This window comes from Deltaproteobacteria bacterium, assembly GCA_016219225.1.
Classification (GTDB): Bacteria; Desulfobacterota; RBG-13-43-22; order RBG-13-43-22; family RBG-13-43-22; genus RBG-13-43-22.
In genome coordinates, this window is sequence record JACRBX010000320.1 from 1 (window position 1) to 45265 (window position 45265).

The 45265-nt window shown below is 53.4% G+C and carries 45 protein-coding genes; 15 read left to right on the forward strand and 30 right to left on the reverse strand.

Annotated elements, in window-relative coordinates:
- On the forward strand, positions 1-157 hold a 157-nt coding region (locus HY879_25660), incomplete at its 5' end, for a tetratricopeptide repeat protein (GenBank protein ID MBI5606732.1).
- A gap of 106 nt (positions 158-263) precedes the next feature.
- Here the strand turns inward: HY879_25660 and ugpE are convergent.
- The 10 genes from ugpE to recJ all read right to left on the reverse strand — a co-directional run bounded on the left by ugpE (position 264) and on the right by recJ (position 9841).
- Positions 264-1079: a sn-glycerol-3-phosphate ABC transporter permease UgpE gene (ugpE, locus tag HY879_25665; GenBank protein ID MBI5606733.1), complete on the reverse strand. Its 816-nt coding sequence runs from the start codon at positions 1077-1079 to the stop codon at positions 264-266.
- Positions 1080-1114: 35 nt separating this feature from the next.
- Complete coding sequence (locus HY879_25670; GenBank protein ID MBI5606734.1) at positions 1115-1936, reverse strand: ABC transporter permease subunit; 822 nt, start codon at positions 1934-1936, stop codon at positions 1115-1117.
- 63 nt (positions 1937-1999) lie between these two features.
- Complete coding sequence (gene ugpB, locus HY879_25675; protein ID MBI5606735.1) at positions 2000-3322, reverse strand: sn-glycerol-3-phosphate ABC transporter substrate-binding protein UgpB; 1323 nt, start codon at positions 3320-3322, stop codon at positions 2000-2002.
- A 94-nt stretch (positions 3323-3416) separates the two neighbouring features.
- A complete protein-coding gene (mnmE, locus tag HY879_25680) occupies positions 3417-4799 on the reverse strand; it encodes a tRNA uridine-5-carboxymethylaminomethyl(34) synthesis GTPase MnmE (GenBank protein ID MBI5606736.1) in 1383 nt (460 codons plus the stop codon).
- 85 nt (positions 4800-4884) lie between these two features.
- The gene (locus HY879_25685; GenBank protein MBI5606737.1) at positions 4885-5625 is read right to left on the reverse strand and encodes a Jag N-terminal domain-containing protein; all 741 of its coding nucleotides are present in this window, start codon (positions 5623-5625) and stop codon (positions 4885-4887) included.
- A gap of 22 nt (positions 5626-5647) precedes the next feature.
- On the reverse strand, positions 5648-7297 hold the full coding sequence (yidC, locus tag HY879_25690; GenBank protein ID MBI5606738.1) for a membrane protein insertase YidC: 1650 nt from the start codon (positions 7295-7297) through the stop codon (positions 5648-5650).
- 30 nt (positions 7298-7327) lie between these two features.
- On the reverse strand, positions 7328-7546 hold the full coding sequence (gene yidD, locus HY879_25695; protein ID MBI5606739.1) for a membrane protein insertion efficiency factor YidD: 219 nt from the start codon (positions 7544-7546) through the stop codon (positions 7328-7330).
- The gene (rnpA, locus tag HY879_25700) at positions 7546-7890 is read right to left on the reverse strand and encodes a ribonuclease P protein component (GenBank protein ID MBI5606740.1); all 345 of its coding nucleotides are present in this window, start codon (positions 7888-7890) and stop codon (positions 7546-7548) included. Before rnpA ends, yidD begins: the two co-directional genes overlap by 1 nt.
- Before the next feature lie 23 nt (positions 7891-7913).
- Complete coding sequence (gene rpmH / locus HY879_25705) at positions 7914-8048, reverse strand: 50S ribosomal protein L34 (protein MBI5606741.1); 135 nt, start codon at positions 8046-8048, stop codon at positions 7914-7916.
- Positions 8049-8116: 68 nt separating this feature from the next.
- Positions 8117-9841 carry a single-stranded-DNA-specific exonuclease RecJ gene (recJ, locus tag HY879_25710; GenBank protein MBI5606742.1) on the reverse strand — a complete coding sequence of 575 codons (1725 nt, stop codon included), beginning with the start codon at positions 9839-9841 and terminating at the stop codon, positions 8117-8119.
- Between the two features lie 238 nt (positions 9842-10079).
- On the opposite strand from recJ, the gene HY879_25715 reads away from it, so the two are divergent.
- Together HY879_25715 and HY879_25720 are read left to right on the forward strand one after the other, a co-directional pair.
- Complete coding sequence (locus HY879_25715; protein MBI5606743.1) at positions 10080-11480, forward strand: L-seryl-tRNA(Sec) selenium transferase; 1401 nt, start codon at positions 10080-10082, stop codon at positions 11478-11480.
- An 80-nt stretch (positions 11481-11560) separates the two neighbouring features.
- Positions 11561-13498: an FAD-dependent oxidoreductase gene (locus HY879_25720; protein ID MBI5606744.1), complete on the forward strand. Its 1938-nt coding sequence runs from the start codon at positions 11561-11563 to the stop codon at positions 13496-13498.
- On the opposite strand, the gene HY879_25725 is transcribed toward HY879_25720, so the two are convergent.
- The 10 genes from HY879_25725 to hutU form a co-directional block, all read right to left on the reverse strand.
- On the reverse strand, positions 13493-14209 hold the full coding sequence (locus HY879_25725) for an ABC transporter ATP-binding protein (GenBank protein MBI5606745.1): 717 nt from the start codon (positions 14207-14209) through the stop codon (positions 13493-13495). The two genes, HY879_25720 and HY879_25725, sit on opposite strands and share 6 nt — an antisense overlap.
- A complete protein-coding gene (locus tag HY879_25730; protein MBI5606746.1) occupies positions 14196-14960 on the reverse strand; it encodes an ABC transporter ATP-binding protein in 765 nt (254 codons plus the stop codon). Before HY879_25730 ends, HY879_25725 begins: the two co-directional genes overlap by 14 nt.
- Entirely contained in the window at positions 14957-15835 is an 879-nt protein-coding gene (locus HY879_25735; GenBank protein ID MBI5606747.1) for a branched-chain amino acid ABC transporter permease, read from the reverse strand. Before HY879_25735 ends, HY879_25730 begins: the two co-directional genes overlap by 4 nt.
- Entirely contained in the window at positions 15832-16692 is an 861-nt protein-coding gene (locus HY879_25740; protein MBI5606748.1) for a branched-chain amino acid ABC transporter permease, read from the reverse strand. The genes HY879_25735 and HY879_25740 overlap by 4 nt, the downstream gene beginning before the upstream one ends.
- A gap of 12 nt (positions 16693-16704) precedes the next feature.
- On the reverse strand, positions 16705-17853 hold the full coding sequence (locus HY879_25745) for an ABC transporter substrate-binding protein (GenBank protein MBI5606749.1): 1149 nt from the start codon (positions 17851-17853) through the stop codon (positions 16705-16707).
- A gap of 436 nt (positions 17854-18289) precedes the next feature.
- A complete protein-coding gene (locus HY879_25750; protein MBI5606750.1) occupies positions 18290-19510 on the reverse strand; it encodes an imidazolonepropionase in 1221 nt (406 codons plus the stop codon).
- 218 nt (positions 19511-19728) lie between these two features.
- Positions 19729-20409: a class I SAM-dependent methyltransferase gene (locus HY879_25755; protein ID MBI5606751.1), complete on the reverse strand. Its 681-nt coding sequence runs from the start codon at positions 20407-20409 to the stop codon at positions 19729-19731.
- Between the two features lie 169 nt (positions 20410-20578).
- Positions 20579-21208 (reverse strand): cyclodeaminase/cyclohydrolase family protein, encoded by a 630-nt coding sequence (locus tag HY879_25760; protein MBI5606752.1) that lies wholly within the window; start codon positions 21206-21208, stop codon positions 20579-20581.
- Positions 21205-22143 carry a glutamate formimidoyltransferase gene (ftcD, locus tag HY879_25765; protein ID MBI5606753.1) on the reverse strand — a complete coding sequence of 313 codons (939 nt, stop codon included), beginning with the start codon at positions 22141-22143 and terminating at the stop codon, positions 21205-21207. The genes HY879_25760 and ftcD overlap by 4 nt, the downstream gene beginning before the upstream one ends.
- A 12-nt stretch (positions 22144-22155) precedes the next feature.
- Positions 22156-23868: a urocanate hydratase gene (gene hutU / locus HY879_25770; protein MBI5606754.1), complete on the reverse strand. Its 1713-nt coding sequence runs from the start codon at positions 23866-23868 to the stop codon at positions 22156-22158.
- A 230-nt stretch (positions 23869-24098) separates the two neighbouring features.
- Between hutU and hutC the strand changes: the two genes are divergently transcribed.
- Positions 24099-24920 carry a histidine utilization repressor gene (gene hutC, locus HY879_25775; GenBank protein MBI5606755.1) on the forward strand — a complete coding sequence of 274 codons (822 nt, stop codon included), beginning with the start codon at positions 24099-24101 and terminating at the stop codon, positions 24918-24920.
- A 353-nt stretch (positions 24921-25273) separates the two neighbouring features.
- Here the strand turns inward: hutC and HY879_25780 are convergent, their stop codons facing one another.
- The 4 genes from HY879_25780 to HY879_25795 form a co-directional block, all read right to left on the reverse strand.
- A complete protein-coding gene (locus tag HY879_25780) occupies positions 25274-25480 on the reverse strand; it encodes a hypothetical protein (protein MBI5606756.1) in 207 nt (68 codons plus the stop codon).
- A complete protein-coding gene (locus HY879_25785; protein MBI5606757.1) occupies positions 25461-25775 on the reverse strand; it encodes a PIN domain-containing protein in 315 nt (104 codons plus the stop codon). Before HY879_25785 ends, HY879_25780 begins: the two co-directional genes overlap by 20 nt.
- On the reverse strand, positions 25765-25980 hold the full coding sequence (locus HY879_25790) for a type II toxin-antitoxin system MqsA family antitoxin (GenBank protein ID MBI5606758.1): 216 nt from the start codon (positions 25978-25980) through the stop codon (positions 25765-25767). Before HY879_25790 ends, HY879_25785 begins: the two co-directional genes overlap by 11 nt.
- A 65-nt stretch (positions 25981-26045) precedes the next feature.
- Positions 26046-26324: a type II toxin-antitoxin system ParD family antitoxin gene (locus tag HY879_25795; GenBank protein MBI5606759.1), complete on the reverse strand. Its 279-nt coding sequence runs from the start codon at positions 26322-26324 to the stop codon at positions 26046-26048.
- A 313-nt stretch (positions 26325-26637) separates the two neighbouring features.
- On the opposite strand from HY879_25795, the gene HY879_25800 reads away from it, so the two are divergent.
- Positions 26638-26907 carry a hypothetical protein gene (locus HY879_25800; GenBank protein ID MBI5606760.1) on the forward strand — a complete coding sequence of 90 codons (270 nt, stop codon included), beginning with the start codon at positions 26638-26640 and terminating at the stop codon, positions 26905-26907.
- A 47-nt stretch (positions 26908-26954) separates the two neighbouring features.
- Here the strand turns inward: HY879_25800 and HY879_25805 are convergent, their stop codons facing one another.
- The 3 genes from HY879_25805 to HY879_25815 form a co-directional block, all read right to left on the reverse strand.
- Positions 26955-28364 carry an ATP-binding protein gene (locus tag HY879_25805; protein MBI5606761.1) on the reverse strand — a complete coding sequence of 470 codons (1410 nt, stop codon included), beginning with the start codon at positions 28362-28364 and terminating at the stop codon, positions 26955-26957.
- A 277-nt stretch (positions 28365-28641) separates the two neighbouring features.
- A complete protein-coding gene (locus HY879_25810) occupies positions 28642-28857 on the reverse strand; it encodes a hypothetical protein (GenBank protein MBI5606762.1) in 216 nt (71 codons plus the stop codon).
- A 132-nt stretch (positions 28858-28989) separates the two neighbouring features.
- Positions 28990-29850, reverse strand: a complete 861-nt coding sequence (locus HY879_25815) for a hypothetical protein (GenBank protein MBI5606763.1) — start codon at positions 29848-29850, stop codon at positions 28990-28992.
- A 518-nt stretch (positions 29851-30368) separates the two neighbouring features.
- Here HY879_25815 and HY879_25820 point away from each other — a divergent pair.
- Entirely contained in the window at positions 30369-31055 is a 687-nt protein-coding gene (locus HY879_25820; GenBank protein ID MBI5606764.1) for a flavodoxin domain-containing protein, read from the forward strand.
- A gap of 260 nt (positions 31056-31315) precedes the next feature.
- Here the strand turns inward: HY879_25820 and tsaA are convergent, their stop codons facing one another.
- Entirely contained in the window at positions 31316-31732 is a 417-nt protein-coding gene (gene tsaA / locus HY879_25825) for a tRNA (N6-threonylcarbamoyladenosine(37)-N6)-methyltransferase TrmO (GenBank protein MBI5606765.1), read from the reverse strand.
- Positions 31732-34863: a sigma 54-interacting transcriptional regulator gene (locus tag HY879_25830; GenBank protein MBI5606766.1), complete on the reverse strand. Its 3132-nt coding sequence runs from the start codon at positions 34861-34863 to the stop codon at positions 31732-31734. The genes tsaA and HY879_25830 overlap by 1 nt, the downstream gene beginning before the upstream one ends.
- Positions 34864-35059: 196 nt before the next feature.
- Between HY879_25830 and HY879_25835 the strand changes: the two genes are divergently transcribed.
- From HY879_25835 to HY879_25870, 8 genes are all read left to right on the forward strand, one after another.
- Positions 35060-35932, forward strand: coding sequence for a branched-chain amino acid ABC transporter permease (locus HY879_25835; protein ID MBI5606767.1), 873 nt, complete (start codon positions 35060-35062; stop codon positions 35930-35932).
- A complete protein-coding gene (locus HY879_25840; GenBank protein ID MBI5606768.1) occupies positions 35929-36921 on the forward strand; it encodes a branched-chain amino acid ABC transporter permease in 993 nt (330 codons plus the stop codon). The genes HY879_25835 and HY879_25840 overlap by 4 nt, the downstream gene beginning before the upstream one ends.
- 7 nt (positions 36922-36928) lie before the next feature.
- Complete coding sequence (locus HY879_25845; GenBank protein ID MBI5606769.1) at positions 36929-37690, forward strand: ABC transporter ATP-binding protein; 762 nt, start codon at positions 36929-36931, stop codon at positions 37688-37690.
- A 61-nt stretch (positions 37691-37751) separates the two neighbouring features.
- Positions 37752-38459: an ABC transporter ATP-binding protein gene (locus HY879_25850; protein ID MBI5606770.1), complete on the forward strand. Its 708-nt coding sequence runs from the start codon at positions 37752-37754 to the stop codon at positions 38457-38459.
- 42 nt (positions 38460-38501) lie between these two features.
- Positions 38502-39692 (forward strand): ABC transporter substrate-binding protein, encoded by a 1191-nt coding sequence (locus tag HY879_25855; GenBank protein MBI5606771.1) that lies wholly within the window; start codon positions 38502-38504, stop codon positions 39690-39692.
- 26 nt (positions 39693-39718) lie between these two features.
- Positions 39719-40360 carry a cobalamin B12-binding domain-containing protein gene (locus tag HY879_25860; GenBank protein ID MBI5606772.1) on the forward strand — a complete coding sequence of 214 codons (642 nt, stop codon included), beginning with the start codon at positions 39719-39721 and terminating at the stop codon, positions 40358-40360.
- Positions 40357-41604, forward strand: coding sequence for a hypothetical protein (locus HY879_25865; protein MBI5606773.1), 1248 nt, complete (start codon positions 40357-40359; stop codon positions 41602-41604). The genes HY879_25860 and HY879_25865 overlap by 4 nt, the downstream gene beginning before the upstream one ends.
- A 312-nt stretch (positions 41605-41916) precedes the next feature.
- Entirely contained in the window at positions 41917-43569 is a 1653-nt protein-coding gene (locus tag HY879_25870; protein MBI5606774.1) for a sigma 54-interacting transcriptional regulator, read from the forward strand.
- A 78-nt stretch (positions 43570-43647) separates the two neighbouring features.
- Here HY879_25870 and HY879_25875 read toward each other — a convergent pair whose 3' ends face one another.
- Positions 43648-44811 (reverse strand): Fic family protein, encoded by a 1164-nt coding sequence (locus tag HY879_25875; protein MBI5606775.1) that lies wholly within the window; start codon positions 44809-44811, stop codon positions 43648-43650.
- A 277-nt stretch (positions 44812-45088) separates the two neighbouring features.
- Here HY879_25875 and HY879_25880 point away from each other — a divergent pair.
- A partial coding sequence (locus tag HY879_25880) for an antibiotic biosynthesis monooxygenase (protein ID MBI5606776.1) occupies positions 45089-45265 on the forward strand: 177 nt, incomplete at its 3' end.

Below are 45265 nucleotides of genomic sequence, written 5' to 3' on the forward strand. Positions count from 1 at the left end.
CTACTATGGACTAGGCACGCTTGACGAAGCAATAGGAGAGTATAAAAAAGCAATAGAGTTATATCCAAACTATGCAGAAGCTCACTATGGCTTAGGACTCGTTTACCGTAACCAAGGTAATAAATCCCAGAATGAGAAGGATAAGATTAATACGTAAATAAAGCTTAGAGTTAAGAGTTCGGAGTTCGGAGAAACCCATTTTTATATTTTATGGTCCCAGCGGGGCCATGAGGATTTATCTTGAAACCATTTTTCTGATGAGCTCATTTTTCACTTTCCAGCAGTCCATGCATGAACCAGCGTTGCATGATGAGCACTACCAGTACAGGCGGGAGGAGGGCCATTATGGCCACCGCCATGACCAGGTTCCACTCCGGAGGCTGGGTTCCAGTGGGAATGGTGGCGGCAATGCCCACCACGACGACCTTCATTTTTTCCGAGTTGGTAACCATGAGGGGCCAAAGGTACTCATTCCAGCCGTAGATGAACATGACCACAAAAAGAGAGGCTATACTGGCCCCGGAATTGGGGAGCAGGACGGACCAAAGAAAGCGTAAAGGACCGGCCCCGTCAATTTTGGCCGCATCCACCAGCTCATCGGGTATGGTCAGAAAAAATTGACGGAAGAGAAAAGTGGCCGTAGCCGAGGCAATCAAGGGAACGATCAGGCCCAGGTAGGTGTCCACCCATCCAAGCTGGCTGATGACCTGATAGGTGGATAAGATGCGGACCGGCACCGGGAGCATTAACGTGACCAGAACCATCCAGAAAAAAATTTGCTTCCCCCGAAAATTAAAAAAAACAATGGCAAAGGCGGAAAGAATGGCGATGGCGATCTTACCCAGGCTGACCCCCAGGGCCACGATGGTACTGTTGATGAGAAGCCGGCCCATGTGAAGCCGGTCCCATATCTTGAGGTAATTTTCCCAGAGGTGCTTCGAAGGCCACAATTTTTGGGGAGTCTGGGTCACCTCATCCATACTCTGAGTGCTGAGCACAAAGGCATAGTAAATAGGAAAACAGATCAGGAGGATCGAAACGATCAAGAGGAAGTGGATCAGGAGGTTGGTCCCGTTCAGCTTTCCTTTTTTGGATTTAAACGAGCGATTGCGGTTCAATAAAACACCTTCTTTTCCGTAAAACGGAACTGGAGCACCGTCAGGGAAATCACCAGGACCATCAAGATGACCGATTGGGCCGCGGAGAGTCCCATGCGCATATGGACGAAACCATCCAGGTACGTTTTATAGACCATAATCGTAGTGGCATCTCCCGGTCCTCCCTGGGTGACAGCATGAATTAATCCGAAGGTCTCGAAGAAAGAAAAGACCATATTCATAATGAACAGGAAGAAAGTCACCGGAGATAAGAGGGGAAAAGTGACCCAGCGGAAGAGCCTCAGACCGCTGGCCCCGTCTATCCTGGCTGCTTCGATAACCGATTGAGGAATGGTCTGCAAGGCAGCCAGAAAAAAGGCGATGTTGTATCCCAAATGGGCCCAACTGGCGGCAAAAATCACTAGAAGAAGGGCGATCCAACCCTGTAAAAGCCAGTTGAACTCATAGGTCGTTATCCGGGCCAAAAGATAGGTCAGGATCCCATAAGAAGGATGGAAAACAAACAGCCAGATAATCCCGGCGATCGGAGGAGCGACCCCGAAAGTCCAGAGCAGGGCCGACCGATATAATGGCCGGCCCCGGATTTTTTGGTTGGCCAATACGGCCAGGAAAAGCGAACCAGCCAGGGAAGAAAAGGTAACTCCCAGAGAAAAAATAAAAGACTGAACCACACTGTGGTAGTATTCCTGTGAGGTGAGGAGATTGATGAAATTCTCCAGACCAACAAAGACCTGGACGTCCCCGAAAGGCGAGGTTTTGAAAACAGACAGTCGCAGCGAGTTGAAGGCCGGCCAGAAAAAGAAAACCAGGACGACCATCAACTGAGGGGCCACCAGAAGATAAGGGAGAAACCGATTATGGAAAATACTTTTTTTCACGGTCTATTTATACAGGGAAGCAAACTCTTTCAAGGCCTGATTCCCTCTCTTCACGGCATCGTCAAGTCCCTGTTTGGGGGTCTTCTTGCCTGAAAAGATATTTTCCATCTCCTCTTCAATAATATCCCGGACGGCCATGAAGTTCCCCAATCGGATCCCCTGGCTGTTGGGAGTGGTCTTTCCGTGGGTAATCTGACCAAAGGCGGTCCACAAGTTAGGGTTCTTGCGGAAGTGATCGGCCGGCAGAGCTTTGACAGCGGCCTGACTGATCGGGAAATACCCCGTGGCAGAATGCCACAAGGCCTGCATATTGGGTTGCCCCAGAAATTCAAGAAACTTGGCCACACCCTTATAATGTTCCTGGGGTTGTCCCTTCAAGACCCATAGGCTGGCCCCTCCGATAATTGAATTGCCTTGGGGATAACCGCTAAGTTTCGGTAAGTGCCCCGTGCCCCATTCGAACTTGGCGGTTTTGCTTAAAGTGCCCACCAGGGCGGTAGAAGCCAGACTGAAGGCGGCCTCTCCATTAATCGTGGGTTGATCTCCCTTGGGCCCCCGCCCGGAATAAGTAAAGATACCCTCTTTCTGCCATCGAGCCAGGGTTTCCATGACCTGAAGTCCCAGTTTCCCGTTGATCTTCAGTTCCGTAGCCATGTTCGAGAAACCGTTGTTGTTATTGGCGAAAGGTTGATCGTGCCAGGTATGCATATTTTCCATGAGGGTCCAGGACGGCCAGGAAACGGTAAAGCCGGTTTTGGTCGCACCGGAGGAAACAGCCGCTTTGGCCATTTTTTCAATCTCTTCAAAGGTCTCCGGGGGCTTTTTAATATCGATGCCGGCTTTTTTCAAAATAGTCTTGTTGTAATAAAGGATGGGCGTGGAAGAATTGAAGGGCATGGAATAGAGATTCCCGTCTTTGGAGTAATAGGTCTTCACTACGCTGAGGTAATCATCCCAGTCGATCCTGATGCCCTGGTCCTTCATTAGTTGATAGACGGGATAAACCGCCCCGGAGGAGAGCATCGTCTGGGTCCCTACCTCAAAGACCTGCATGATATCAGGCTGGGTCTTGGCCCGATAAGCCGCTATCCCGGCGGTCAGCGTTTCGGGATACCCCCCTTTGAAAACCGCCTTGACCTCGAATTCGTTTTGGCTGGTATTGAATTTATTGGTAATTTCATTTATCCGCTCACCAAGAAATCCGCCCATGGAGTGCCACCAGATGATCTCCGTCTTGGCCCAGGCACCGAGTGGAAAAGAAAGAAGGCTGATAGCCAGAACCAACGTCAGAAAGATTCTCTTTGGGGTGGATCCATTTTTTTTCATCGCCGTTACCTCCTTTAAATAAAAGAATAATTTCTCATACCCTCTTATATTCAAAAAAGAACGATAAAACAAGGTTTTTTAAGTTACAAAAACTTCATTTTCCAATGCAGAACCGGCTGAAGACCTGGTCCAAAACATCTTCGGCAGTGGTGGTCCCGACCAAAGAACCTATGTCTTCCAATGCCTTCTGAATATCCAGGGCAATAAATTCCGGCGAGACCTTTTGATCCATTAATTGATAAGCCCGGGTTAAGGATTCAATCATTTGTTCGAATATTTTTTTTTGCCGGAGAGTTGGCATGAGATCAGGCAGCGCCTCGGGGAAATGGGTATGAATAAAAAGTTCATGGAGTTTTTCTTTTAGCGTTTCTATCCCCTGACCATAGCGGGCCGATAGGGGAAGCACCAGAGGGTTAGGGAATTTTTTTTGTACTTCTTCAAGGGCAACCACCGAGGGGAGGTCCATTTTATTCAGCAAGACGATCGTGGGCTTCGCCCCGATTTCCTCATAGATGGCCCGGTCTTCCGCCTCGATGGGACGGGAGGTATCCAGTAAAAATAAGACCATCTGGGCCTGCTGTACTTTCCCGCGAGTCCGCAGGATTCCGGCTTCTTCGACCTCATCCCGTGCCTGGCGAATCCCGGCCGTATCGACCAGCCGGAAGAGCAGACCTTTTAAGAGGATATTTTCTTCAATAGTATCCCTGGTCGTACCGGGGATGGAAGTGACAATGGCCCGGTCCTCGTTTAACAACCGGTTCAGCAGACTGGACTTTCCGACATTCGGTTTGCCCACCAGGACCAGGGAAAGGCCTTCCCGAAAAGGCAGTCCTTGTTCATAGGCCTGGGTGAGTTCCAATATAGGGGTCAAGACCTGCTCTTGGAGAATACGATTCCATTCCTTTCGATCCAGGATCTCCAACTCTTCTTCAGGAAAATCGATGGCTGCCTCTAATTGGGCCAGCAAAGATAATAAATTTTTCTGGATACCCTGCAATCGTTTTTGTAAGGCCCCTTGGAGAAGTTTGTTGGCCTGGGTGAGGGCCTGGTCGGTTTGGGCTTGAATCAGTTCAATAATCCCTTCGGCTTGGGTCAGGTCGATCCGGCCATTTAAAAAGGCCCGCAGGGTGAACTCCCCTGGGTCGGCCAGACGGGCCCCGCCAAGCAAGACCAGTTCCAGGATTTTTTTTAATACCAGAGGTCCGCTGTGGCAGTTGATTTCAATCACATCTTCCCGGGTATAGGTGTTTGGGGCCTTCATGACCGAAAGCAATACTTGATCAATAATCAATCCCCGGGCAGGATCGATGATATTTTCCAGGGTTAACTGATGGGATCGGCGTGTTTTAAGGGGGAATGCCGAGGGGAAAAGGGTTTGGGCTATGGCGATGGCCCGGGAACCGCTGATCCGGATGATACCGATACCTCCTATCCCGATCGGGGTGGATATGGCGGCGATGGTGTCATGGTCGGTCATGGCGAAGGGTACAAGGTTTAAGGTGCAAGGTATAAGGTTTAAGGTCTAAGGGTTAAAGTGCTTCCTTGTACCTTGCACCCTTTCTTTATGTGTCCGAATCGGCAGGGGGTTCTGCGGTACGGTCTTTTTTCGCCGCAGAAATGATCATTTTTTTCAATTGCCCTTCCCCCCGGCTGACGGTTTTGAGGCTTTTATCCTTTTCCAGTGTCAAATGAATGATGCGGCGGTCATGGGCATTTAATGGGCTTATGACCACGGGTTTCCCGGTCTGTTTTGATTTTTCGGCCATCTTCAAGGCCAAATCTTCCAAATACTGTTTCCGGCGGGTGCGGTAGTCTCCACTATCCATGACCACCTTGATTTTGTCAGGGCCTTTTCGATTCAAAATGCGGGTGATCAAATACTGTAAGGCGTCCAGGGTTTGCCCTCTTCGACCGATCAGCAACCCGCTCGTTTCCCCTTCTATTTTGATATGGAGGGTCTCTTTTTCTTTTCGAATCAATAAGGTGCCCTCTAACCCCATCAGGCTCAGGATATCTTGAGTCAGGGTTTTCGCTTCGGCGATCAATTCATCATCCGTCAGGGGAACGGGCAGCGGCTCAAGGCCGGGTTGCGTCTGGGGTTGCATTTCAGCGATTAGCTCAACAGGTTCTTCTTTGACCGTGGCCCGAATTCTGGCTTTTTTGGAACCTACAATACCGAATATTCCAGTAGACCCGGCGGTCAGGACCTCAACCACTAATTTTTCTTTGGGGACTTTTAACTGACTACAAGCCGTCTCAACGGCTTCTTCAACGGATTTTCCTTCTATTTCAAGGGATGCCATGGGTCATCTCCTCCATCTTGATTCAGTTGACATATTTATTGATGTAATATTGCTGACCTATGGAAAGGACATTATTGACCAGCCAATACAGGACCAGGCCCGCGGCAAAGTTAATAAACATAAAGGTAAAAACAACCGGCAAGAAAAGCATCATTTTGGCCTGGGTCGGGTCCCCTGTAGTGGGGGTCATTTTTTGTTGAATAAACATGGAAGCCCCCATCAGCAGGGTCAAGACCGGAATCCCGTTGCCGACATAAGGGATCTGGATTCCGATGGGTAAGCGGTCCGGTGCCGAAAGGTCATTGATCCAGAGGAAAAATGGGGCATGACGCAGTTCAATGGCATATCCCAGCAGGCTATAAAGGGCAAAGAAAACCGGAATCTGGATAACCATCGGTAGACATCCCCCCATCGGATTGACCTTGTAAGTTTTATACAGGGCCATCGTCTCCTGATTGAGCTTTTCCCGGTTGTCTTTATGTTTTTCCTTTAATTTGGCAATCTTGGGTTGAAGTTTTTGCATATCTTTCATGGACTTGTAACTTTTATGGGTCAAAGGCCAGAAAAGGATTTTAACCAGGATGGTTAAGATAATGATCGACCAGCCGTAATTATGGAGGAAACCATTAAAAAAACGCAGGACCCACAATAAGGGCTTGGCAATAATATCGAAAAAGCCGAAATTGACCGCTTTTTCCAGTTCCAACCCCAGAGGTTGTAAGATCTGGGTGTCTCTCGGCCCGAAATACAGGGCATAACGGATCCTTTTTTCCCCCTTCGGGGCCAACGTCCAGGGGGCAGACACGAAGGCGATCTTTAATAATTCCGGGGCCGGTTTGGAAACCTTGAGACTGACCGTTTGCTGTTCTTCCAGAGGAACCACGGTCCCCATAAAATAGGTGTCAGCCAGGGCTCCCCACCGGATCTTCCCGGTCAGTACTTCTTCCTTGTCGACCTTTCCCAGGGCCACTTCTTTGTATTGCCCGTTTACCAGGTGCAGGGCGCCCTGAAAAGAGGCCGAATTATCCGATGCCTGCACAAATTTATTTTCCAGAAGGAGGGTTAAATTATCGTCCAGCGTTTGGGAGGTTCCATTGATCACCTGGATATCCAGGTCAATCCGGTACGAATCGTAGGAGAGGGTATAAGTCTTGACGATCGTCATTCCCTGGCTGGAGGTCCAGGTAAAAGAGAGGGTCCCTTTGGGTTGATCAGGAGACAAAATCAGGGAATTTTTATCGGCCTTGAATGGCGCCAGAGCCATATCCGGCTGGGATTTTTTTATCCATTCCAGTTGCAAGGGAAAGGCCGAAGGCTGATCGGCCCAGATTATTTCTTTGAGATCCTTACCTCCCAATTGTTCTTTGTAGGCGGTTAATTTGTGGCTTTTTAATGTTCCGCCCTGCTCTGAAAAAACAGCTTCAAATTGTTTCGTCTTAACTAACACATCCCTGGCTGTTTGAGAGGAGGCCGCTTCCTGGGTCTTGGGCGTGGCGGCCGGCGCTGCCGGCCCGGGGGATGAAAGGGCCGGAGGGGATTCCTTCTGGGCAGAAACCGTCTTGGCCGTCTTATCCTGATGAGGCTTCGCTGGTTCCTCAGGGGCGAATAATAAAAAATAGGCGGCAAAGACCGCCATGGACAATACAAAGGCCAGAATTGCATTTTTTTCCATAATTACTCCAAAATGATAAGGGGGACATCCTTATGGTAATGGGTCCAATCCGCCTGAGGAAAAGGGATGGCATCTCCCGATCCTTTTCAGGGATAGAAATAATCCCTTGGTTAACCCATATGTTTGAATAGCCTGAAAAGAATATTCAGAACAGGTGGGATAGAACCGGCAGGAAGATGGGAAAAGGGGCGAAATGACTCGTTGATATCCCCGTATTCCCAATAATAAAAATCCCTTAAGGTAATGGATCAAGAACCGCTTCCAACCATCAGGGGGGTTAATTCTTCCAAAACTTGACAATAGGTTAATGGGTCTGATCCTTTTAAGGCAACTATAATGATATCCTGGGAAGGAGGAAGCTTGTGTTTGGATCTTCTAAAGAATTCTCTTAAAAGACGCTTGATTCGGTTTCGCTGGACTGCTCCCCCCCTGTTTTTTCCCACCGTTAAACCCAAACGGGTTATACCCAAATTATTGGGTTTCATGATAATCAGAAAATGGGGGAAAACCCTCTTTCTATCGTTTGAGGACCTTCGGATGAAATCCTTACGTTTCAGGACCTTTTCCTCTTTAGGTAAGGCAAAAGGCTTCATCCTTAAGGAAAACGACCCGGGTACTAGACCGAAAGCCGTTTTCTTCCCTTTGCTCGTCTTCGGCTGATAACCTTCCGTCCGCCGGGAGTGCTCATTCGGACCAAAAATCCATGAGTTCTGGATCGTTTCAGGTTGCTGGGTTGAAATGTTCTCTTCATAACTGCCACATCTCCTCAAATTTAAGATAAACTTAATTTAAACCATAGGTTGTAATTAAAGTCAAGTTTTATTTGATATCTTTAATACGCAATTCCAGTCTGGGGGTCGATCCGTATTCCGAAATAAAAGGGGTATAGGCCAGGTCGACCCAATCTCCAGGGGTCAGGACCTGGTTCCCCAGCCCGAAGCCGATGCCGTCCATAACGATCCCCTTTTGTTCCAACTTTAGGCGCAGATGGCCAGGGCCTCGGCTGGAGCCGAGCGTGTTGCCCACTATCCGGAGGGATTTGATTCGAGCTTGCCGGCTGGCGAGTAGAGGTTCCGGATTTTTTGATCCGAAAGGCGCTAACCGGGGCAGATAAGGGGCGATATCTTTTCCCAGCCCGGGGAAATCGATTTCTCCTTCTATGGTGAGCGACGGGAGGAAAGCCTCTTCCGGAACCGAATTTTTGACCAGGGCTTCAAAGGCCTGTTCAAAGGCCGGAAGGTCCTTGATCTTAAGGGTGGCTCCGGCGGCAGCCGCATGCCCCCCAAAGCCCAATAGGAACTCTTCCAGGGTCTCTAACCCTTTAAAGAGGTTGAAGCCTTCCATGCTCCGGCCCGAGCCATGGGCCGTTTCTCCCTCGAGGGCGAATAAAAAGACCGGTCTAAGCCATCGCTCAACCAGCCTGGAAGCCACCAACCCCAGGATCCCCCTATGCCAGGTTTCGGACCCCAGGACCAGGCTTTTCTTCCGGTCGGTTTCCAGGGAGGACCGTAATCCTTCATCGATTTCTTTAATCATAAGTTGTTCCAAGGTCTGTCGGCGGCTGTTCTCCTGGTTCATTAACCGGGCCAGGTCCCGGGCTTCCTGGACATCCTCCGTGGTCAGCAGGCAGACCCCGCCCTTGGCTTCCTGCATCCGGCCCAGGGCATTAAGTCGGGGGGCCAGGCGAAAGGCCACATCGAAAGAAGAAACCGCGCTCCCGGGTTGAATCCCGCAGACCTCTTTCAAGGCCGCTAAACCGATATGGGGGGAATGGGCCATCACCTCCAGACCCTCCCGGACCAGGATACGATTGACGCCCAGCAGAGGGACTACGTCGGCTACAGTCCCTAAAGCCACCAGATCCAGATAGGCCCTCAGGTTTGGTTTTCCATTTGGGAAGAATCCCTGGTGCTCCAAGGCCTGGCGAAGGGCGATAATCAGATAAAAGGCCACCCCGACTCCGGCTAATTCTTTAAAAGGGAAGGCGCAGTCTTCCTGTTTTGGATTGAGAACGGCTATGGCCGGAGGGCTCCCTTTTTTGGAAATCTGATGATGATCCGTCACAATGGCCTCCAGGCCGAGCGTCTTGGCGAATTCAAGCTCCTGATGGTTGGAGATACCGCAATCCACCGTAATCAACAAGGAAACCCCCTGGTCTTTCAAGGCAGTTATTCCGGATAGGGAAAGTCCGTATCCTTCCCGGACCCGGTGGGGGATATAGTATTGAATATCAGGGAAATAGGGCCTTAAGAAATGGACCAACAGGGCCGTGGCCGTAATGCCGTCGGCGTCGTAATCCCCAAAGACCGCAATATGTTCTTGTTGTTGAATGGCCTTCAGCAGGCGGTTGACAGCCTTATCCATGTCTTTCATCAGGTGAGGAGGGGGTAACCGGAGCAAAGAAGGAGAAAAAAAATCCAGGGCCTGGTCCCCCCGGTAAAACCCACGGTTAATTAAAAGTTGGGCCATCAGGGGAGGGAGGTCAAGTTCTTTGGCCAAAGGTCCGGCGCGGTGGGGATCAAAAGGTAAAAAGTTCCATTCCATGACCTGCACCTTACTCTATGCAGGAGGATGGTTCAAGACCAATTTTTTTTCGGTACCAGTTCAGCCACTAAGACACGAAGGCGCAAAGAAGGGATATGATGTTTAAACCTTTGTGGCTTAGTGACTTGGTGGCCGAATTATTACCTTTTTCGGTTGCCAACTTATCTTAAATACAGTATAATTTTTTACTTGGAACTTGCATCTTGAAACTTTATTTTCGAACTAAACCCGGAGAGCCATGAATACGCCCCATCCCGATTTATTAAGAAAGATACCTTCCATGACCCTGCTGCTGGAGCAGCCGGAGTTTGGAAAATTATTGTCCAGGACTTCCCGAAAACATCTGTTAACCGTGATTCGGGAACTCTTGGCTGATAAAAGAAAAGAGATCCTCTCCGGCTATGATCCCGAATTAGCTTTGCCGAACCTCTGGAAGGAAATCGAAATGAAGCTGTCGGCCCGGGCTGCTTATCATCTTTGCCGGGTCGTCAATGGAACCGGCGTTATTGTCCATACCAATCTGGGGCGGTCTTTGCTGGCCCCTCAGGCCCTGGAGCAGGTTCTGCGGGTAGCCCGATATTATTCCAACCTGGAATTCGACCTGGAATCAGGGCAGCGTGGAAGCCGCTACAGCCACGTGGAAGCCCTTTTAATCGAACTGACCGGGGCTGAAGCCGCTCTGGTGGTCAATAATAATGCCGCGGCCGTTTTACTGGCCCTCGATACCCTGGCTAAAGGAAAAGAGGTTGTTGTTTCCAGAGGCCAATTGGTTGAGATCGGGGGGTCTTTCCGCATCCCGGAAGTTATGTCCCGTAGCGGGGCTATTTTGCGGGAAGTCGGGGCGACCAATAAGACCCATCTGCGGGATTATGAAGCGGCCCTGACGGACCGGACGGCCATGCTGCTCAAGGTCCATACCAGTAATTACCGGATCATCGGTTTTACCGCCGAAGTCCCTTTGGAAGACCTGGTGGCCTTGGGGCAGGGCCATAATCTGCCGGTCATGGAAGATCTGGGGAGCGGTAGTTTTATAGATGTCTCGTCCTTTGGGTTGGAAAAAGAACCGACTGTCGGCGAAGTGGTCCGGGCCGGGGCCGACCTGGTTACCTTCAGCGGCGACAAGCTTCTGGGAGGCCCCCAGGCCGGGATAATCGTGGGCCGGAAAAAATATGTTCAGGCCTTGCGGAGCAATCCCTTAAACCGGGCCTTGCGGATCGACAAACTGACCCTGGCGGCCTTGGAAGCCACTTTGAAACTCTACCGGAACGAAGAACAGGCCTTAAAAGATATACCTACTCTGGCCCTGTTGTCCATTCCCCTGCCCAGGCTCCATGAGCGGGCCAAAAGCCTCCACCGGCAGCTTAAAAAAAATCCGGTCCCCGGTTTAACCATCGAAATCATGCCTACCACCTCCCAGGTCGGCGGCGGTGCCTTACCCTTATCGTTTATGAATTCTTATGCCCTGGCTTTAACTTCTGAAAGCCATCCCTCTGCCGAAATAGAAAAACGATTTCGTTCCTTTTCGCCGGCCATCATCGGAAGGATTGAGAAAGAACGATTCCTGTTGGATGTGCGGACCCTGCAAAAAGAGGATTTTCCTTATATCGCCCAATGTCTTAAAAAGTGGGATGATTTCTGATAGATCTGAAAATATCTTTCGCCGCACCTCGATGGGTATCCTTTTTTGTTTTGAACTATTTTCGAACTAAGGAGAATGCCATGAATACTTTGAAACACATCTTGTCCCCCATCACTATCAAGTCCATGTTTTTAGCCAACCGGGTGGTCATGCCCCCCATGGGGACGAACCTGGGCAATGACGACGGTACCGTAAGCGATGCCAATCTGGCCTATATGAAGCGCCGGGCCAAAGGGGAGCCGGGTCTGATTATCACGGAAATTACCGGGGTTCATCCCGGAGGGATCGTCAGCCCGAACCAGTTGGGGGCCTATGAGGACCGTTTCATCCCAGGTCTGAAGAAGCTGGTGGCCGTGGTCCACGAAGCCGGCCCCCGGATCGCGCTGCAGATCCACCATGCCGGCCGGGAGAGCCTGTTGCTCGGCTCCCAGGGAAAGGCCATGGGCCCTTCGGCCATTCCCAGCATCGTTTTTCGCACAACGCCGCGGGAAATGACCCTGGAGGATATCCAGGAAGCCATCGCCGCCTTCGGTTCGGCCGCGGCCCGGGCCAAAGAAGCCGGCTTTGATGCCGTAGAGATCCATTGCGCCCACGGTTATCTCCTGACCCAGTTTCTCTCGACCCTGTCGAACCGCCGGACGGACGAATACGGTGGATCGACCTTAAAGGAACGATCCCGTTTCGTTCTGGAGGTCATAGAAGCGGTGCGACGGAAGGTGGGAGCGGATTTTCCAATCTCCGTGCGCATATCCGCGGAAGAGTCCATCCGGGGCGGATACACGGCCGATGATATGCAGACCATCCTGCCGGACATGGTCCAGGCCGGGGCCGATATTATCCATGCCTCTTTCGGGACCCACGGCAGCCCGGCCGGGATTACCCAGGCCCCGGCCGAGTACGGACCGGGGTTTAATGCCTGGCTGGCCAGAAAAGTAAAAGAGGTTGTGGATGTTCCGGTCATTGCCGTGGGCAGGTTCAATGAGCCGGCTCAGGCTGATGAGGTGATCGCCCGGGGCGACGCGGACCTGGTCGCCTTCGGCCGGCAATTTTTAGCCGATCCCGATTTCCTGATCAAGGCCAGGGCCGGCCGGTCGGCCGATATCCGGAAGTGCATTGCCTGCAACCAGGGGTGCATCGAGCGCGAGATCTTAGGGGAGGGCAATATCCGCTGCTCCATCAACCCCGAAACCGGACAGGAGACGATTTATCCCCAAGGTCCGGCTAAAGGTCCCAAGGAGGTCTGGGTGGTAGGCGCCGGACCCGGCGGTTTGACAGCAGCCTTTGAAGCAGCCCGCCTGGGACACCGGGTGACCCTTTTCGAACAGGAGAAGGATTTGGGCGGTCAGATCCGCTATGCCCGCATACCGCCCCACAAGGAAATCTACGGGGAATGGATCGACTGGCAGATCGATCAGGTCCGGAAGGCCCCTATATCGATTCAAAGCAGCACCACCGTCACCGAGGCCATGCTGCGGGAAAACCATCCCGGCTTTGTCATCCTGGCTGCCGGCGGGGAGAAGATCATCCCCGAGATACCGGGAAGAGAAAAAGGCAACGTTTGTGACGCCTGGCAGATCCTGGGGGGCCGGGTTAAACCGGGGAAGAATGTCCTGGTCGTCGGCGGAGGACTCATCGGCATGGAAACGGCCGACACCTTAAGCGAACAAGGCAGTCAGGTGACTCTGGTAGAGATGCTCAAGCGCTCACCGGTTCTGAAGATCACCTCCCACGGTTATATGCTCCATACCCGCTTGCGGGAAAAGAACTGCCGTCTCCTTTTCAACACGACTTTGAAATCGATCGGCGAGGGAAGCGTAGAGATCGAAAGTGAAGGAAACCCATCGATTTTATCGCCCATCGACCAGGTGGTGCTGGCCGTAGGCTTGAAAGCCAGGGATGAGCTGAAGGGGGCACTGGAGGCCTTGAAGATTCCATACACCGTGGTCGGTGACGCCCAACGTCCCCGGCGGATTATCGAGGCCGTCGAAGAGGGTGCCCGGGCGGCCTGGGCATTATAAGCCCATTTTTTTGAGGCCTAAAAAGGCATCGATCAGACCGGCATCGGACCGGGCCTGATCGGCGGTCCCTTTCCAGACGGTGCGCCCAGACTCCAGAACACACACCTGGTCGGCCACTTCCAAGGCCCGCTGGGTACTTTGTTCGACCAGGATGATGGTCAACCCCTGTCGATTGAGGCCGGTGATGGCTTCATAGCAGATGTCGACGGCCTTGGGCATAAGGCCCAGGGAGAGTTCATCGATCAGCAATAGCTCCGGCTCGGCCATCAAGGCCCGGCCGATGGACAGCATCTGCTGCTCGCCGCCGGAAAGGGAACCGGCCACTTGGTCCAGACGTTCTCCCAGGCGGGAAAAGATGGCCACCACCCGGTCGATGGCGGCCGAGGTCTTCCTGGCCGGCCGGGAATATCCTCCCACCACCAGGTTTTCCCGGACGGTCAATCGGGAAAAGAGCCGGCGGCCCTCGGGTGCCAGGGCAATCCCGGCCTTGACCCGGTCCATGGGCGAGAGATGGGAGATGTCCCGGTCCTCAAGGAGGAGGCGGCCTTCGTGGACCTCCACCAGGCCGGCGATGCACAGCAGGGTGGAGGACTTGCCGGCACCGTTGGCCCCCAAAAGGGCCGTAATGCCCCCCCGGGCCACTTCCAGGTCCAGTCCCTGCACCGCCCGCATAGGTCCGTATCCACAGCCCAGGTTTTCAAGCCGCAGCATCACAGCCCCCTTTTCCCACGTAGGCGGCCCGGACCGCCGGATCATGCATGACCTCTTCCGGATCCCCGTCTCCGATTTTTATTCCGTTATCCAGGACCACCAGCCGGCGGCTGACCCGCAGCACCTCGCCCAGGTTGTGTTCGATCATGACCACGGTCAATCCCTGGCGGTTGATTTCTCCAATCGTATCGGCCAGGCGGCCGGCTTCGATGTTGTTAAGCCCGGCTAAAGGTTCGTCCAAAAACAAGACCTTGGGTTCCAGGGCCATGGCCCTGGCTACTTCGAGGCGTTTGAGAACGCCCAGGGGCTGACCTAATACACCCTTTCCGGCCATATCCGAGATCCCGACCGATTCAAGCAGTTCCAAGGCCCGACGCCGCTCTTTGGTGCGGTCCCAGTAGACCAGGGCCGGCAGGACCCGGCCTAATCGTTGATGGCCCACGGCCAGAGCCACATTGTCCAGAAGCGTCATGGACCTCAGGGGCCGGACGATCTGATGGGTCATGGCCAGGCCGAGGCGGACCCGGGAATGGGTGGCCAGGTGAGTGATATCCTGCCCGGACAGCAGGATCCGGGCTTTTTCCGCCTTGACCTGACCGAAGACCACCTTAAGCAAAGTGGTTTTACCCGCTCCATTCGGTCCGATGAGGCTCAAGAATTCCCCCTCTTCGATATCGCAGGAGACATCGGATAAGGCCTTTACGCCACCGAAACGGACCGATACGTCCCTGATTTCCAGGAGTCGGCTCATGGTCCCTCCGCCCGGTCCGATGACCGCCGGCCCTGGCGTCCGGCCAGACTTGCATACAAGCCGGCTAATCCGTCGGGCCAAAAACGCATGGCCCCGAAGAGAAGCGCACCGTAGACCAGGAGTTTGTAGTCGCTCAGGAATTGAAAAAATTCCGGCATGAGGGTCAAAAAGATGGTCGAGACCAGGACGCCAAAGACCGACCCGATCCCACCCACGGCGACCATGGAGAGGATGGAGATGGAGGTGACGAAACCGAAGTTGTCCGGTGAAATAAAGCGGGCGAAAAAAGTGTACAATCCTCCGGCCAACCCGGCCAGGGCCGTGCCCAGGGCAAAGGCTGTCAGCTTGTAGCTGCTGACGTCGAGACTGAGGACCCGGGCCGTGTCTTCGTCGTCGGCCACGGCCTCAAAGGCAAAGCCCATCCAGGATTTTTTGACCCAAAGGTTGAAAACCGTGGTCAAGGCGGCCAGGATAAGGACCATGGCCAAAAAGCCGGCTTTGGAAAGCCCGATAGCCGGGATGGCCGAGATCCCCATTTCACCCCCTAAAAAGGCGTTCTGGCGGACAATCCCGATAAACAGAAAACCCACACCCATGGTGGTAATGGCCAGAAAATCTTCCCGGACCCGCAGGCTGGTCAGCCCGACGATCAGACCGGCCAATCCGGCCAGGGCCATACCGGCCAGCAGGGCGGCTGGAAAGGGGAGACCGGCTTTGGCCAGGATGGCGGCCGTGTAGGCACCGATCCCGTAAAAGGCTGCATGGCCCAGGCTGATCTGGCCGCAAAAACCGGAGATCAGGTTCAGCCCCAGGGCGGAGATGACATTGATGGACACCAAGGTTGCCAGACTGATTTCGTAGATGCCCATAGTCATTGCCGCGTGAAGAGCCCTTGGGGGCGGATCATCAGGATAACGATTAAAAGGGCAAAGGCGATGGCGTCCCGGTCGAGCAATTTACCGATATAGATGGTGCCGAAGGCCTCCACCACCCCCAGGACCAGGGAAGCGATCAGGGTGCCCTTGACATTGCCCAGACCTCCCAAAACGATAATAGCCAGAGCCTTGTAGCTGGGGACCCCGCCCATGGTCGGCTCCACTACATTGCTGAGCAGAGAGACGAAGACGCCGGCCATGGCGGCCAAAGAGGAGCCGATGAAGAAGTTGAGATAACGGACCTTGATCGTATCCACTCCGAAGGCCCTGGCCATTTGAGGGTCATCCACCGTGGCCCGCCAGGCCACCCCGATGCGGGTCTTCTGGGATAAATAGGAAAGCCCTCCCAACAGGACTACGGCCATGAGGATCAGCCCGCATTCCGCCTGACGCAGATTGACCCCCAGGACCAGGACCTTGGCCTGAAGCGGGGGGACCTTATAGGTGAGTCCATAGGGGCCGAAGATCAACCGGAAGATTTCCTCCATGGCAATAAACAGGCCGATGGAGGCGATGAGGGCCACGTAAGGAGGCCGGTCCAGGATCGGTTGATAGCACAAGCGGTAGAGGAGCATGCCGGCCAGACCCACGATCAGGGCCGAACCCAGGAGGCCCAGGGCCAGACTGCCGGACCAGTTGGTAATCAACAACCCCAGGTAGGCGCCCAGGGCGAAGAGACCGGCATGGGCCACGTGGAGGATGCGCAACAGACCGTAGACCAGGGTCAGGCCTACGGCGATGACTGCATACATACAGCCGTAGACCAGACCTTGGATCAGGAGTTCAAGATAGAGCACAAAAGGGATCCCTTATTTGTCCGGCGGTTCCAGGAGCTTCGGGTCATCAATGACCGAATGCCTGTGCCAGAGACCGTTCTTGACCACCTGGTTCTGAACGGCCTTTTTTACCTCTCCCAGACTGTTGAATGAGATCAGACCGGTGGAGGCCTTGATCCTGGTTTTGGAAATGGCCGCCCGGAGGGCTTGAGGGTCCGTAGAACCGGCAGCCTTCAAGGCCGAGGCCGCTACCATCACAGCCGTATGGGCCGAGGCCGCCACCATGTCGGCCTTGAACCCGGCCTTCTTTTCGAAGGCCTGGATGAAATTCTTGGTCTCCGGTACATCCGAATCGCGATCCAACGAAGTGGTGATGATCACCCCTTCGGCCGCCTGGCCGGCTATCTCGATAAATTTTTGGGAATCATAGCCTTCCTGTCCGATGAGGGGGGCGGTCACCCCGGCGGCCCGCAGTTGACTGACCAAAGGTCCGGCCGTGAAGTAATAACCGGAGGCGTAAATAGCCTCGGGATTGTCCGCCTTGACTTTGGCGACCAGAGAACCGAACTGGCGGTCCTTCATGGAGTATTCATACTCATTGATGATCTTGATCCCGAACTGGCCGGCCGCTTCCTTGAAGCCGGCGGCCAGGGATTTCCCGAAGTCGTTTTGCAGGGTGATCATGACCACCCGCTTTTTGCCGAGGAGGTCACCGATCAGTTTGGCCCCGCCCCGTCCCTGGATCTCGCCCAGGAAGGAAGTGCGGAAGCAGTAATCTCCGGCCCTGGTGATATCCGGATGTATGGCATAGGCCGAGATATAGGGGATCTTGGCCTCCTGGAAGACAGTGGCCGCCGACCGGGTGGGGGCCGAGTAGCTCCCGGAAACGCCGATCACGACCTTGTCCTGGCCGATCAGTTTGTTGGCAATAGTGATGGACAGTTCCTGCTTGGCCTGATCGTCGTAGACCACCAGCTTTAAAGGCCGGCCGTTGATCCCGCCGGTGGCGTTGACCTGTTCCACCGCCAACTCGGCCCCGATGCTGGCCGACTTGCCGTCCGAAGCGGCAAAACCGGTCAGAGGGGCATGAAAACCGATCTTGATCGGGTCGGCAGCCCAGGCTGACAGGGTGAAAGCGATTAAACAACAGGTGCTCAACAAAATAAAAAATTTTCTACCCATGATTAAACCTCCTTTTTTTGATTTCTTCAAAGTTGATAAGCATTTTTTGCCGATACATCGACAAAGTTTTATCGATCACGTGGCTAAATTTCTGTAGGGTGGGTGCAGCAAAGCGTAACCCACCAAAATATTTAAAACACAATAGAGATAAAGACCTCATTAACCGGTGGGTTCCGCTATCACTCCACCCACCCTACATTTTGTTGATGACTATACAAAAACTCGTCATTCCCGTTTCCGTCCCGTAGGGTACTACACCCCGGAAGGCGCAGGCGGGATTCCAGACCATAGGCAACAAATTAATCCCGCCTTTGGGCGGGACTGGATTCCCGTTTTCACGGGAATGACGGAAATGGGATCTTCCGGACTTTTTCCGATTCTCCCCATTCTGAATGCTGGCTCCTGGCTCCTGGATTCCAGAACTTCAAGCATTTCATTACCGTCGTGCAATCACCACGCCGTCTTTGACAATCATCTTCACCGGGTTATATCCGAACCGATAGGCCAGTTCGGCCGGCTCGGCAATATCCCAGGCCGCAAAATCGGCCGTCTTTCCCGGTTCGAGGGTCCCCAAACGATCGGCCAGGCCCAGGGCCGCGGCCCCATTCCGGGTCACCCCGGCCAGGGCCTCTTCCGGGGTCAAACGAAATAAGGTACAGGCCATATTCACCATCAAAAGCAGGGACCCGCAAGGCGAGCTGCCGGGATTCGAGTCGCTGGCCACGGCCAGGGGTAGGCCGTGCTTCCTCAACAGGTCCACCGGCGGCCTTTGGGTCTCCCCCAGGAAATAAAAGGCCCCGGGCAATAAAACGGCCACGGTCCCGGCCTGGGCAATGGCCTCTACGCCTTTTTCATTCAGGTGTTCGAGGTGATCCACAGAAAGGGCCTTATACCTGGCGGCCAGCACAGATCCCCCCATATCGGAAAACTGTTCGGCATGGAGCTTCACCGGCAGGTGATACGAGGCGGCGGCCTGAAAAATCCGTTCGGTCTGGGAAAGAGAAAAACCGATCCCTTCGCAAAAGGCGTCCACAGCGTCGGCCAACCCTTCCTCGACCAGGCGGGGGAGGGCCTTCTGACAGATGAAATCCACATAGTCATCAGCCCGGCCCTCGAATTCCGGCGGCAGGGCGTGGGCCCCCAAATAAGTGGTGAAGATACGGACCGGCTCTTCCCGGCCCAAGCGTCTGGCCACCCGAAGGAGGCGGCCTTCGCCTTCGAGGTCCAGACCGTATCCGGATTTGATCTCCAGGGTCGTCACCCCTTCGGCCATAAGGCTTCGCAAGCGGGGAAGGGATTGGTTATAGAGACTATTTTCATCGGCCTGCCGGGTAGCGGCAACAGTGGAACGGATGCCGCCGCCCTGGCGGGCGATCTCTTCATAGGTTGCCCCCTTAAGACGCAGTTCGAATTCCCCGGCCCGGCTGCCGCCATAGACTAAGTGGGTGTGGCAATCCACCAGACCGGGTGTAACCCAACATCCGCCAAGGTCATGAATCTCAGCCGCCGCATCCTCTGCCCCGGCCGGAAGATCCGATCGTTTTCCCACCCAACTGATCCGATCCCCGGTTACAATAAGAGCGCCATCCTTGATAGCCCCATAAGGTCCAATGGGTGACATAGTCGCCAGGTTGGCATTTAAAAAAAGTGCGTCCATGTGCGTCCGAAAAAAGGTTTAGGGTTCAAGGTTCAAGGTCCGGAAAATCAAGTTGAGAGTTTAGGGTTCGGAGTAAACCATTTTCAAGCTTCGTGGTGCCCCTTGAGAGGGATGAAGGTTGATTTCGAACATGCAAATAATTTCGAATCATGAGGGATTTATTTTTACCTTACTTCGACATTCATTATTCGATATTCGATATTTTCCATTGTCCGTCGTTAGGGCCTGGGGGACATCTCGCAAAAAAGACTGGAGCCGTCCACTTCGGTGATCCCGGGTTCCAGCCCCAAGGAACGGGCCAGATCGATAAAATCCTTTGGTCCGAAAGTCGAAGCCTTAAAACCATCCCGGCACATAATCACCCCGTTGCCGGTCCGCTCCTCATCGATCTCGCCGAGCAGCCCCTCATGGGCCTGGGCCCGGAACCAATCCAGCCGTTCGGACCAGAAGGCTCCGGCGTAGCTGGAAAAAAGCACCGATCCTCCCTGGCGAGTGACCCGCAATCCCTCTTGCATCAAGGCCAAGGGGTTGCCCTTAAAGGCCGATATCCCGTTCTGGATGCAGACCACCAGGTCGAAGAAACCTGTGCGAAACCCAAGGTGAAAGGCGTCCATGGCCGCCACTCCAAAAGGCGGATGGCCCTGGTAGTTTTCAAGACACAGGGCCAGGCTGGCTCGGGAAGTATCAATACCGAAGACCCGTTGGGATTTCGTGCTCAATCGTTCCAGGACGCGGCCATACCCGCAGCCCAGCTCGAGCACACAATCGCCAGGGCCTACCCGGCTCAATATAAAATCGATCTCGGCCTGAAGATATTGCCGCACCCGGGGCGAAGCGATTTCATAGACCCGCCTGAGTCTTTCGGCCGAGAGCTTTTCCTGATAATAGGCCCAGGCCATCCGCGGAATCACCCTTTCTTTCAGCTTTCTGCTAATTCCTCATGCCCGTTGGAGCAACACGGACAAGAAAAATTCGAATGTCGAATGCCGAATGTCGAATAATGAATATCGAAGGAAGGCAAAAACAAATCCCTTCATGATTCGAAGTTCGATATTCGATATTCTTTTTTTAAGCCAGCTTTTCCTCTACAACTCCTTCCAACTTCATGACTTCTTTTAGTATCCGCTGCAAGGTCCTTTCGGTCTCGGCCAGGAGTTTCATGGCTTGTGATTGATCTTTCAGTCCCTTGGCGTTAATCCGCACATTATAGGCGGCACCGAAGGCCCCTGCCCGGACCAGTTGTATGGCCACGCCGGCATCAGTCAGACAATTGGGATTGCCAAGCTCCAGGGCCTGACGGGCCAATTCCGGCAATGGAGATAAAGTCTTTAAGGTTTTCAGAGGGACTTGGGCCGCCCCATAGATGGCCGCCTGGATGGCCGTGAGCCTCTTGGCCTGTTGTTCCTTGTTCTCTTTCGGCAGCCGGTAAGCCTCCGTAACCCGGTTATAGGCCTCGGTATCGGCATCCACCAATCGAAGGAGTTCGGTCGCTATGGCCTCGGCCTCATCCCTTACTTTGGCCATGGCCGGCCAGGCCTTTTCCTGATTTTTACGGCCTACGGTCAGGTTCCCGACCATGGCGCACAAGGCAGCGGCCAAGGCTCCGGCCAGAGCGGCCACACTTCCGCCTCCGGGTGCCGGTTTCTCACTGGCCAACTCCTGAACAAAATCCCGGATGGACAATTCACCCAGGCTCATAAGGTTTCCTTTCCCGTCTTTCCCTCGTCTTCCTCCATCTCCAGCAAGCGCAGTTCCACCACCTGGTTGGGGTCGAAGCCGCTGAGTTGCAGATAATAGGCCGCGCTGTCCAGCAAAGCCGCGGCCGGCATCATCCCGTCGACCTCGGTTTCAACCAGATTGACCCCCCAGCGGCGGGCCTCCATACGGATCAGTTCCACCACCCGGTAAAGGGCGTTCTTTTCGAAATCAACGATGTTCAAAGAGACCTGAACCAGACCCCGGTCCTTAAGGGCCAGTCCGATCCCTTTGACATGACAAAGGCCGCCGGAGGAGGCCCGCACGGCCCTGGCGATTTTCCGGGCCACTTCGATATCAGTGGTGCCCAGGTTGACGTTGAAGGCGATCAAAAACTTGCGGGCCCCGATGACCGTGGCTCCGGCCGTGGGATGCAGTCTCGGTTCCCCCACATCGGGTCGGCGGGCCGGATCGGCAACGGCGGTTTTGAGTCCCTCATACTGGCCCTGGCGGATCCTTTCCAACTGGCGGCGTTCCGGCCTGATGGCCGCCTCCTCGTAAAAATAAACCGGGATGCCGGTTTCCTGATAATACCTCTCCCCGAAATCGCGGGCCAGGGTTATGCAGTCCTCCATGGTGATATTTCTGAGGGGCACAAAGGGGATTACATCCACGGCGCCGATGCGGGGATGACCGCCCTGGTGGGTCTCCAAATCGATCCGTTCCACGGCGATTTTAGCCGCTTCGATTAAGGCCTCCTGGATCGGTTCGGGCTGGCCAACCAGAGTAACCACCAGGCGGTTATGGTCCGGGTCGGCCCGGTGGTCGAAAAGGGAACAACCCCGGCGATTTCGAAAGGGGGCCACCAGGGCCTCGATCACTTCATGGCGGCGGCCTTCGCTGAAATTGGGGACACATTCGATAAGCGGACCGGACATGGGGGTGGCCTCCTAAGGGAAGAGATTGAGCATGGGGATCTTTACCCCCCGTTCGGCGGCCACCTCGACGGCCCGGGGGTAACCGGCGTCGGCGTGGCGGATGATGCCCGTTCCCGGATCATTGCGCAGGACGGTGGTCACCCGGAGTTCGGCCTCGGGTGTGCCGTCGGCTACGGTCACCTGGCCGGCATGCAGGGCATAGCCGATGCCCACCCCGCCACCGTCATGGAAGGAAACCCAACTCGCCCCTGAGGCCACGTTGACCATGCAATTGAGGATGGCCCAATCAGCCACGGTATCCGAGCCGTCCCGCATGGCTTCGGTCTCCCGGAAGGGGGAGGCCACGGAGCCACAATCCAGATGGTCCCGGCCGATGACCAGCGGGGCCTTGACCGCGCCGGAGCGGACCAGGTCATTGAAGATTTTGCCGGCTCGGTCCCGTTCCCCGTAGCCCAGCCAGCAGATGCGGGCTGGAAGCCCCATGTGGGCCACCTTCTCGCCGGCCAGCGTCAGCCAGCGGACCATCCGCTTTTTTTCAGGGAAGGCCTCGATCAAGGCCCGGTCGGTGACGGCGATGTCCTGGGGGTCGCCTGAAAGGGCCGCCCAGCGGAAGGGCCCCTCCCCTTCACAGAACAGGGGCCGCACGTAAGCCGGAACAAACCCCGGGTAGTCCATGGCATTAGACACCCCGCGTTTCAGGGCCTGCCCCCGCAGGTTGTTGCCGTAGTCAAAGGCAATGGCCCCCCGGGCCTTCATATCGAGAATGGCCCGGCAGTGAACGGCCATAGAATCCATGGCCAGTTCGACATACTTTTTGGGGTCATCCTTCCGCAGCCGGAAGGCTTCTTTGTACGGGATGCCGTGAGGTACGTAGCCGTTCAATTCATCGTGAGCCGAGGTCTGGTCGGTGACTACGTCGGGGATGAATCCGATTTCAACCATCTTTGGCAGGACTTCGGCAGCATTTCCCAAAAGGCCGATGGATTTGGGGACCTTGGCCTGGGCCGCTTCCCGGGCCATTTTTATGGCCTCATCCAGGTCCTCGGTCATAACATCTAAATAACGGGTATCCAAGCGGCGCTGGATCCGGGCCCGGTCCACCTCGACAATCAAGGCCACGCCTTCATTCATGGTCACGGACAGCGGCTGGGCCCCGCCCATGCCGCCTAATCCGGCGGTGACCACGATCTTTCCCTTAAGGGAAGCCTGGTAATTCAGATCGGCCAGGGCGGCAAAGGTTTCATAGGTGCCCTGCAGGATCCCCTGGGTGCCGATGTAAATCCAGGAACCGGCGGTCATCTGACCGAACATGATCAGGCCTTTCCGGTCCAGCTCGTGGAAATGGTCCCAGTTGGCCCAATGGGGCACGATGTTGGCATTGGCGATGAGCACCCGGGGGCAGTGGACGTGGGTTTTGAGGATGCCCACCGGTTTGCCCGATCCGACCAGCAGGGTCTCGTCATTTTCCAGCACGAGCAGGGAGCGGACCAGGGCATCGAAGCAAGGCCAGTTGCGGGCGGCCTTGCCGTACCCGCCGTAGACGATGAGTTCATCGGGTTTTTCCCCGGTTTGGGGGTCCAGGTTGTTGCAGAGCATGCGCAGGGCCGCTTCTTGTTGCCATCCCTTGCAATGAAGCTCCAGACCCCGGGGGGCCTTTACCGGCCGGGGTTGGCCGAGGCCGATCTGTAATTCCTTAAGCAGTCTTTCTTGGGCCTGAGTTCCCATGGTCTGACCTCCCGATGGAGCGAATAGCCGTCAGCCTGCAGCCATTTTCAGAGTTTTTCCTAAAAGCTGAAAGCTAATCGCTCTCATCCGGAATTGTTTTCTCCGGATGAGAATATTTTCAAATTGACATTCATCTATACATGTATATACTTCTATAACCGAAAAATCTCCGGTCTGTCAAATGAAAAGAGGACAGGAACCGAGGCTAAAAAAGAAAGCGGGTTTGAGCTATGTCCCAAAGATCTTCCATAACCCACCCCAAGGCAAATTATCGGCTATTCACCCAGGGCTCCGCGGGGGCGAAGAGAGAAGACCAGGCCCTTGGGCCGCACCCCCACTATCTTCGGGTAAAAAATTTCATCATCGACCATATCCGAAGCGGCCAATGGGGGGCGGAAACCAGGATCCCCTCGGAAAAAGAATTGGGAGAACATTTTCATATTTCCCGGATGACCGTCAACCGGGCCATCAGGGAACTGATGGCCGAAGGATTCGTCACCCGGCTTCAAGGGGTGGGCACCTTTGTGGCCAGGCGAAAACCTCAAGGGGCCTTGTTGGAGATTAAAAGTATTGCCGATGAGATCGCAGAAGGGGGAGGCCGGCACACCAGTCGGGTGCTGCTTTTGGCCCAGGAGACCGCTTCCAGTGAACTGGCCCGGGAGATGGGGCTGATCGAGGGGGCCGGGGTTTTCCATTCCATTATTGTCCATATAGACAACGGCCTGCCGGTGCAACTTTCCAACCGCTATGTCAACCCGGCCGTTGCCCCGGAATTTCTCCAACAGGACTTCACCACCATGACCCCCAGCGAATACCTGCTGCGGGTGGCCCCCTTGGAGGAGGCCGAACAGGTGGTCGAGGCGGCCATGCCCGATGCCTTCACCCGAAAGGCCCTGAAGATTCGGGCCGGGGAGCCTTGCCTGGTGCTTTACCGCCGCACCTGGTCTTTTGGGAAGGTGGCTACCCGGAGCCGTCTGATCTATCCCGGCTCCCGCTTTCGCCTGGGGGGCCGTTTCAATGCCTCTTTCAGCGTCCATCCGACCCTGGCCTGATCGCCGGTGGCCCGATGGAGTGCGATTCGGGAACGAGACATGCCAATCGACGGCCTTCCCCTTTCCTTAAAAAAATGACTGCTTTTCTTCACTTTTTATGTTTCGGCAAGAGTTAAGTCGGATTGATAGCATCCCCATTTTCTTTTTGACGAAGTCCCCGAATATAAAAATTGGAATTCAGAACGAATATGTTTCTAAAAGCGATAACGATTTTTCTAAAAGCGATCAATTTAAAAACATCGTATCTGAATCAATAATAGAATATCGGAGTGGTAAAACTGAAGATATGGATATATTATAACTTTGGATTCGAAAAGGACAAAGGCTTTTAAGGAGCTGTTTAACCGGGTAAGTTATTCTTTCCAATTAGCCCTGGCTCGTTTAAATATTTCATCAATGGTTTGACCTTCATAGAGACGACGAGAAATTTCTACGTAATCGGTTGGTTCACGATGAAACATAGTGAGAAACCTCAATGCAGCAGACGGACCCAGGGCCTTATTCAATGCTTCTATGCCCTTGAATTTAATTTCTGCATCGTCAAATTGTTGCGCTTTCATTTTTGTTAGCCTCCCTTATATAATCCACGGGATTCATGACCCCCATGGAAAGGTTCAATCGTTTTGCGCGTTTTATTAGTTCCTCGTCGCAGGTAAGAAAAAAAGTACATCCTGTGAAATGTGAACAGGCGAGATGTAACGCATCTTTCGAGGACAATCCTGCTTTGTCCTGAAAGTTCTTTGCAGCAGTGTATATTTCTTCTTTAGGGCCTATTCTTACTTTGCAAAGGGAGGAAAGGCGCAATATTTCCAACTTCCTCTCGATAAAGGGACACAGAACATTCTCACTCGGCACTTAGGTCTCCCTTTCCCCCACGCAACAGGGAAGCCTGAGCCTCGGTATACCGCCGGTAGCTCTCGGCATCCCAAACGCCTTCGCCGCAGGCCGGACAGAAATCACCATGCATTATGTGGAGTGTCAATGACTGGTTTCCATAAGAAAGAGTCTCATCTTGAGTTTTCGCCACCATCTTTGGATGACCGCAGGCTGGACATTTCATAGTTACCTCATTTCTCCTTAAACTGAATGACCGGCGGACGATCCCCTGAAATTTTCCCAAAATAATTATGAATCTTTGGTGCGGATATTTGCGCGAGCGGTCCGTTTCAAGCGGCCCTCTCGCTTGATATCTTCAGTATTCCAAGGCATCGGCTGGCCGCTATTTAGTCCGTCGTGGATATCCTGCCGTAACTGTTCGGGTTTGGCCGCTTGCAGGCGGTCTTGAGCTTCCATGAGGCGTAACGCCTCGCGAACCACCTCGCTGGCCGAGGTATAAAGTCCGGATGCCACTTTCTGCTTGACCATGTCCTCAAGGTGAGGAGTTAGGTTAACGTTCATCGTCATGGAACCCTCCGGTTTTTATTTTATAGCCATTTCGGAAACATCAGTATTGTCATAATATGTCAAAGTTTGCCATTTGTCAAATCGATCTTTATCGTCAAAATTAACTGGTTAAGAAAATAAACCGCTGGTCGTCTTTTAGTCAGGTGCTCCTGGCTTACTTCTTAATCGAAGTAAATGGCAGGCTTTCTGCTCGTAGATAATAAGGCATCAGACTTACCAGGCCCGCCCCCGCTCAAGCCCTTCCCACCTGCCGAACATGGATAAGCTACGGGAAAATTGAATCCACTTACTACTCGTTTAGAAAGGGGGTCCAGTGTCCGGAAGGCCGGAAATGGAGTTGGAATTTCTCGCACCTTGGACAAAAATAATCACCATCGGTGAGCGCGACTTGTTCATTCCGGGACTGGGGCAAATTCCAGGAGACAATGATTTTGGCGCCAGGCTTTTGGATCATTTTGGGATCGGCGTAAGGCACCGGCGCTTGGCCCGGAAAAGCCGGGCTTTCCAGCTTGTCGGACATGAGGTTCACCAGAACCAGGCCTTTCTTCTGGAGGCAATAGGCAGGAAATTTGCAATCCGGTAGGCCAAAAAATTACAAAAGGCTAAACTGATACAAAATTTAGAATTGGTTCAAATCATCCAGTGGGGCAACAGGACTATCTTTGTTTTTCCCTCTTCAATGATATCGGCATCAACGAAACGGCCCACCAGGATTCCGGTCTTCTCCTTTTCCTTTTGCAGAAAGCTTCGGAGCCCTTTCAGATGCCGGGTCTGGACCTTCTTGTCGCTTTTTACTTCCAGCGGAATCAGCCGGTCTGGGGTATAGATGACCAGATCAACTTCATCTTTGGATTTGGTCCGCCAATAATGGAGCCGTGCCGCCGGGTTCCATCGGGACAAATAGGTATTTAGCCGGTCAACCATGGCATTTTCCAGGGCGATACCGTATTGATTGAGTCGTTCCAATTGGGATAGTTCGGTCAGGCCCAGCAGAATGTTTCTTAGGCCCAGATCGGTGAAATAGACCTTGGGTGTTTTAAGAACTTCATTTCTGAGGTTCCTTGAATAAGTGGTTAGATTGATAATGATGAAGGTCTTTTCCAGGAGCATGGTGTATCGCTTTATGGTGTCCACGGTCACTTCAAGCTGTGTGGCGATGGTTGAATAGTTGAGAATGTCCCCCACCCGAGCGGCCATAAGCTCCATTACCTTCTGATAGACCCAGAGCTTGTCTTCCCTTACCAGGTTTCTTATGTCTTGCTCAAGATAGGTGTCCCGGTAGTTTCTCAGGAGGACCTGTTTTCTTTCCGGATCAGCGCTGAGGGCCACGGCTGGAAGACCGCCAAAGACCATGGTTTCATCGAGAAACCGAAGGATTTTCTGCTTGTGAGGCATCAATTGGGCCTGATGCTGTTTCAAGGCCTTTCGGTCGAAGGTCGCCTTCCCAAAAAGAAAATTTCGTATTCCGGATTTGTCCGGAGGCGGATAGCCATATCCTTTGAATATTTCGGTCTCGGAAAAGGGAAGAATTGACAATGACAGGACCCTTCCGGCGAGGCTTTCTTTTATCTGGGCCTTGAGCGTAAGAGAGGAAGAGCCTGTAAGGACCCACTTGACCGGCAGCCGCAGGTCGTACAAAGCCTTGATGTACTCCACGAATCCCGGAAGTTTCTGGACTTCATCAATAAAGATGTAGAGTCTGGTTTTCAGCTGCTCTATATCTTCTCCCAGAAATCGTTCCATGATACTGAGAAAATGGGCCGGGGATGCGGAAAGCTCCTGACGCAGGGAAAGGTCGTCCAGCGTGAAGTAGAATATCCTCTCCGGACCGATGCCTTTTTTCAGTAAGTCGGAAATAAGCTGAAGTACCAGGGTACTTTTCCCGGTTTGTCTCAGGCCAATAAGGGTCAGGATCTCTTTATCATTGAGGAAGCGGACCGCCAAATCATGGATGTCCCGTTCGACAATACCTGCCGGCAGACTGAAACCGCCGCTTTTCCAGGCATTGGTGCTATAAAACAGCCTTTCATCCAAAGTCATACACCTCTCGAAATTTTATTGAGATAATTTCGAGTGTAGTCTATAAAAAGGAGGAATGCAAGCCCAAAAAATCTCCCCCCGGCTTATGTCCATCCGACCATCGTCTGATCGCCGGTGGCCCGATGGAGTGCGATTCAGGGCCGAGTAGAGATCTGGCGCCGGGGAATATACGCCCTTTAATGCATGAGGAAATCCGGGGCCTAAGTGGATTGACTCCCTCTCCGGGGTTTGTTCCCTGTCGGAGAGAATCCTAAAGAAGAGAGGGCCAGGAAACGGTCTATTTTAAAAATTCAAAAGGATAATATCGATGCCCTATTTTGATCCGATAGGTCTCAAAATCATCACGGTCAATCGTGAATATCCGCTTCGTCCTTAATGTCTCTGCGGCCGCGACTAAAGAGGCATCCGCCAGATCCATCGGATGATCGGCGTATTTCTTCTTCAAATCAAAGGCCTGGAAAAGGGCACCATCATCCATAGACCAGATAGACAACCCTTCGAAATCCTAACCAGTAACCGGCCTCTCGGGATCGGATCGCTCTCTTCCCCGATCCGGTCACGGCCAATGCGATCTTGGACCGCCTGGCCCATCACGCCTACCGCAAGACGGTGGACTGGGTCGCTGCTATTTGTTATGTCTCCCATCCTTCGTTGCCTTCTTTTCCTTGATGTATTTACGCAACTTTCCCAATGTGGAAAGAGGTGGTTCAATATTCGTGGTACCATAGTCGTGGATTGTGCCTTTTTCAGTCTTCTTCGTATATGGCCCTATAATGTATTGTTTCCAATTTGAAATGTTGAAGTCATCAGTCAATGGCTTATTGCTGTTTCTTTCACCGTAGTTTGATAGTTGACCCGTGAAGTTCTTGGCAGTCTTCTTGCCTTGCTGCTCGGCAAATGAGAAAGCGATCTTGTAGTCTATGATGCCTTTGTCGTTCTTGAACAAATCGATCATCGCTTCCCATGGAGCATTATACGATCCTCCTGCACTTGCGGTTGTTACCTTGATGGGGTACTTCACTTCAGCTATCTTGGCCTGAATCGGAAAAGTGGCGCTCTGCGGACCTTTTTCTGATGCAAGGCCAATGAGCGTAAGGGCTAACTGCCGAAGCAGTGCAGGGCCATCAAGGATGTCGATTGCATAGTTCTCTTGCATTTGTATGTTTCTTGTGAGCAGGACTCGCCCTGCTATCAGTATAGCCTCGCCACTCGACCCGTCAACGGTAGGAACAAGACCATCAAGTTTTATGTGCATATCGTCGTTTTCCATAAGTTGTACGGTAAATGAAGGGTTTCCTTGAATCCCCTTTGGCTCCAGCTTCAGCGTGAAATCTCTTGCCGAATACCATTTAGAATTCCTGGCACACAGGTGCCCCTCGTGGACCCGGTGCTCAAACGATGATCCCGAGATCGCAGCCGTACAACAAAGAAATACTATAAATGTACAAAGAAACCATTCGATCAGAAACAATTGAGGTCTATGCATTTCTTTATCTCCTTCTACGGGATATCGATTGCCTTAACCAGTAGGGCCACAGATGTAGGAATAAAAAAAGGAAGAGCGTTATTTTCCCGTCTGGTTGAAGGCTGGGAAAGGGAACGTTGTCCATTCCATTCAGTTTTTTCGCTGCATTCAACCCCTTAATCTCCATGGCCACCCTGTTGTTCCAACCCCTCCATGACGAGCGACCTCAGTCACAGGAATCCCCAGTTCCAGATAAAAGTAAAAACAGATTTTCTTCCGGAGTTCCGATACGGCCCTTTTGGCGGCTCCCTGATAGTTCCCGTAGGGTAGGTGGAACGAAGTGCAAATCACCAATATCTTCCATACAATCCAAATTGTTGGGTTCCGTTTTCTCATTTTTATCACCTCTTTTACTCTTTTTTACATTTATTTTACAAATTTTTACAAGCCTAAAAAAGATTCTTTACATCTCTGAAATAAGATACGAGAAAAATTAAGCTGAAAATCCTTAGCCGCAGCACAAAGAAAGGAGAGGGAATATGGGGAAAATGACTCGAAGGGAATTTATCCTGAACAGTTCGATGATTGCCGGAGGAACCCTTGGAGGCCTGGCCATGGGGAGTGGGGTATTTACACCCCCCCAAGCCTTAAGTGCAGAAATTAAATTTCCGGAATCAAGCTGCCAGGCCAAAAAGAAAAGCAAAAAGAAAATCCTGATCGGCTATGCCAGTTTTTGCGGATCTACCGGCGAAGTGGCTGAGGCTTTAGGGCGGGAGTTGTGTCAACAAGGGGCCCAGGTTGATATACGAGTCCTAAAAAACGTTAGGGATATTTCTTCCTATGACGGAGCCGTCTTGGGCAGCTCGGTGCGTAGTGCGTCCTGGCTGCCCGAGGCTATTGAATTCGTGCAAAACAACCAGGAGAGGTTGAGCCGGATCCCGGTGGCCTTCTTTTTGACCTGCCTGGCCTTATATAAGGATACCGAGGAAAGTCGCAGGGTAGCCGGGAGTTATATGAATCCGGTTCTCAAATCTGCACCTTCCGTTCAACCGGTTGACCTGGGGTTATTTGCGGGGGTATTGGATTACAGTAAATTAACTATTATGTATCGCATGATCATGAAATCAAAAATGAAAGACCGGGGTGTACCGGAAGGTGACTTCCGAAACTGGGAGGCCATCCAGGCCTGGGCAAGGGCCATTTATCCTTCTTTGTCAGTCGGTTAGCGCCGAGCCCGGAATTCCACTCCAATGAAAGTTAATAAGGAAGAAATCGTTATAATCGTATTCATGCCGCCGGTAATTAAAGTCAACGGTATAACTTGCGAGATTGCAATCGATAGGTAAAGGCCCTTACTCTGGTACTTCAGGGGTCATCTGGGACTGATGGGGACCAAATAGTGCTGCGGTATCGCCGGATGCGGGGCTTGCACGGTCCATGTGGACGGCGAGCCGGTCCCGCAAATCCTGTCTAATAAACAAACGTATCATCGGTCATCTCCCCGCAGGAGTACAGGCTTGATATCAACGATTGGCGTCCCGTCGATGGCCTCCACCGGCGCAACCTTCAACCTGTTCCCGGAGACCTCCAAGACCGAAACCCGATGAAGCCCTACCGGGTTGGGACGATGGGGCGACCGGGTCGCAAACACGCCTCTTAACGGTGCCTCGGCCTTCCCGCGCGGGTGCACCTGAAGCAGGTCACGTCGGGCGCGATGAAACCAGGTTAGAACGATAAGCTCGTCGCCGGCCCTGATGCCGAGAAGTCCTTGGGCTACTCGATCCGTGAGCTCCAGCCAGGCTTCGGGAGCGCCTTCGTCACCCTGGAGGGGTGCCGCCTCGAGACTGGTCAACCCGGAGCGTATGATCCCGATTGGTTCGATGGTATAGCTCATTTCGATCATTATCCTTTACTCAGGCCGAGTTTCTTCATTCGGAAAAACAGGGTGGTCGGCTTCAAACCGAGTATGGCGGCGGCCCCGTTTCTGCCGCTGACTTTCCAGTGGGTGGCATTCAGGACCTTTTCCAGGTAGTCACGCTCCATCTCGGCCAGGGGCATCAGCCCGGTCGGCCCGGTTAAATCCCTCTGGGCCGGGACATGGTCCAGACCGGAAAAGCCGATCCGAGGGCCGTCGGACAAAATGACCGCCCTTTCGATGAAATGTTTTAATTCCCGCACATTGCCCGGCCAATGATATTCGACCAGCTTTTTTAATTCTTCCCTGGGGATCCGTTTGACCTCTTTACCCATCTGTTGGCAGAACTGGTTAAGAAAATGCCGGGCCAGCAGGGGGATGTCTTCCTGACGTTCTCTTAAAGGGGGAACCCGGATGGGAAATACATTTAACCGATAATAGAGGTCTTCCCGGAAGCTTCCTTCTTCGACCTGATTGACCAGATCCTTATTGGTGGCGGCCACCACCCGGAAATCGGACTTTACCTGTCGGCTGCTTCCCAGCCGTTCAAAGGTGCCTTCCTGCAGGACCCTCAATAACTTTACCTGAACCTGGGCGGAGAGGTCTCCGATTTCATCCAGAAAAATGGTCCCGTGGTCCGCCAGTTCAAAACGCCCCCTGTGTCTCCCATAAGCCCCGGTAAAGGCCCCTTTCTCATGACCGAATAGTTCACTGGCCACCAAATCCGGGGGAAGGGTCACCAGGTTGACCGGAATGAAAGGCCCGTCTTTTCTCCCGCTCATATTATGAATGGCCTTGGCCACCAGCTCTTTCCCCACGCCGGTTTCACCCAAAATTAAAACCGAACTATCCGTGGGGGCCACCTGGCGTATCTGTTCGACAACCCGGCCCAGCGGGTCCGAATGTCCGATGAGGGCCTCAACCGGATTGGCAATCCCCATCTCGCGCCGGTAGAAGGTGGTCTCGTCCTCCAGGCGATCCCGGCGCACCTTCATCTCATCGTACATTCGGATGTTGGAGAGGCCTACGGCGATCTGGTTGCTGATGAGTCGTACCAGCGGAAGGTTGTCGGCCGGAAAGGGCTTTAGCCCGAGACGGTTGTCCAGGTAGAGGTACCCGTGGGTTTGGTCGGCCAGTCGGACCGGCAGACAGATGAGGGAATGAATACCCGCCTCCCGGAGGGAGGTCTCGGAAAGATGGAATTCCGGGCTTAGCTCCGGCAGAACCGCTTCCCGGCCCAGCCGCGCCACTTCCCTTACGACTCCCAGGAGACCGGTGACCTGCTCCTGCCGGAGGATGGCAGGGTCCAGATTCCGGCTGGCGGTCAGTGTGAGTTCCCCTCCCGGGCCATGGGTGAAAAAAGCGCCACGCATGGCCATCGTCAAATCCAGGGCCAGATTGATGCCCCGTTCCAGAAAAGAAGACAGGTCCTGCAGGGTTCCGAGGGATTCGTTGATTTCGATGATCCGGTCGATCATCACTTCCATCTTTTGCTCCTGGGGCATGATCGCCAGCAGATCTTTGGGAAAGAGGCTCTGGTCTACATTGGAAAAGAACCGCCAGGCCTTTCCCAGAAAAGTCTGGGCCGGTTTCATCTCGCCCTTCTTGAAGTAGAGATTCCCCAGTGCGATCCGCGTGCGGGCCAGTTCAATTTCCGCCCCCGATTGATTGAGATATTTTTCGCTCTTTTTTAAGTCGGCCAGGACCCGGCTCAGGGGTTGTTGTTTTTCCAAAAGGCGCAAGGCCCGATAGCGATAGGACACTCCTTTCATGTAAATATCGTCCCAGTTGAGCATCCTTTTTATTTCATTCCGGTAATTCCATTCGGCATGGACAAAGCCCCTCGACTCCAGCACCTCCAGCAACTCGAAGTTCCAGGCGCCGTTCTGATGCAACCAGCCCACAAACCGGGAATGGTCCACCGCCCGTTTCAGGTGTTCAAAAGCACCGTCATAGTCTCCCCGCATGCAGCGGATGTAGCCTTTACAGGCCTCTACCGGCCAGAGGATATAATGCCCTACCTGTTCCGGTGGAAGGGCGGACAGACGGTCCAGATACCCCTCGGCTTCGGTCGTCTTCCGCAGTTCAAAAAGGGCGATAAGGGTCATCAAATCCGAAAAAATGGCCATCTGCGGCAGGCGGAGCAGTTCGGCCTTGGCCCGGACGGTATCGATCATACCCATGCCCCGGGCAATGCGACCGCAGCGCACATAGCATAAGCCCACCCGGGCCGTGGCCCTCAAGGTGGCCTCGTCATCGCCGAATTCTTCCAGGTCCTCGACCACTTCTTCGTAGCGGCGGACCACTTCGGCGAATTTTCCCTTCCAGTGGAGAAATTCACTCATCATCAAAGTGGCCATTTTCAACATACGGGCCTCTCCGACCTTTTCGGCCAGTTTCCAGAAATCGCTCATATAGCGGAAGGCCTTCTTGTTCTGACCGGCCGCCTGAAGATCGAAGCCCAGGGCCAGTTTGATCTTGGGCAGGTAGTCCCAGCGCTGGAAACGTTTAGCCGCCTTCTCGGCCCGGCTGAGCAAGGCCACCTGTTCCGGGATGGTCATCAGGTGTTTGGCGGAGGAAATTTTTCCGAGGACGCTGTCTAAAAAATCCCCGGCGTTTTCTTCGGTTACCGGCTGACCCTGAAATTTTTTCAGGAGTACCTCGTAGTAAGCCAGGGCCTGGTCTTTCTGCCCGGTAAGACACAGGATGTCGGCGGCCTTTTTTATCAACTGCCCGCCTTGGGCGACATCTCCAAGTTTGTGGTACAATTCGGCCAAAATCAGAGTCTTGGTTTCTCCTTCCTCCAGGGTGCGGGTATAATATTCGATCAGGCGCTTGACGGCCGGCCGGCTTTCTTCATCGACTGCCTCTTCCCGGACCCGATTAGTCAGTCGATCCAGGTTGGGGAAATAAATCCCTTTGGGAGTTCCTCTTTTTCGGAACACCAGTCCTTTCTTTTGCAGGCCCTCCAGGACATTCAATACCGGCAGGGCAGGAGCGCCGGTCAGGGCGCACAGGGTATCAATGGAAACTGGGGGTTGGGTGTGAAGGAGATATAAAAGGAGGTCTTTTTCAACAGCATTCCAGTTTTCTATCCGTATTGTGTCCAATTCTATCATCTTTTTTTCCAATCCGATAAATCAAATCAAATAAAAAATACAATATACTGTAAAAATTATATTATATTGTAATAAAAAATCAATAAAAAGACGAAAAAATTAAAAAATTTATTAAATTTAATAAGTTATATTAATGGCATCAAGATTGAATATTATATCCAATTGTGAAACCATCATTAATCATAATGAAAAATTTATGACTCTTTTCTCCCAAATCCTCCAATATGCCATTTCCGGAATAACCGGCGGCAGCATCTATGCCGTTCTCGGGATCTGCTGGAGCGTGGTCTATCTACTCACCCGGGTGCGGCCCGTCACCACCGGCGAGTTCGTGATGCTGGGCGGGATGTGGACCTGGGGCTTTCATGGTGCGGGTCTGGGGCTGTTGCCGGCTTCTCTGCTGGCGGTGGCCGCCACCGTCGCTATCGCCGTCCTCATGGAACGAACGGCCATACGACCGGTGAGACAGCCTTCGGAAATGGTCTATATGATGCTGACCATCGCCCTGGCTTCCATCCTCAAAGGCCTGATACTGCTCCAATGGGGCTCGGAAACCCGGAAAATAGAGCCCATGTTCGGCAATACCCCCCTTCATCTGCTGGGAGCCACCCTGACCCCTCAGGGTATCGTGGTCTTCGCCTTCCTGGGGATCGTCACCGCCGGACTCTCCTGGTTTCTTAACTATACCTTGTTCGGTAAGGCGCTCCGGGCTTCGGCCGTCAACCCTACCGGGGCCAAACTGATGGGCATTGACATCAGCCGTTTCCGGCTTTTCTGTTTCGGGCTGGCCGGAGGATTGGGGGCCCTGACCGGCATTATCACCGCCCCGATCACCTTTACGGGTTATGAAATCGGGCTGTTAAATGGATTGAAGGGGCTGGTCGCCGCCATTGTGGGCGGTTGGACGATCATCGGTACGGTCCTGGCCGCTCTGGCCCTGGGGTTGCTGGAAGGATTTTGCGCCGGTTTCATCTCTGCCAGCTTAAAGGATGTATTTTCCCTTCTGGTAATGGTGCTTTTCCTGGTTCTCAGCACCTACCGGCTGCGTTTTCGGAGAAAGGTCCAATGACCCCGGCTTCACGATTTCCTCTTCCTTTCCTGGTCTTTGCCCTGGCTGTTTTCCTGCTGCCCCTTTTGGTATCCGGCTCCTACGTCATCGGGGTCATGTGTTTTGTCGCTATTTACGGAGCCTTGGCTCTGGGGAAAGGCGTGCTCCTGGAACAGGCCGGAATTTTCTCCCTGGCCCATCCCACCTGGTTCGGACTCGGTGCCTACGTGACGGGTATCGCTGCCGTGAAAGGTGTCCCTCCCCTGGGGGCCATCATTCTGGCCGCTGTGTTCGTAGCCTGCGTTGCCTTTATTTTAGGCGCACCGTTGCTTAGACTCAAAGGATATTACCTGGCCTGTGCCACTTTCTCACTCTTGTTGATCGTCGAGATCATCATCGCCAACCTGGGATCGCTGACCGGCGGCCATGACGGTCTCATGGGCATCCCGCCGCTGTCCGTCTGGGGTCTGGCCCTGGAGGGGGATCGCCCTTTTTATTTCCTGTCCTGGGGGCTCTGTCTGGGAACCTACTGGTTTCTTAACAACCTGATGCACTCCCGGATGGGCCGGGCCATCATCTCCTTCAACGACAGTGAAACGGCCAGCCGTTGCCTGGGGATCAACGTGGCGGCTTATAAACTCCGGTTGTTCATCATCACCGCCATTATGGCCAGTCTGGCGGGCAGTCTCTTCTGTTTCTGGATTCGTTATATCATGCCGGCACTTTTCGGGTTTCCGCTGCTGGTGGAGTTGATCACCATGATCATCATCGGTGGCGGGAAAACCCTTTACGGCCCTCTACTCGGGAGTTTGGTAGTCATGTGGCTCCGGGAGCTGATCCATACCTACCTGGGGAAAGTGTTGCCGGTCATGACGGCCGAAGTGGACGCCCTCTTTTTCGGGATCATCATCGTGGTTATTCTTATTTTTATGCCCGGCGGGCTGGCCGGGTGGCTGGAACGGTTGAGCCCGGCCGGAAGGAGGTCCCGTGCACGGATCAACCCCTCCTGAAGGCTGGTTGGCGATAAAGGAAATCAGCCGGCACTTTGGCGGTATTTTAGCCTTGAACCGGGTTTCCTTCCAATTGGATCGGGGCGGTATTACTTCCTTGATCGGGCCTAACGGGGCCGGAAAAACGACTTTAATTAATGTCATCGCCGGTCTCTATCCGGCGGACCGCGGTCGAATCCATTTTCAGGGAGAAAATATCGCCGGTCTGGCGGCCCATAGTATTGCCGCCCGGGGCATAGGCCGGACCTTTCAACTGGAAGAGCTCTTCGGCAGCCTCTCTGTCCTGGAAAATGTCATGGTGGGCGGCCATGTGCGCAGCCGCTCCGGCATGGTGTCCTGCGGCCTGGCTTTGCCTTCGGCCCGGAAAGAGGAAAAACAGGCAAGGGAGGCCGCCCTGGCCAATCTGCAGTTGATCGGCCTGGAACACAAGGCCGAGGACCCGATTGCCAGACTGCCCCTGGGTGAACGAAAACTGGTTGGGGTGGCCCGGGCGCTGAATATGGACCCTCGATTTCTCATGCTGGATGAACCGGTAGGCGGTCTGGCGGCCCACGAGATCAGTAAACTGGTTGATCTGATTTATAAGCTCCAGTCTGAAGGGCTGACCATCTTCATCGTGGAGCACAATATGCCTTTTGTCATGTCTCTTTCGGAAAAAATCCTGGTGCTTGACGGCGGTTCCCTGATCGCCGAAGGACTTCCGGAGGAAATCAGGCGGAACGAAGCGGTGATCAATGCCTATCTGGGCGAGGAGGTGACCGTTGCCTGAACGGCCGGTTTCCGGAACAATATCGGGTTCCCCGGAAAACGCCGGGGTGGATCGACTCCGGCTGGAAAAGGTTTCCACCTTTTACGGGGAAGCCCAGGTCTTGAAAGAGATTTCCCTGACCGCCCGGGCGAGACAGATCGTGGCTATCCTGGGGAGCAACGGCGCCGGGAAAACCACCCTGCTTAAAACCCTTACGGGATTGCTGGTACCCCGGTCCGGGAGAATCCTTTTTGAGGGCCGGCCCATTGAAGGTCTGCCGGCTCATCGGGTCATTGCCCAGGGGATCGCCAGCGTTCCCGAGGGGCGGGAACTATTCGGCTCCCTGAGCGTGATGGATAATCTGCTGATCGGTACTTACTCCCTGACCGCCGAAAGAAGGAAAGAAGCTCTGGCCGATCGCCTGAAAATGGTCTTCACCCTTTTTCCCATCCTGCAGGAACGGGTCAGGCAGAAAGCCGAAACCCTATCCGGCGGCCAACAGCAGATGCTGGCCATCGGGAGAGCGCTGATGGCCATGCCGAAGCTGCTGGCTCTGGATGAACCTTCGCTGGGGCTTTCGCCCCTGCTGGTGGCGGAGATGATGCGGGTCCTGAAAGAAATTGCCCGGCAAGGGGATATCTCCCTGTTGCTGGTGGAACAGAATGCCCGGGCGGCCTTGAAGATTGCCGACTATGTTTATGTCCTGGAAAGGGGGGAGTTGGTATTGAGCGGGACGACCCTGGAAGTGATTGAGAGTCCGGTCATCCAATCCGCCTATCTGGGCGGATAATAGCTGAACAAATTCGGATAACCAAAATTAAGGAGGAGCATTATGAAACGCATGTTTGGTACAATCTTGGTTTTGTTGTTGGCAACGGTCGGCTTCCTGCCCGGCTACAGCCAGGCGGAGAAAGCCCCCTACCTCATCGGCGGCACTCTGGATATGACCGGCCGTCAGTCCAACCTGGGAATCGGCGGAAAACGGGGCATGGAGATCGCCGTGGATACGATCAATGCCGCCGGCGGTGTAAACGGTCGGCAACTGAAGGTGATTTATTATGATACGGAAAGCGAACCGGCCAAAGCGGTCATTCACACTAAACGATTGATCGAAGTGGACAAAGTTGTCCTGCTCGGCGGTTATAGTTCTTCCGGCGCCGCCATGGCAGTGCTGCAGACCATCGAATCCAGCAAAACCCCGATGATCGCCGCCACCCCCATAGACAAGCTCTGGATCCCCACCAAGAAGTGGGTCTTCAACGTCGTGCCCCGGCAGCGGGAGGCCTCCATCCCCGTGTTGTTGGATAACCTGCTGCAGCGGGGGGCCAAGAAAATCGCCTACTTGTACATCGACACGGCCTACGGCCTGGCCGGAAAGGAAGTCTTCGATTGGGCGGTCAAAGAGCTGAAAATCACCCCGGCCGTGGTAGAGAAATACGCCCCGGGAAGTACCGATATGAGTCCCCAGATCACGCACCTTAAAGCCGCCGGAGTGGACGGACTGCTGATTACCGGAAACGTCCCCGATACGGTGGTTGTGATCAAGAACGCCCGGGACCAGGGGTTCAACCATCCCATCGTCAGCGATTATGCCATTGTCAGCCCCGAGTTCATCGACCTGGCCGGGAAATACGCTGAAGGGATCGTCAGCACCTCCCTTAAAACCCTGATCGCCCAGGACCTGCCGGCCAAAGACGTCCAGAAAAAAGTGGCCATGGATTTGTATACCAAATATACCAGGCTCCACGGGGCCTTCAGCCTCTATGCCGGCCACCCCTGGGATCAGATCTATTTGACGACCGAAGCCTTGAAAAAAGTGGACCCCAAGCTGGATCCCGCCGTTCCTGCGGATTTGATTAAAATCCGGGAACAGCTTCGGGACAACCTGGAAAAAATTAAGGGCTTTGTCGGTCAAAATGGCGTCTTCAATTATTCGCCGGAAAATCATAACGGCCTGGGGCCTAAATGTTATGTGCCGGTCGTTATCGAGAAAGCTGCCTGGAAACTTTATAAGGGAAAATGAAAAATAGCTGATTAAGGAGAAATTTAATGGGTAAAAAACGGTTAATAGATCTCATGGCCGACCTGAAGGAAGGGGAGGTATATGCCCTGGTCGAAGAATTGATCAACAGCGGGACCGACCCCCTGAAAATCCTGGACGATGCACGCTCGGCCATGGAGATCGTGGGCAAGCGTTTTGAAACCGAGGAATACTTTATCCCCGACCTCGTCCTGGCCGGGGAGATCCTTAAGGTCATCTCGGACAGAGTCAAGCCCTTTCTTAAAACAGAAGACGATTTACAAAAAAAGGGCAAGGTCTTGATCGGCACCGTGGCCGGAGACATTCACGACATCGGAAAAGATATCGTCACCTTTATGTTGGATGTCGGCGGCTTTGAGGTTCTTGATCTCGGCATCAATGTGCCGGTTCCGGTCTTTGTTGAAAAAATAAAAGAATTCCAACCGAGGGTAGTCGGTTTGAGCGGTTTTCTCACCCTGGCCTTCGATTCAATGAAGAAAACCGTGGAGGCCATAGAAGAGGCCGGGCTGCGGGATCAGATAAAGATCATGATCGGCGGCGGTCAGATGGATGATGAGGTCAGGAAATACGCCCGGGCCGATGCCTATGGGAAGGACGCCGCTGCCGCCGTAAATCTCTGTAAGCAATGGATCGGAGGACAAGCATCATGAAAACCCCGGAAGAACTTTATCAGCAACGGGAAAAGCGGGTCCAGGATGCCATCGCCCTGCGCGTCCCGGACCGGGTGCCTATTCTGGTCCTTTTTGCTTTTTTCCCGGCCAAGTACTGCGGGATGACCATTCAGGAATTGATGTACGACCCGGAAAAGATTTTTCAGGCCGAGTGGAAGACCATGATCGATTTTGAGCCGGATATGGACAATAATCCATTCGGGATCAGGCTACTAGGCCCCCTCCTGGAAACTCTGGATTTCAAGCCCTTGAAATGGCCCGGTCACGGGGTGGCCGCCAACCACACCTACCAGTATATTGAGGGGGAGTACATGAAGGCGGAGGAATACGATCATTTCCTTCTGGACCCCACTGACTTCATGATCCGGAGGTTCTGGCCCCGCATCATGGGTGGTTTGAGCGGGTTGCAGCAGCTTCCCCCCCTCCACAACATTATCAGCTATTACCTGGGGATGCCTATGGGCTTTCGTGGATTTACCCAGCCGGAGGTCAAAGAGGCACTGGAAACCCTGGTGAAGGCCGGTGAAAAATCGTTGGAGATCGCCGCCTACTCCATGCGGTTTAGCAAGGAGGCCCGGGAGGCGGGTTTCCCCATGCAGTATGGGGCATTGTGTCAAGCCCCCTTCGACACCTTGACCGATTTCTTCCGGGGTATGAAGGGCGCCATGCTGGACCTGTATCGGAGGCCCGAGAAGGTTATTCAAGCCTGCGAGAAGCTGTTACCCTTTATGATCGAGATGGCCTTAAACGGCACCCGGGCCAGCGGAAACCCCCGGGTCTTTATCCCCATCCACTGGGGATTGGATAACTTCATGTCCCGGGAGCAGTTCAACCGGTTCTTCTGGCCCACCCTCCGGGACCTGATGGTAACCCTGATCCATGAAGGATTGAACCCCTGCCCCTTGTGGGAAGGCAACTGCACTACCCGGCTGGAGACCATCAAGGACATCCCTGCCGGTAAGGCCTGCTATGCCTTTGAAGCCACCGATATGGTCAAGGCCAAGGAAATCCTGGGCGGCACGGTCTGCATTCGGGGAAATGTTCCGCTGTCCATCATAGCTACCGGCACCCCGGACCAGGTCCGGGCCTGTTGCAAAAAATTGATCGATACGGTGGCCCAGGGAGGCGGCTATATCATGGACACCTCCACCGGCCTGGACGACGCCAAACCGGAAAATGTGAAGGCCTTGATTGATTTTACCCGGGAATACGGGGTGTATTAGATTCGAAAAGAGCGCAATCGACGATGCCGCCCGGATGAAACCGTTTATCCTGGCCGTGGATCTCATGCTGGGCCGGGATTCCACGGCCAGGTCCTATACGAATCACAACCGAAAGCTGAAACAGGAATTTAAGACTCTCTCCGTGAGTTCAAAACCCGATTCTATTTTTCGAAACAACCCATATCGTTACTGGCCTTATCTGTTCCCGGAAGAAAATTCGAATTTGCAGTTTTTCGCAAAGACCATTATAATAAAATCTTTCAAAGAATATTTGAAAATTGAAAATCCGGAAAAGATCAGACAGGGATCCAGGTGAAAGAAACCCCCAAAACAAAACAGCAACGCCTTTTGGAAATAGAAAGACTTCGCAAGAAGCCGGAGGCTACGGAGCGCCGGATACAAGACCGGACCGATCAGAGGCAATCGGAAGAGGCGCTGAAAATTTCTGAAACACGTTACCGGCGTCTCTTCGAAACAGCCCAGGACGGCATATTAATCCTCGATGCCGAGACAGGGCAAATTTCGGATGTTAATCCATTTCTGGTAGAAATTCTGGGTTATTCCTATGAGGATTTCTTAGGGAAAAAACTTTGGGAAATCGGTCCCTTTAAAAATATGGAAGCCTCGAAAGCCGCCTTTTCGGAATTGCAGAGCGAAGGATATGTCCGGTTCGAGGATTTACCCCTGGAGACGAAAGAGGGACACCCGATTGCCGTGGAATTTGTCAGTAATGTCTATCTGGTCAATCATCAAAAAGTGATTCAGTGTAATATCCGCGATATCACCGAACGGAAACGTCTGGCCGAGGCCTTGCAAAAAGCCCATAACGAACTGGAACGACGGGTGGAAGAACGGACCATCGAACTTCGGACCGCCAACGAACAACTGGGGCATGAGATTGAAGAACATCGCCTGTCCGAGGAATCCCTGCGCACGGCCCTTTTTGAAATCAAGACCTTGAAAGACCAATTAGAGACCGAGAATATCTACTTCCGTCAACAGTCCAAAATGAAACATCAATTCGACCATATTCTCGGTCAAAGCGATGGCATTAAATATGTTCTTTACCGGGCGGAACAGGTCGCTCCTCAGAACACAACGGTTCTCATCCTCGGTGAGACCGGTACGGGAAAGGAACTGATCGCCGCCGTCATCCACAGCCTGAGCCCCCGCCAGGATCGGCCGCTGATCACCGTCAACTGTGCCGCCCTGCCGGCCAATTTAATAGAGAGCGAATTGTTCGGCCGGGAGAAAGGGGCCTTTACCGGGGCCGATACCCGCCAGGTAGGCCGATTCGAGGTCGCCCACGGCTCAACCCTTTGCTTAGATGAGATAGGGGAACTACCGCTGGAGTTGCAGGCCAAACTGCTCCGGGTGATCCAGCATAACGAGTTTGAGCGCCTGGGCTCATCCCAGACCATTAAAGTCGACGTGCGAATCGTGGCCACGACCAACCGAAATCTTGAAGAGGAGGTCCGCAAGGGCCGGTTTCGGCAGGACCTTTACTATCGGCTCAACGTCTTCCCCATCACGGTCCCTCCCTTACGGCAGCGCCGGGAAGACATACCGATCCTGGTCCAGGCATTCACGGAACGATATGCCAGAAAATTAGGGAAGCAGATTACCTCCATCCAGAAGGAAACGATGAAGGCCCTCCAGGATTACCCCTGGCCCGGGAACATCCGGGAGTTGGAAAGTATCATTGAACGGGCCGTGATCTTGTGCCCCGGGCCGGTATTGCAATTGGCGGATAAACTGGAGATTCCATCCCTTCCCTTTCCGGCCGGCATGAATACCCTGGAAGAGGTGGAGCGAAACCAAATCGTTAAGACCCTATCGGAAACCCGCTGGCGCATCGAGGGAAAAGACGGGGCCGCGGTCATCCTGGGCCTCCACCCGAGCACCTTGAGGGCCAGGATGCATAAGCTCGGGATAGTTCGTCCGGAGATCAAAGAGTCGGATTAAGCGGTCCGGCATCCCTATGCGGACAGGACCTGGTCCACCTGGTTGATCGCGGCAACCAAACCTTCAAGGCTGATATCTTCAAAGAAGCTCCGTTCCTTCATTCATCACATCGATAAACTTTCGATACGCGTATACCCGGTTTCTATTCCTGCCCGTGATTTCCCGGACCATCCCGGCATCCTCCAGAGCCTTCAGGGTCTTGTTGACCGTGTTTGGAACCAGCCCGGTAGATTGACAAAGTCTGGCGGCATCCGCTAACGGCCTTTGCATAAGACTCTGGTGGACCATCAGGGCTGATCCTGCGATGCGACCCAGACCACGCACGGCAACCCTGTCTTCTTCGGCCAACCGGATCAGTCTCTTGGCTGTTTCTGCTGATTGCTCCGCCGTTAAAAGGATCGCTTTGGCAAAAAAAGAAAGCCAGCCTTCCCAATCGTTTTCAAGCCTGGTTTTCTGAAGCAGGTCGTAATATTCATCCCGGTGGTTTTTGAAATAAAGACTCAGGTAGAGCAGGGGTTCATGCAGGATAGCGTCATTACAAAGTATGAGCGTAATCAGCAGTCTGCCAAGCCGTCCATTCCCATCCAGAAAGGGATGTATGGTCTCGAACTGGGCGTGGGTCAGCGCTGCTTTCTCCAGGGTACTAATTTTCCCCCGTTCATTATTGTAGAAAAGCTCCAACTCTCCCATGCACCCCTGAACAGCATCCGGTGGAGGAGGTACATAGACTGCGTTGCCCGGGCGTGTTCCGCCAATCCAGTTCTGGCTCCGCCTGAATTCTCCGGGATCTTTTCTGCTGCCCCGGCCGCTTTTTAAAAGAATGGCATGGATTTCCTTCAATAAGCGGTTGGAAAGGGGGAAGCCTGATCGGATTTTGTCCAAACCATAGGTCAGAGCTGCCACATAGCACGAAACCTCTTCTACGTCATCTATAGGAACGCCCGGCACGGCTTCCATCTCAAAAAGAAGGAGGTCCGACAGGGACGACTGAGTTCCTTCGATCTGTGAGGATAAAACCGCTTCTTTTCTGATATACATGTACAGAAGCAGGTTCGTATCGGGCAGATAAGCAGAGGCGCTATCCAGCCGCCCCAGGGCGATAAGAGCCCGATCCAACTCATCCCGAAGCTCCGGTGATATTTTCAGTGGAGGATCAGGAGGCAACGGATCGGGTATGAATGCCCGTACCGGCTCCCCCGCCGTGCTTACGGTCCGGTATCGCCCCATTGACCTTCTTTTCATTTTTTCCTCCGACCCTTATGTAATAGGGTTAATGCATTTTCTGTATTTACCAATTTAACTATTGCACGAATATGCCATAATGTGCAATAAGAAAATTATTTCTAATCCTCAAAAATTCCCTCCATATATGGAGGTTCCACCAAATATGGAGGCTCCTCCTATCGTTTTAACCTTCCACCCTATTCTCTCCTCTTAATAAAACCCTGCGATATCAGACCTGATTCCAAGATTTTTCTTTTTTCGGAATTTTGGCTACTCCTTTGCATTAACTTTTTTTATGATTCTGGTCGTCATACGCATGAAGGTTCTTCCCGAGAAGCACCTGGAGCTGTCACAAACGATAGCTTTATTGATCGGATCCATACGGACCGAAAAGGGCTGCCTGCGCTGTGACTGTTGCCAGAATGTGGATAACGAAAATGAACTCTGTCTTCTTGAGGAATGGGATACCCAG

What these genes read in the sequence shown, in the direction of transcription:
- HY879_25875 (MBI5606775.1), bottom strand. Translation starts at nt 44,811, where the DNA reads ATGAAAAGAAGGTCAATGGGGCGATACCGGACCGTAAGCACGGCGGGG.
- HY879_25830 (MBI5606766.1), bottom strand. Translation starts at nt 34,863, where the DNA reads ATGATAGAATTGGACACAATACGGATAGAAAACTGGAATGCTGTTGAA.
- HY879_25755 (MBI5606751.1), bottom strand. Translation starts at nt 20,409, where the DNA reads ATGGCCTGGGCCTATTATCAGGAAAAGCTCTCGGCCGAAAGACTCAGG.
- ugpB (MBI5606735.1), bottom strand. Translation starts at nt 3,322, where the DNA reads ATGAAAAAAAATGGATCCACCCCAAAGAGAATCTTTCTGACGTTGGTT.
- HY879_25815 (MBI5606763.1), bottom strand. Translation starts at nt 29,850, where the DNA reads ATGCATAGACCTCAATTGTTTCTGATCGAATGGTTTCTTTGTACATTT.
- rnpA (MBI5606740.1), bottom strand. Translation starts at nt 7,890, where the DNA reads ATGAAGCCTTTTGCCTTACCTAAAGAGGAAAAGGTCCTGAAACGTAAG.
- HY879_25790 (MBI5606758.1), bottom strand. Translation starts at nt 25,980, where the DNA reads ATGAAATGTCCAGCCTGCGGTCATCCAAAGATGGTGGCGAAAACTCAA.
- hutC (MBI5606755.1), top strand. Translation starts at nt 24,099, where the DNA reads ATGTCCCAAAGATCTTCCATAACCCACCCCAAGGCAAATTATCGGCTA.
- HY879_25760 (MBI5606752.1), bottom strand. Translation starts at nt 21,208, where the DNA reads ATGAGCCTGGGTGAATTGTCCATCCGGGATTTTGTTCAGGAGTTGGCC.
- recJ (MBI5606742.1), bottom strand. Translation starts at nt 9,841, where the DNA reads ATGGAATGGAACTTTTTACCTTTTGATCCCCACCGCGCCGGACCTTTG.
- HY879_25720 (MBI5606744.1), top strand. Translation starts at nt 11,561, where the DNA reads ATGAATACTTTGAAACACATCTTGTCCCCCATCACTATCAAGTCCATG.
- HY879_25750 (MBI5606750.1), bottom strand. Translation starts at nt 19,510, where the DNA reads ATGGACGCACTTTTTTTAAATGCCAACCTGGCGACTATGTCACCCATT.
- HY879_25860 (MBI5606772.1), top strand. Translation starts at nt 39,719, where the DNA reads ATGGGTAAAAAACGGTTAATAGATCTCATGGCCGACCTGAAGGAAGGG.
- HY879_25745 (MBI5606749.1), bottom strand. Translation starts at nt 17,853, where the DNA reads ATGGGTAGAAAATTTTTTATTTTGTTGAGCACCTGTTGTTTAATCGCT.
- hutU (MBI5606754.1), bottom strand. Translation starts at nt 23,868, where the DNA reads ATGGGAACTCAGGCCCAAGAAAGACTGCTTAAGGAATTACAGATCGGC.
- HY879_25715 (MBI5606743.1), top strand. Translation starts at nt 10,080, where the DNA reads ATGAATACGCCCCATCCCGATTTATTAAGAAAGATACCTTCCATGACC.
- yidC (MBI5606738.1), bottom strand. Translation starts at nt 7,297, where the DNA reads ATGGAAAAAAATGCAATTCTGGCCTTTGTATTGTCCATGGCGGTCTTT.
- HY879_25780 (MBI5606756.1), bottom strand. Translation starts at nt 25,480, where the DNA reads ATGAAAGCGCAACAATTTGACGATGCAGAAATTAAATTCAAGGGCATA.
- HY879_25820 (MBI5606764.1), top strand. Translation starts at nt 30,369, where the DNA reads ATGGGGAAAATGACTCGAAGGGAATTTATCCTGAACAGTTCGATGATT.
- HY879_25865 (MBI5606773.1), top strand. Translation starts at nt 40,357, where the DNA reads ATGAAAACCCCGGAAGAACTTTATCAGCAACGGGAAAAGCGGGTCCAG.
- mnmE (MBI5606736.1), bottom strand. Translation starts at nt 4,799, where the DNA reads ATGACCGACCATGACACCATCGCCGCCATATCCACCCCGATCGGGATA.
- HY879_25685 (MBI5606737.1), bottom strand. Translation starts at nt 5,625, where the DNA reads ATGGCATCCCTTGAAATAGAAGGAAAATCCGTTGAAGAAGCCGTTGAG.
- rpmH (MBI5606741.1), bottom strand. Translation starts at nt 8,048, where the DNA reads ATGAAGAGAACATTTCAACCCAGCAACCTGAAACGATCCAGAACTCAT.
- ftcD (MBI5606753.1), bottom strand. Translation starts at nt 22,143, where the DNA reads ATGTCCGGTCCGCTTATCGAATGTGTCCCCAATTTCAGCGAAGGCCGC.
- HY879_25805 (MBI5606761.1), bottom strand. Translation starts at nt 28,364, where the DNA reads ATGACTTTGGATGAAAGGCTGTTTTATAGCACCAATGCCTGGAAAAGC.
- HY879_25855 (MBI5606771.1), top strand. Translation starts at nt 38,502, where the DNA reads ATGAAACGCATGTTTGGTACAATCTTGGTTTTGTTGTTGGCAACGGTC.
- HY879_25735 (MBI5606747.1), bottom strand. Translation starts at nt 15,835, where the DNA reads ATGACTATGGGCATCTACGAAATCAGTCTGGCAACCTTGGTGTCCATC.
- HY879_25670 (MBI5606734.1), bottom strand. Translation starts at nt 1,936, where the DNA reads ATGGTCGTCCTGGTTTTCTTTTTCTGGCCGGCCTTCAACTCGCTGCGA.
- tsaA (MBI5606765.1), bottom strand. Translation starts at nt 31,732, where the DNA reads ATGATCGAAATGAGCTATACCATCGAACCAATCGGGATCATACGCTCC.
- HY879_25795 (MBI5606759.1), bottom strand. Translation starts at nt 26,324, where the DNA reads ATGACGATGAACGTTAACCTAACTCCTCACCTTGAGGACATGGTCAAG.
- HY879_25835 (MBI5606767.1), top strand. Translation starts at nt 35,060, where the DNA reads ATGACTCTTTTCTCCCAAATCCTCCAATATGCCATTTCCGGAATAACC.
- HY879_25730 (MBI5606746.1), bottom strand. Translation starts at nt 14,960, where the DNA reads ATGAGCCGACTCCTGGAAATCAGGGACGTATCGGTCCGTTTCGGTGGC.
- HY879_25725 (MBI5606745.1), bottom strand. Translation starts at nt 14,209, where the DNA reads ATGCTGCGGCTTGAAAACCTGGGCTGTGGATACGGACCTATGCGGGCG.
- HY879_25840 (MBI5606768.1), top strand. Translation starts at nt 35,929, where the DNA reads ATGACCCCGGCTTCACGATTTCCTCTTCCTTTCCTGGTCTTTGCCCTG.